Origin of the sequence: Actinomyces urogenitalis (genome assembly GCF_002861525.1) — a bacterium.
Classification (GTDB): domain Bacteria; phylum Actinomycetota; class Actinomycetes; order Actinomycetales; family Actinomycetaceae; genus Actinomyces; species Actinomyces urogenitalis.
In genome coordinates this window covers 401,139-458,809 of sequence record NZ_PKHA01000001.1, presented here as the reverse complement: position 1 = coordinate 458,809, position 57,671 = coordinate 401,139, and the positions used below count along the sequence as shown (strand labels likewise).

The 57,671-nt window shown below is 69.7% G+C and carries 45 protein-coding genes and 1 pseudogene (2 of these 46 cut by a window edge); 25 read left to right on the top strand and 21 right to left on the bottom strand.

The genetic code is table 11. The features are described 5' to 3' along the window. Both CYJ26_RS01945 and CYJ26_RS01940 read left to right on the top strand, forming a co-directional pair. Positions 1-701: the 3' portion of a ComEA family DNA-binding protein gene (locus CYJ26_RS01945; protein ID WP_244901989.1), read on the top strand. It extends 103 nt beyond the left edge of the window; the window shows 701 of its 804 coding nt (coding positions 104-804); the start codon falls outside the window, past its left edge; its stop codon occupies positions 699-701. A gap of 12 nt (positions 702-713) precedes the next feature. Then, the gene (locus CYJ26_RS01940) at positions 714-2,348 is read left to right on the top strand and encodes a ComEC/Rec2 family competence protein (RefSeq protein WP_101637836.1); all 1,635 of its coding nucleotides are present in this window, start codon (positions 714-716) and stop codon (positions 2,346-2,348) included. Between the two features lie 107 nt (positions 2,349-2,455). Here the strand turns inward: CYJ26_RS01940 and CYJ26_RS10930 are convergent, their stop codons facing one another. After that, on the bottom strand, positions 2,456-3,253 hold the full coding sequence (locus CYJ26_RS10930; protein ID WP_180950814.1) for an SHIRT domain-containing protein: 798 nt from the start codon (positions 3,251-3,253) through the stop codon (positions 2,456-2,458). Between the two features lie 696 nt (positions 3,254-3,949). Beyond that, positions 3,950-4,552, bottom strand: a pseudogene (locus CYJ26_RS11220) (hypothetical protein); the annotation flags it as partial. Between the two features lie 56 nt (positions 4,553-4,608). On the opposite strand from CYJ26_RS11220, the gene holA reads away from it, so the two are divergent. Then, positions 4,609-5,637 carry a DNA polymerase III subunit delta gene (gene holA / locus CYJ26_RS01930; protein ID WP_101637834.1) on the top strand — a complete coding sequence of 343 codons (1,029 nt, stop codon included), beginning with the start codon at positions 4,609-4,611 and terminating at the stop codon, positions 5,635-5,637. Between the two features lie 34 nt (positions 5,638-5,671). Here holA and CYJ26_RS01925 read toward each other — a convergent pair whose 3' ends face one another. Next, positions 5,672-7,159, bottom strand: coding sequence for a DUF1846 domain-containing protein (locus tag CYJ26_RS01925; RefSeq protein WP_006549521.1), 1,488 nt, complete (start codon positions 7,157-7,159; stop codon positions 5,672-5,674). A 215-nt stretch (positions 7,160-7,374) separates the two neighbouring features. Between CYJ26_RS01925 and CYJ26_RS01920 the strand changes: the two genes are divergently transcribed. The 3 genes from CYJ26_RS01920 (at position 7,375) to CYJ26_RS10665 (ending at position 11,709) form a co-directional block, all read left to right on the top strand. Beyond that, positions 7,375-7,884, top strand: a complete 510-nt coding sequence (locus CYJ26_RS01920) for a type III secretion system chaperone family protein (RefSeq protein ID WP_024036494.1) — start codon at positions 7,375-7,377, stop codon at positions 7,882-7,884. A 46-nt stretch (positions 7,885-7,930) separates the two neighbouring features. Further along, on the top strand, positions 7,931-9,760 hold the full coding sequence (locus CYJ26_RS01915; RefSeq protein WP_101637833.1) for an HSP90 family protein: 1,830 nt from the start codon (positions 7,931-7,933) through the stop codon (positions 9,758-9,760). A 77-nt stretch (positions 9,761-9,837) separates the two neighbouring features. Beyond that, positions 9,838-11,709: an ATP-binding protein gene (locus CYJ26_RS10665; RefSeq protein WP_180950813.1), complete on the top strand. Its 1,872-nt coding sequence runs from the start codon at positions 9,838-9,840 to the stop codon at positions 11,707-11,709. Positions 11,710-11,788: 79 nt separating this feature from the next. On the opposite strand, the gene CYJ26_RS01905 is transcribed toward CYJ26_RS10665, so the two are convergent. From CYJ26_RS01905 to CYJ26_RS01865, 9 genes are all read right to left on the bottom strand, one after another. Further along, a complete protein-coding gene (locus CYJ26_RS01905; protein WP_006549525.1) occupies positions 11,789-13,453 on the bottom strand; it encodes a DUF4234 domain-containing protein in 1,665 nt (554 codons plus the stop codon). 233 nt (positions 13,454-13,686) lie between these two features. Beyond that, positions 13,687-13,947, bottom strand: a complete 261-nt coding sequence (gene rpsT / locus CYJ26_RS01900; RefSeq protein WP_006549526.1) for a 30S ribosomal protein S20 — start codon at positions 13,945-13,947, stop codon at positions 13,687-13,689. Positions 13,948-14,184: 237 nt separating this feature from the next. After that, the gene (locus tag CYJ26_RS01895; protein WP_101637832.1) at positions 14,185-14,805 is read right to left on the bottom strand and encodes a type II toxin-antitoxin system PemK/MazF family toxin; all 621 of its coding nucleotides are present in this window, start codon (positions 14,803-14,805) and stop codon (positions 14,185-14,187) included. After that, the gene (gene trpA, locus CYJ26_RS01890; protein ID WP_006549528.1) at positions 14,802-15,650 is read right to left on the bottom strand and encodes a tryptophan synthase subunit alpha; all 849 of its coding nucleotides are present in this window, start codon (positions 15,648-15,650) and stop codon (positions 14,802-14,804) included. Before trpA ends, CYJ26_RS01895 begins: the two co-directional genes overlap by 4 nt. Before the next feature lies 1 nt (position 15,651). Continuing rightward, positions 15,652-17,961, bottom strand: coding sequence for a tryptophan synthase subunit beta (gene trpB / locus CYJ26_RS01885; RefSeq protein WP_024036528.1), 2,310 nt, complete (start codon positions 17,959-17,961; stop codon positions 15,652-15,654). Continuing rightward, positions 17,961-19,058, bottom strand: a complete 1,098-nt coding sequence (gene trpD / locus CYJ26_RS01880) for an anthranilate phosphoribosyltransferase (RefSeq protein WP_006549530.1) — start codon at positions 19,056-19,058, stop codon at positions 17,961-17,963. Before trpD ends, trpB begins: the two co-directional genes overlap by 1 nt. 75 nt (positions 19,059-19,133) lie before the next feature. After that, complete coding sequence (locus CYJ26_RS01875) at positions 19,134-19,772, bottom strand: anthranilate synthase component II (RefSeq protein ID WP_101637831.1); 639 nt, start codon at positions 19,770-19,772, stop codon at positions 19,134-19,136. 1 nt (position 19,773) lies between these two features. Further along, positions 19,774-21,450 (bottom strand): anthranilate synthase component 1, encoded by a 1,677-nt coding sequence (locus tag CYJ26_RS01870; RefSeq protein WP_101637830.1) that lies wholly within the window; start codon positions 21,448-21,450, stop codon positions 19,774-19,776. Between the two features lie 158 nt (positions 21,451-21,608). Continuing rightward, positions 21,609-22,199 carry a DedA family protein gene (locus tag CYJ26_RS01865; RefSeq protein ID WP_006549533.1) on the bottom strand — a complete coding sequence of 197 codons (591 nt, stop codon included), beginning with the start codon at positions 22,197-22,199 and terminating at the stop codon, positions 21,609-21,611. Between the two features lie 210 nt (positions 22,200-22,409). Here CYJ26_RS01865 and lepA point away from each other — a divergent pair, with 210 nt between their 5' ends. From lepA to CYJ26_RS01835, 6 genes are all read left to right on the top strand, one after another. Then, positions 22,410-24,284, top strand: a complete 1,875-nt coding sequence (gene lepA / locus CYJ26_RS01860; RefSeq protein ID WP_006549534.1) for a translation elongation factor 4 — start codon at positions 22,410-22,412, stop codon at positions 24,282-24,284. Between the two features lie 4 nt (positions 24,285-24,288). Continuing rightward, the gene (gene trmB, locus CYJ26_RS01855; RefSeq protein WP_101637829.1) at positions 24,289-25,254 is read left to right on the top strand and encodes a tRNA (guanosine(46)-N7)-methyltransferase TrmB; all 966 of its coding nucleotides are present in this window, start codon (positions 24,289-24,291) and stop codon (positions 25,252-25,254) included. Further along, positions 25,251-26,546, top strand: coding sequence for an MFS transporter (locus CYJ26_RS01850; protein WP_024035690.1), 1,296 nt, complete (start codon positions 25,251-25,253; stop codon positions 26,544-26,546). The genes trmB and CYJ26_RS01850 overlap by 4 nt, the downstream gene beginning before the upstream one ends. Next, positions 26,543-27,823, top strand: coding sequence for a radical SAM family heme chaperone HemW (gene hemW, locus CYJ26_RS01845; protein WP_024035689.1), 1,281 nt, complete (start codon positions 26,543-26,545; stop codon positions 27,821-27,823). The genes CYJ26_RS01850 and hemW overlap by 4 nt, the downstream gene beginning before the upstream one ends. Positions 27,824-27,926: 103 nt before the next feature. Further along, positions 27,927-28,580 carry a YciC family protein gene (locus CYJ26_RS01840; protein ID WP_006549539.1) on the top strand — a complete coding sequence of 218 codons (654 nt, stop codon included), beginning with the start codon at positions 27,927-27,929 and terminating at the stop codon, positions 28,578-28,580. Between the two features lie 144 nt (positions 28,581-28,724). Then, complete coding sequence (locus tag CYJ26_RS01835) at positions 28,725-30,128, top strand: sodium:proton antiporter (RefSeq protein WP_101637828.1); 1,404 nt, start codon at positions 28,725-28,727, stop codon at positions 30,126-30,128. A 133-nt stretch (positions 30,129-30,261) separates the two neighbouring features. Here the strand turns inward: CYJ26_RS01835 and CYJ26_RS01830 are convergent, their stop codons facing one another. Continuing rightward, positions 30,262-31,329 carry a DUF3097 domain-containing protein gene (locus CYJ26_RS01830; protein WP_101637827.1) on the bottom strand — a complete coding sequence of 356 codons (1,068 nt, stop codon included), beginning with the start codon at positions 31,327-31,329 and terminating at the stop codon, positions 30,262-30,264. Positions 31,330-31,494: 165 nt separating this feature from the next. Here CYJ26_RS01830 and hrcA point away from each other — a divergent pair, with 165 nt between their 5' ends. Together hrcA and dnaJ are read left to right on the top strand one after the other, a co-directional pair. Next, positions 31,495-32,550 (top strand): heat-inducible transcriptional repressor HrcA, encoded by a 1,056-nt coding sequence (gene hrcA / locus CYJ26_RS01825; protein WP_034234615.1) that lies wholly within the window; start codon positions 31,495-31,497, stop codon positions 32,548-32,550. Positions 32,551-32,592: 42 nt separating this feature from the next. Then, positions 32,593-33,729, top strand: coding sequence for a molecular chaperone DnaJ (gene dnaJ / locus CYJ26_RS01820; RefSeq protein WP_101637826.1), 1,137 nt, complete (start codon positions 32,593-32,595; stop codon positions 33,727-33,729). A 29-nt stretch (positions 33,730-33,758) separates the two neighbouring features. Here dnaJ and CYJ26_RS01815 read toward each other — a convergent pair whose 3' ends face one another. After that, positions 33,759-34,514, bottom strand: coding sequence for a YggS family pyridoxal phosphate-dependent enzyme (locus CYJ26_RS01815; RefSeq protein WP_006549544.1), 756 nt, complete (start codon positions 34,512-34,514; stop codon positions 33,759-33,761). Positions 34,515-34,565: 51 nt separating this feature from the next. Between CYJ26_RS01815 and CYJ26_RS01810 the strand changes: the two genes are divergently transcribed. After that, positions 34,566-35,339 carry a 16S rRNA (uracil(1498)-N(3))-methyltransferase gene (locus tag CYJ26_RS01810; RefSeq protein ID WP_034234612.1) on the top strand — a complete coding sequence of 258 codons (774 nt, stop codon included), beginning with the start codon at positions 34,566-34,568 and terminating at the stop codon, positions 35,337-35,339. A gap of 179 nt (positions 35,340-35,518) precedes the next feature. On the opposite strand, the gene CYJ26_RS01805 is transcribed toward CYJ26_RS01810, so the two are convergent. From CYJ26_RS01805 to CYJ26_RS01790, 4 genes are all read right to left on the bottom strand, one after another. Then, positions 35,519-37,750: an ATP-binding cassette domain-containing protein gene (locus CYJ26_RS01805; RefSeq protein WP_052039752.1), complete on the bottom strand. Its 2,232-nt coding sequence runs from the start codon at positions 37,748-37,750 to the stop codon at positions 35,519-35,521. Between the two features lie 97 nt (positions 37,751-37,847). After that, entirely contained in the window at positions 37,848-38,450 is a 603-nt protein-coding gene (locus CYJ26_RS01800; RefSeq protein WP_006549547.1) for an ECF transporter S component, read from the bottom strand. Positions 38,451-38,479: 29 nt separating this feature from the next. After that, positions 38,480-40,249: an ABC transporter ATP-binding protein gene (locus CYJ26_RS01795; protein WP_101637825.1), complete on the bottom strand. Its 1,770-nt coding sequence runs from the start codon at positions 40,247-40,249 to the stop codon at positions 38,480-38,482. Beyond that, positions 40,242-42,041 carry an ABC transporter ATP-binding protein gene (locus CYJ26_RS01790; protein WP_161800712.1) on the bottom strand — a complete coding sequence of 600 codons (1,800 nt, stop codon included), beginning with the start codon at positions 42,039-42,041 and terminating at the stop codon, positions 40,242-40,244. The genes CYJ26_RS01795 and CYJ26_RS01790 overlap by 8 nt, the downstream gene beginning before the upstream one ends. A gap of 204 nt (positions 42,042-42,245) precedes the next feature. Between CYJ26_RS01790 and CYJ26_RS11105 the strand changes: the two genes are divergently transcribed. Then, entirely contained in the window at positions 42,246-42,692 is a 447-nt protein-coding gene (locus CYJ26_RS11105) for a DUF2316 family protein (RefSeq protein ID WP_101637824.1), read from the top strand. A 97-nt stretch (positions 42,693-42,789) separates the two neighbouring features. On the opposite strand, the gene CYJ26_RS10655 is transcribed toward CYJ26_RS11105, so the two are convergent. Then, positions 42,790-43,095, bottom strand: coding sequence for a DUF4298 domain-containing protein (locus CYJ26_RS10655; protein ID WP_006549551.1), 306 nt, complete (start codon positions 43,093-43,095; stop codon positions 42,790-42,792). Positions 43,096-43,285: 190 nt separating this feature from the next. On the opposite strand from CYJ26_RS10655, the gene CYJ26_RS01775 reads away from it, so the two are divergent. Then, positions 43,286-44,176: an ABC transporter ATP-binding protein gene (locus CYJ26_RS01775; protein ID WP_081449223.1), complete on the top strand. Its 891-nt coding sequence runs from the start codon at positions 43,286-43,288 to the stop codon at positions 44,174-44,176. Then, on the top strand, positions 44,173-44,919 hold the full coding sequence (locus tag CYJ26_RS01770; RefSeq protein ID WP_034234606.1) for an ABC transporter permease: 747 nt from the start codon (positions 44,173-44,175) through the stop codon (positions 44,917-44,919). The genes CYJ26_RS01775 and CYJ26_RS01770 overlap by 4 nt, the downstream gene beginning before the upstream one ends. A gap of 235 nt (positions 44,920-45,154) precedes the next feature. On the opposite strand, the gene CYJ26_RS01765 is transcribed toward CYJ26_RS01770, so the two are convergent. After that, entirely contained in the window at positions 45,155-45,991 is an 837-nt protein-coding gene (locus tag CYJ26_RS01765) for a restriction endonuclease (protein WP_180950827.1), read from the bottom strand. 217 nt (positions 45,992-46,208) lie between these two features. Here CYJ26_RS01765 and CYJ26_RS01755 point away from each other — a divergent pair, with 217 nt between their 5' ends. The 7 genes from CYJ26_RS01755 to leuA all read left to right on the top strand — a co-directional run bounded on the left by CYJ26_RS01755 (position 46,209) and on the right by leuA (position 57,661). Beyond that, positions 46,209-47,357 (top strand): PhoH family protein, encoded by a 1,149-nt coding sequence (locus CYJ26_RS01755; RefSeq protein ID WP_034234605.1) that lies wholly within the window; start codon positions 46,209-46,211, stop codon positions 47,355-47,357. Continuing rightward, a complete protein-coding gene (gene ybeY / locus CYJ26_RS01750; RefSeq protein ID WP_006549559.1) occupies positions 47,354-47,812 on the top strand; it encodes an rRNA maturation RNase YbeY in 459 nt (152 codons plus the stop codon). Before CYJ26_RS01755 ends, ybeY begins: the two co-directional genes overlap by 4 nt. Continuing rightward, a complete protein-coding gene (locus CYJ26_RS01745) occupies positions 47,809-49,107 on the top strand; it encodes a hemolysin family protein (protein ID WP_006549560.1) in 1,299 nt (432 codons plus the stop codon). Before ybeY ends, CYJ26_RS01745 begins: the two co-directional genes overlap by 4 nt. Next, positions 49,100-50,155, top strand: coding sequence for a GTPase Era (era, locus tag CYJ26_RS01740; RefSeq protein ID WP_006549561.1), 1,056 nt, complete (start codon positions 49,100-49,102; stop codon positions 50,153-50,155). Before CYJ26_RS01745 ends, era begins: the two co-directional genes overlap by 8 nt. Positions 50,156-50,164: 9 nt before the next feature. Further along, the gene (locus CYJ26_RS01735; RefSeq protein ID WP_101637822.1) at positions 50,165-51,940 is read left to right on the top strand and encodes an alpha/beta hydrolase family protein; all 1,776 of its coding nucleotides are present in this window, start codon (positions 50,165-50,167) and stop codon (positions 51,938-51,940) included. Positions 51,941-52,039: 99 nt separating this feature from the next. Then, a complete protein-coding gene (locus CYJ26_RS01730) occupies positions 52,040-55,606 on the top strand; it encodes a bifunctional proline dehydrogenase/L-glutamate gamma-semialdehyde dehydrogenase (protein ID WP_101637898.1) in 3,567 nt (1,188 codons plus the stop codon). A 276-nt stretch (positions 55,607-55,882) separates the two neighbouring features. Beyond that, positions 55,883-57,661 carry a 2-isopropylmalate synthase gene (gene leuA / locus CYJ26_RS01725; RefSeq protein WP_101637821.1) on the top strand — a complete coding sequence of 593 codons (1,779 nt, stop codon included), beginning with the start codon at positions 55,883-55,885 and terminating at the stop codon, positions 57,659-57,661. On the opposite strand, the gene CYJ26_RS01720 is transcribed toward leuA, so the two are convergent. Continuing rightward, positions 57,642-57,671, bottom strand: partial view of a TetR-like C-terminal domain-containing protein gene (locus tag CYJ26_RS01720; RefSeq protein WP_101637820.1) — the 3' end only. The gene runs 543 nt beyond the window's last position; only the last 30 of its 573 coding nucleotides appear in the window; the start codon falls outside the window, past its right edge — the gene reads right to left on this strand; its stop codon occupies positions 57,642-57,644. The genes leuA and CYJ26_RS01720 overlap by 20 nt on opposite strands.

The window sequence follows — 57,671 nt, the reverse complement described above, 5'->3', positions numbered from 1 at the left end:
GCAGGGCCGCTCTCCTGCCACGGGTGGCCCTGGCGCTGGGGGTGTGCCTCATCGCCCTGGCCCTGGTACTCGCCGCCCGCACCATGCTGACGGCGCCCGCCGGGCAGGAGGCGCCACCCGGCCGGCGGGCTCAGTCGCCGGTCCCCACCTCCTCCCTTCCCCCAGGTGACCAGGACCTGGTCCCCGTGGACCCAGCCTCGCCCGATAGCGGCCCGGCCCAGGTGGTGGTGCATGTGGCTGGCGCCGTGGCCGTGCCCGGCGTCGTGGTCCTGCGGCCGGGTGCGCGCGTGGCCGACGCGATTGACGCTGCCGGTGGCCCGGCGGCGGACGCGGACACTGACCAGCTCAACCTTGCCCGTCCGCTCGCCGACGGCGAGCAGGTGCGTGTGCCGCGGGCGGGGGAGGACACCTCAACCTGGGCGCAGCAACCTGCCGGCAGCGGGAGCGGGCAGGCTACCGCAGGGCAGACTGACGGGCAGCCAGCACACTCGCAGGGGGCGCAGGCTGGCGGCCTCATCAACCTCAACACCGCTGACGCCGCCGCGCTTGAGGACCTGCCCGGCATCGGACCGGCGCTGGCCGAGCGCATCGTCAGTCACCGCGAGTCCCACGGGCCCTTCGCCACGGTTGAGGACCTCCTCGACGTCCCGGGCATCGGCCAGGCCAAGCTCGAGGCGCTGCGGGACAGGGCCACGGTATGACGGAGCCGCAGTATGAGCAGCGGGCAGCAGGCAGCAGATGACCGGCGGGGCAGTGGCAGTCAGTCGGTGCCCGAGGCCGCCACGGCGCCGACTGCTCCCGAACCCCTTGACCTGCGCCTGGTCCCGGCTGCGGTAGCCGCATGGGTGACGGCGTGGTGGGCGGTGGCGCAGGAGGCACACCTGGGCGTCGTGGTTGTGGCAGCCGTGGTCTGGATCGGAGTCGGTGTGCTCGCGCTGAGGCGGGCGCGGCGCTACCGGCCCGCGCGTCACCGCGCCGACCCGCGCCCAGGGGTAGGGACGGACACCGCCACGGTGCGCGGACCGGCGTCGGCCAGTGTTGCCCTCAGTGCTCTGGCAGCCTGCGCCGTGCTGGTGGTCAGCGCTGCGGGTCTGCACGCCCGGGCAGCCGACCCCCTGATCCAGGCGGCGAGGGCAGGTAGAGAAGTGAGCATCGAGGCCGTGGTGGCGACGGCGCCGCGGGCCACGGCATCTCAGCGCGCCACGAGCGTGCTCGTTGAGCTGACGGTCCTCAGCGTGGACGGCCGGGCCTCACGGCAACGGGCGATGGTCTTTGGCAGGGAAGGGTGGCTACACACGCACGTGGGGGAGCGGGTGCAGGTGCGTACCAGGTTGCAGGCGGCGGAGCCTGGAAGCGGCGAAGCGGCCGTCATCGGGGCGCAGGCGCAGCCGAGGGTGGTGGGGCCGCCGTCGGGCGCGCTCGCGGTGGTCGGGCGCCTGCGTGAGGGACTGGTCGAGGCCGCGGGACGCGAGGGCGTGCAGGCCAGGCGTTGGCCACCGGGAAGCCACGCGCTGGTGCCGGGGGTCGCGCTGGGTGACGACTCGGCGCTGCCGGGTCAGGTCCGTGAGCAGATGCGAGCGGTCTCGCTCACCCACCTCACCGCGGTCTCCGGGCAGCACGTGGCGATCCTGGCCGGTCTGGTACTCAGTGCCTTAGGGATCCTGCCGCGCCGGTGGCGTGCCCTGGCTGGTGCGGTTGCCCTGGCTGGCCTGGTGGTGCTGGTGCGACCGAGCGGCTCGGTGCTGCGAGCGGCTGCTATGGGTAGCGTCATGCTCCTTGGAGTGGCGCTGGGCAGGCGCAGCGCCACGCTGCCGTCGCTGTGCGGGGCGCTGGTGGTGCTGCTGCTGGTGGACCCGTGGCAGTCGCGTGACTACGGCTTCGCGCTCTCGGCCGCGGCGACGGGCGGGATCGTCTTGGGGACGGCGCCGGTGCAGGCGGGTCTTGGCCGGTGGCTGCCGAGATGGCTGGCGACGGTGCTGGCCGTGCCACTCGTGGCGCAGGCGGCGTGTGCGCCGCTGCTCGTCACGCTCCAGCCGAGTGTGGGGTTGTGGGCGGTGCCTGCCAACGTCCTGGCGGCACCGGCGGTGCCGGTGGCCACGTTGTGCGGCTTGGCGGCGGCGTTGGTGGCGCCGCTGTGGCTGGGGCTCGCGGCGGTGGTCGCTTGGCCTGCCCTGGTGGGCTGTGCCTGGCTCGCGCTGGTGGCTCGCGCCTTCGCCTCGTTGCCAGGGGCGGTGGTGGCCTGGCCGGAAGGGGTCTGGGGAGCCGTGGCTCTCGCGGCGATCGAGACGACGGCGGTGCTGGTCGGCTGGCGGAGCGCGAGGGCTAAGCGGCGCAGCCGAGGTGGATGAGACGCGATGGGTCCTGTCACGTGCAAGGACGGACAAGGTGAGGCCCGGGGTCCTCAGTCGATGAGTTCCACTGAGGACCCCGGGCCTATGAGATGGCGGCCATCTCCTTAGGAGCGGCTGCGCCTCCTGCTCAGCAGGAGGGCTCCGGCGAGCAGAGCACTACCTGCAGCGGAGAGTGCCAGTGCGGTGGACGTACCGGTCTTGGCCAGGCTGCGCTTGACCACAGGCTTGGCCGACGGCGTGGGCGTCACGGTTGACGTGGGGCCGGCCGTGGGCTTAGACGTCGCGGTGGGCTGATCGGTTGGTGCCGGCACCGGCTTGGTGCTGGCGGTGAAGATCCAGGTGCCGATGAAGTGGGCGTCGGTCTTGTTGATGGTCTGCTCGGTGGCGTCCCAGGCCTGGAAGGTCCAGGTGCCGTCGTTGGCCTCGTCGACGTAGTCGGTGGCGTCGAAGGTGCCGGGGTTGACGGTGGTGCCGTTGAGGATGCCCTCCTGGTTGGCAGGCGTGCGCTTGGTGATCTCGTCGGGCAGGTCCATGCCCTTGGTGCCGGAGACGAACTCGTGGGTCACCTTGTAGGTGTTGGGGGTGAACTCCCAGGCGCCGTAGAGGGTGGTGTCCTGGGTGATGGTGAAGCTCTGGGCCTTGGTGTTGAGGTCGCTGGTGGTGTACCAGCCGTTGAAGGTCCAGGTTCCGGGGGTGCCGTCCTTGTCGGTAGACTCGGTGCTCAGGCCGTCGGCGATGGTGACGCCGGCGTTGTGGGCGTAGGTGGACACAGCAGGCAACTCGTCGCTGGTGGTGGGAGCGTCTCCCACGATCTTGTAGTCCACCTGGTGCTTGACCTGCTGGGACTGGATCGTCACCTCGACCGGATCAACAAAACTCTTGCTGGGGCGGTCGAACGCCAAGGCGCTCCCGCCAATCCCGTGCAGGGACCCACTTGATGTTCCATCAAAATAGGTATACGTGAAAGACGAGGTGGGTCTCAGCGCGAAGGCTGCCCAGAATGGGCGATTGCTCGGGGCCGCAGATATGTGGTCACTGCTGTAGACAGAGTTCTTTGAGCCGCGGTTCGCACTCTTTTCTCCTATCGTGACGGAGCTGCCCGCGTACGCCTTGATGAGGTTGTCAGAATCGATATTGACAGCCTGTCCTTCATCGACGTCTGTGAAGATGAGGAGTGGGGTTACTTCAACAGGTTTTCCGTTGCTCAGGAAGTCAACCTTGATCGTGACGTCATACTTGAGGGTCTCAAACGCAACCGAGCGCTTGTCGATCATGACTGCGTTCAGCGGAACCTCATCGACCTCTCTCACGGTTCCGTCATTGTTGTGGGATGCTGCTGACATCAGGGTCAGTCGCAAGTCAACCCATGATCCCTCATGGGCATTCTGAAAGACGTTCGAGTAGCTCCAGCTTTGGCCGACCGTGACCTTCTTGGCCGTGATGAGGTCGCGTCCGTCCGAGTTCAGTGTGAACTTGTGGTTCTCGTCCCGCTCCTTGGTTGCGGGGGTTATGACTGAGAGACTGTCCCAATCCACCTCGTCTCCAAGAACGAGCCCCTTGTTGCTCTCTACCTCGAGGACCTTTTTGAGTTCCTCTTTCAATTTTGTCTCAAACGCAAGATTGTATTCTTGCTGCTTCGTGACTGCCGTGTTGAGAGCCTTGATCGCCTCTGCGTTAGACCGCTCGATCCGGGTCTTGGCCTGCTCCGCGTCGTTGCTGGCTACAGCATCAAGCTTCTGTTCTGAGGTGGTGACGGTGACTCCGGCCTCGCGGGCTTTGGCGATGGCGGCGTCCAGGTCCTGCTGGTTGCTGGCGACGATGTAGCCGTTCTCGTCCCACAGGGGCGCGGCGTCAGCGGTTACCGCGTTGTCAGTGGCTGGCTGGGGGGGGGAGTGCTGTCGGCGCTGGCGGCGGGGGCGAGCCCGGTCAGCAGGAGGGCTCCTGCTGCCGCGCTGGTGAGTACCCGCCTGAGGTGGTGTGCCACGGCTGTTCACTCCTTGACGTGTGGTGTGGGACCCGGTGGGGGCCGGGCTGGTAGGTGACGCGGCGCCGTCGTCCGTGTCCTGCGTCCTCGCGCGACCAGGTGAGCTGACGCGTTGGGAAGTGCGGGGAGCGGGGGAGAAGTCGGGCGAGCCGGCATCTTGTGCACAGTCTATGTGCCCCCTCAGGCTCAGTCGACCGCGTGACGGACTCGGTGCCATCCCCAGGACCGCACCGGGTGCGGATTCGTGTCCGAGGTCCGTGGCAGGCTTGGCCCATGGCAGCTTCACGGTCCCCACGCGAGCGCAAGGCACCGGCCGGCCCGGCCTGGAACGAGGTCGGCCTGGCGCCGATCATCCTCATCCGCGCCGGTGAGGAGGTCCTGGCAGACCGCGCCGTGGCCCGCGTGCTCTCCCTGGCCCGCCAGAAGGACCCGACGACGGAGGTCGTGCGCCTGGAGGCCGCCACCTACGAGTCCCACCAGCTCGACGCCCTCGTCTCACCCTCCCTCTTCGGCGAGCCCAAGCTCGTCCACGTCCCCGCCCTGGAGCAGATGAGTGACGCCCTGCTCGCCGACCTGCTCGCCTACGCCTCCCACGCCGACCCCGACGTCGTCGTCCTTCTGCGCCACAACGGCGGCCAGCGCGGCAAGAAGCTGCTCGATGCCCTAGCCGCCTCGCCCTACCCGGTGGTCACCATCGAGGCCGTCAAGTCCCCCAAGGACAAGGCGGCCCTCGTGACCGCGGACGTACGCGCGGCTGGGCGCCGTATCGAGACCGAGGCCGTGGGAGCCCTCGTCGACGCGCTGGGCAGCGACCTGCGCGAGCTGCTCTCCGCCGTCGACCAGCTCGTGGCGGACGTCGAGGGCACCATCACGGTGGAAGCCGTCAACACCTACTACGCCGGGCGCTTCGAGGCCACCGGCTTCACCGTGGCCGACGCCGCAGCCGCCGGCAACGTGGCCAAGGCCGTCACCGCCCTGCGTCACGCCATCGCCACCGGCACTGAGCCCGTCCCGCTCGTGGCGGCCCTGGCCATGAAGATCCGCCAGCTGGCGCGCGTGGCCGCCTCCGGGGGACGGCAGATGAGCCCCAGGGACCTGGGGATGGCTCCCTGGCAGGTGGACCGCGCTCGCCGCGAGCTCGCCGGCTGGTCCGACGACGCTTTGGCCTACGCCATCCAGGCCGTGGCCCGCGCCGACGCCGAGGTCAAGGGAGCCTCACGCGACCCGGTCCACGCCGTCGAGCGCGCCGTCCTGGCCATCTGCAACGCCCGCCACGGACGCATCCCGCGCCCGCGCCACTAAGAGATCCGGAGACAGCCTTCCCGGCCTGCCGCCCTCAGCGCTTGCGGTACAGGGACTTGGTGGCGAAGACCGGCTCGTTGGTCACCTGGATCCCCAGCTGACGGAAGATCCCCTCATCCACCGAGCCCAGGATCGTCGAGGTGTGCACGTCGCAGCCCCGCAGCGAGTCCAGCTGGGCCAGGGCGCGGGCGGCGTTGTCGTCCCCGTTGGCGCTCACTGCCAGGGCGATGAGCACCTCGTCGGTGTGCAGGCGCGGGTTGCGTGAGCCCAGGTGCCGGGTCTTGAGTGCCTGGATGGGTTCAATCGACTCCTTGGCCAGCAGGTCTACCCCCGAGTCGATCCCCGCCAGACGCTTGAGCGCGTTGAGCAGCATCGCCGAGCAGCACCCCAGGAGCTCACTGGTCTTGCCTAGCTCGATCGTGCCGTCCGGCAGCTCGATCGCCGCAGCCGGCGCCTTGGTGGACTTGGCGAGCTTGAGCGTGGGCGGGACCACCGGCCGGTCCTCGCGGTCGATGCCGAGCTTGGACATGAGCAGGGCGATGCGCTCGGACTGGACCGGGTCGGTCATCTCCCGTTTCTCGGCCACCAGCGCCTTGTAGTAGCGGCGGATGACCTCCTGCTTGGAGGCCTCGCGGCAGGCCTCGTCGTCACTGATGCAGTGGCCGGCCATGTTGACGCCCATATCCGTGGGGGACTGGTAGGGCGAGGACCCCAGGATCTCCTCGAACAGCCGGGACAGGACCGGGAAGATCTCGACGTCGCGGTTGTAGTTGACCGTCTGGACCCCGTGGGCAGCCAGGTGGAAGGGATCGATCATGTTGACGTCGTCCAGGTCCGCGGTAGCGGCCTCGTAGGCGATGTTGACCGGGTGGTCCAGCGGCAGGTTCCAGATCGGGAAGGTCTCGAACTTGGCGTAGCCCGAGGCCAGCCCGCGAGCGTGGTCGTGGTACATCTGGGACAGGCAGGTGGCCATCTTGCCTGAGCCAGGGCCGGGAGCGGTGACGACGACGAGGTCGCGCTCGGTCTCGATGTACTCGTTGCGTCCGTAGCCGTGCTCGGAGACGATCCTGGCGACGTCGTTGGGGTAGCCGGGAATCGGGAAGTGGCGGTAGACCTTGATGCCCAGGCGCTCGAGCTTGCGCTTGAAGGACTTGGCCTGACGGTTGTCGTCCGTCCACTGGGTGATGACGACGCTGCCCACGTACAGCCCGTAACCACGGAAGGCGTCGATGTGGCGCAGGACCTCCTCCTCATACCCCGTCCCCAGGTCCGCACGCACCTTGTGACGGGCCAGGTCCTTGGCGGAGACCGCCACGATGATCTCGACCTCGTCCGCCAGCTCGGCCAGCATGACGATCTTGTTGTCCGGGGTGAAGCCGGGCAGGACACGCGAGGCGTGCATGTCATCAATGAGCTTGCCGCCGAACTCTAGGTAGAGCTTGCCGCCGAACTGCGCACGACGCTCGGCGATGTGCTCTGACTGCATCCGCAGGTACTTCTCGCGGTCAAATCCGATTCGCATCGGTGTCTCCTGACGTCGGGGGCTAGCGGGAGGCGGGCATCAGGCACCGGCCCAGGGGATTCTACTGCGTCAGGCTCGCTGACCGCAGACCGCGCGCACTCACCACTGGCACGGATGACAAGGTCGCTGTGTGATCGTCAAGACAAAACTGCTGGACGCCGATAGGCTCACCCTACCCATCTCATTGCCCCCCGAGTACGGATCCGGAGACTGCCATGGGCTTCTTCAGCAAGGACGCGTCCACCCCTTCCTACAACCCGCTCGCCCCGCTCAGCCTCGACCGTGTGGCCAAGGTCCTAGAGGATGACGAGCTCAAGTACGGCTATGACGAGGACGGTGACCTCGCCTGCGGCTGGGACACCGGGATCTTCTTCTTCATGCGTGGTGGTGAGCAGGGTGAGATCCTGCGTATCCAGGGGCGTTTCCATCTTCCTCTGCCTGCCGACGAGCTGCCCAAGGCCATGCAGGCGTGCAACGATTGGAACACCAGGGCCCTGTGGCCCAAGACCTTTGCCGCGCTCAACGATGCCGACCAGACGGTCGTCATGGCTGAGCACAACGTGGACTTCGAGCTCGGAGCCGCTGACGAGCAGATCGCCTTGGCCGTGCACTGCGCCATGACAACGGGTCTGAGGTTCTTCGATCACCTGACCACCGAGATCTTCCCCGAGGAGTGGAAGGTCTTCGAGGCTGAGCAGGCCGAGCGCGAGGCGCTGGGTGAGTGAGCCTGCGGGGGGTGACGTCTCTTTTCCCAGGAGCTTCCAGACACAGATGGCTGATCGTTTCCAGGTAGACCTGGGCGGGATGGTGGACCTGCTCTCCCGCCACCTGTACTCCGGCCCGCAGGTCTATCTGCGCGAGCTGCTGCAGAACGCCGTCGACGCGATGACGGCGCGCGGCCAGCTGCCCGAGCCCGGGCAGGAGCCGATGCGAGTGCGCCTGCGTACTGGCACGGCACCTGACGGTCAGCCCACGCTCAGCGTCACTGACACTGGCATCGGGCTGACTGCGGACCAGGCGCGCGAGCTGTTGGCAACGATTGGTCGCTCCTCCAAACGCGACTCCCTGCTGGGGGAGGGGCGCCGGGAGTACATCGGTCAGTTCGGCATCGGCATGCTCGCGGCCTTCATGGTGGCCGACGAGATCGAGGTCATCTCCCGCTCCTACCTGCCCGGCTCACCGGCGATCCGCTGGAAGGGCAGGGCGGACGGCACCTTCAGCCTGGACGAGCTGGACCCGGCCGGTCATGAGATCGGCTCCCAGGTCCGGCTCGTGGCGCGCCGGGACTGTGAGCACTGGCTCGCCCCCGACATGGTCACCCAGCTGGCACGTGACTACGCCGGCCTGCTGCCAGTGGACCTGGCTATCGCCACGCAGGTCGACGGCGAGGAGCACTGGCTGCGCCTGACCGAGCCCGTCCTGCCCTGGCGCAGGGAGTACTCCTCCCGGGCTGCCCGTGACCAGGCCATGTCCGACTACTGCCAGTCCACCTTCGGCTGGCAGCCGCTGGCCTCCATCCCGCTGGAGGTGCCCGTGGCAGGGGTCAGCGGCGTGGCCTTCGTCCTGCCTCAGGCCGTGGCGCCGGGATCGGGCAGCCACCGGGTCTACACCAAGCAGATGCTGCTGGGACCCCGGGTGGACAAGATCCTGCCTGAGTGGGCCTTCTTTGTGCGCGCCGTCATCAACGCTGACTCCCTGACCCCCACCGCCTCGCGCGAGGACCTCCACGAGGACGAGGTGCTGTGGCAGGTGCGCGAGGCCCTGGGCGAGCAGCTCAAGAGCTGGCTCACCACGTGCCTGAGCGCGCGGGGATCCACCGCGCAGGCGATTATCAAGACCCATCACCTCGCACTGCGCGCCGTCGCCCTGACCGACACCACCGTGCTCGACCTGTGCGCACGTGTCCTGCCCTACGAGACCACGGACGGCCTGCTGACCCTGGCCGAGGCCCGCGGGGAGAGTGAGCTGCTCTACACCTCCACCACCGAGGCCTTCCGCCGCGTCAGCTCCGTGGCCCGTGCCCAGGGCCTGACCGTGGTTAACGCCGGCTACGTCTACGACGCCGATCTCGTCGCCGCGCTCGGCAGCCGACGAGGCTGGCCCATTCGCGAGCTGGAGGCCAAGGACGTGGTCCACCTGCTCTGCCTGCCCACCTCCCAGCGCCTGGCGCAGGTGGCCGCGGCCGTGGCGCGGGCTGAGCAGATCCTCCAGTCATCCGAGACCGCCGTCATGCTGCGCGAGTTCGATCCTGCCGAGGTCCCGGCCATCGTGCTGGTGGACCCCGAGGCTGAGCGTCGGGCGGCGCTGCACGCCGAGTCCGAGGCCTCGCCTGACTTGTGGGGTGGGTTGCTGGGCTCGCTGGACACCGCGCCGCAGGAACCGGCTCGCACCCTGGTCCTCAACGACCGCAGCGAGGTGACGCACCTGCTGCTGGACGCCTACGGCGAGGAGGTCTTTGACGCAGCCCTGACCTCCCTGCACCTGTCCGCCGTCATGCTCGCCGGAGAGGGACTGGGTGCCTCCCAGGCGCGGGCCTACGGAGCCGGCCTGGCTGAGCTGCTTCGCTCGGCGCTCAGACCTGGCACCGGCCGGCCGGGATAGCTACCGCCACCCGGGCGAGGTATCGGACCGGGCAGCAGGCGGCGTCGTCGTCACGATCTCACGCAAAGGAGCCGTACATGAACGAGCAGGAAGCATTCTCCGAGCTGCGACGCATCTCCTCCATGCCATACGGCCAGGCAAGGATCCTGGCTGCCGAGCGCGTGGTCAAGGACATTGAGACCCATCAGCTGGACCGGCTGCTGCCCGTGGGTCTGCTTGACCTGGTGGAGGCCTATACCTTTGCCGATGAGACCATGAGCACGCTGGCCACCTTCGCCAGGATCCTGCGCCTGTACGACTCCCGGCCCGAGCTCTTTGACGCCGTCGACACCCGCAACCTTTATTGGGAGTACAAGTGGGTGGTCAACGACGCCATCGACTACCCGCAGGTCACTGCCGCGCAGGTCGAGGCGCTTATCGAGGACATGGAGCGGCGCTACCGGCTGGCAGGCCTCGGGCTCGGGCCGGTGCGCACGGCGCGGTTCCTGTGGGCCTCCCACCGCGGGGACCCGGAGGTCTGGCAGCGCCTCCAGGAGGTCAAGACCGAGCCCGGCTCGCAGCAGGACGACTGCCGAGCGTGCCAGATTGGCACTGAGGTCAACACGCTCCTGGATGCGAGTCGCTATGAGGAGACGATTGCGCTGGCACGTACCCAGCAGTGGGAATGCAACCAGGAGCCGTGGAACACCCGCACAGCAATGGCGCTGGCGGCCTTCTACGCCGGTGACGACGAGCTGGCGGTGCGTGCCTACAAGGACGCCCTGGCCAGCCGCGACGACGAGCCGCACCACAACCGTGGCGAGAGCCGGCAGATCGAGCTGCTGGCCAGCTCCGGGCACGTGGAGGAGGCCGTCCACCTCATCCGGGAGGCCGAGCACCGGCCGACCCCTGAGCCACCCCGGCCGGCCCTGCTGCGCCTGCTGCACATCATCACCGGGCTCAGCGCAGCCGGGGACGAGCGTTATGAGCCGCTGCGTCAGCGCTCGATCGACAAGGCCCGTGAGCTAGCGGCAGCCTTCGACTCTCGTAACGGCACGACTCGTTACGCCCAGATGCTCGACGCGGCGATCAACACGCCGGTCAGCGGGCGTCACCTGGACTTCGACGCCCGGGCACGCCAGCTCCTGGCCGCCAGCAGCGCCGGCGAGCCCTTGCCTGCGAGCCTGGATGACGACGGCGTGGCTGGGCCGGGTGGGCAGACCCCACCGGCCCCGCCGGCGCAGCAGGACGAGGCCGGGCTGCACGGCGACGGCGCAGGGGCGTGGGCCAAGGCTGAGGAGGCGTTGGGGCAGCAGGACTACCTGCGGGCTGCCTACTACTACCAACGTGCTGCGCTGATCGCCCGCGACGCTGGATTCCTGGAGCGAGCCGGGGCGGCGTACGCCGAGGCCGCGCAGAGCCTCAACGCCGCTGGCGAGGGACTGGCGAGCTCCCTGTTCGCCAAGGCGGTGCCGTTGCTGCGTGCGGGCCAGGCTCCGGCGGACATAGTGGCAGCGGTGCTGGAGGCCTGGGCGCCGGTGGCCTGCGCGCGTGGGGAGGCGGACGCCGTCCTCACTCACCTGTGCCAGATGCTGGAGGAGCTGGCGCGCCGCGAGGACCAGGCGGATCAGACGCGCCTGCGTGCCCGGCTGCAGGACACACTGGCCCGGACGCTGTTCGCCCAGGAGCAGGATCTGGAAGAGGCCTACAAGCTGGCGACCCAGGCTGGCGAGGACTTTGCGGGTTCGGGCTTGGTCAAGGACGTCGCTCACGCCTTCTGGCTGGCCGGACGGATCGCGGTGGCTCTCGGGCGTGACGAGGACGCTGTCTACGCGCTGGAGAGCGCCTTCGAGGGCTTCACGATCGCCAGGTGCCTGACCGAGCGCTCCCAGATCGGGGAGGAGCTGCTGGCGCTGCTGCGCTCAACGGGTCGCACGGACCGGGCCGAGGAGCTGATCAAGGCCCTGTAGCGCGCAGCGACGCGACCAAGGACGAACCAGGGGCGGGCCTGCACGGCAAGTGCTGGCCCGCCCCTGGTACGCCCGAGGCTCAGATTCCCTGGGTGTTGTAGGACTCGGAGATGAAGTTCATCGCCTGGAAGACCCGGTAGCAGTAGACGAAGGGACCCACGATGATGAGCGAGCCCAGCACCATCCACAGCCAGAAGTCGGCGGAGGAGAGCATCCCGGGACGGCCGCGGCGGGCGGCCTCGGCACCGATGCGTCCGCAGATGTTGTGAGACCACACGAAGTAGCCGATACCAAGTGTCAGCGGGGCGACGATGAGAGCCAGCAGGAGGTAGTGCATCGTCTTGCGCCCGTCATAGCGGGAGGCGATGGCGTTGATCGTTGAGGAGATCTCGCTCCAGCGGTACAGGCTGTACAGGCCGAAGGTGAAGAAGGAGGCAATGAGGTAGCCGATCAGCGAGCGCGAGGTGGTGAAGCTGTTGGCTGCCGTGGGCATGGCCGGGGCTGACTGGCCGTAGGCGCCAGCCTGGCTGGGGGCCGGAGGCGCTGTGGTCACGAGTTCCCCGGTGGGGGCGACGGCCGCGCCGGCCATCGTGCCGGCCGCTTCAGCACTGGTCAGACCAGCGGCAGCCGAGGACAGGGGATCGGGATGCGGCGGCGTCGGCTGAGAGGCACCGGCAGCCGGGGCCGCCGGCAGGCTGATCTGCCCTGTGGCTACCAGCCACGAGACGAGCGCACCGGCCAGCGCGAAGAACATGAAGACCATGGAGATCTTCCCCGTCGTGTAGTACGGCCACACAAGAGAGCTGAGTTGCTCGAAGGGGCCGGTGGTGTACCAGACCCCGCCGGCGCCGATGGCCCTGATGATCCAGTTCAGCACGCGGAAGACGACCTGCCACATCAGCAGCGGCACCACGATGAAGGCCACGGGCAGGGCGAGCGTACTCAGCGCCGCCTTGACAGACGTCTGCCGGGAGGGAACCGCAACGGCCGTAGCAGCCATGTAGACCGCCACGGCGCCACCAGCGAGTGCACCGACCAGGCAGACCAGGTTGATGATCATCAGCATCATCCCGGTCGCAAAGCCCCAGTAGTCGAAGTCGCCCAGCGTGTACCGCAGTATCCGCAGGTTCAGGAAGGTCATCAGCACGGTGCTCATACCTCCGACCAGCCCGACAGCGGCTGCGAGGGCCTGCGGCAGGTGCGTCTGCGGGCTGGCCAGCATCGTCTGGAACCCGGTACGGACCTGGTCGAGGGAGATCCGGGGCTCAAAGAAGGAACGCACAGCGCTCACCGCTGCGGCACCAGTGACGCCAGCCGTACGGGTACCTGCGCCTTGGCCGGGTGCGGGAGCTGCCTGCGCGCTGGAACCACCAGGCTGAGGAGGCGCCGTCGGCACAGGCGGTACCGCAGCCACGGCAGCGCTTGGAGCAGAGGTCAGCGGTGGCAGGGGCGCGCTTGCCTGCGGGGCGGGCGCAGCTGAGAGCGGACTCGGCGGCGGGGGAACCGGCTGGCTGTAGGCCTGTGATGCTGATGGCTGCGTGGCCGGCGGTGCAGGGACCGGCGTCGTCCAGGAGACGGGAGCCGGGGCGGTGCCCGCAGCCGCCTCGCTGCTGGGAGCTGACGGCGGTGCTGGCGCGACAGTGCGGACGGCGGCGTCGTAGTCGGCCTGGGTGGGCTCGCGGCCCGTGACCTGGCGGAAGGCCTGCGCCCACTGCTCGGGCAGGGTGAGGGGGTTGATCGACATCAGCGGTAACCACTCAATCGTGTTGTTGGGAGGTGATGGGCCCGGGCAGGGACAGGGCAAGAGGCATCGGGTGTCACACCAAGGGGATCGTGGGGAGTGGGGAAGACAGCGTCAGCGGCTGCAGTGCCATGCTAGCCGCCGTCGTCATGAGGGAGAAACAACGAGGAGGGCGTCTCCCGCAGTGGGAGACGCCCTCGTGACTGACTGCGGACTCGGTGAGCCGGTCAGGTTCCTCAGATGGAGGCGACGCGCTTGGCCAGCTTGGACTTGCGGTTGGCGGCCTGGTTCCGGTGGATGATGCCCTTGGAAGCGGCCTTGTCCAGCTTGCGAGCAGCCTTCTTCAGACCCTCCTCAGCAGCAGCCTTGTCTCCAGCCTCAACGGCCTCGCGCACGCGGCGCACGTAGGTCTTGAGCTCGGACTTGACAGACTGGTTGCGCAGGCGGGCCTTCTCGTTGGTCTTGATGCGCTTGATCTGGGACTTGATGTTCGCCACTGTGAAAGTTGCCTTCTCGAAGAGTGAATGGTCAATGGCCGGAGAGAGGGTTCGCGTCAGCAGACCAAGAGGTGGTGGAAGCACCCGGCGAGTCCGCCCGCTGGACCCCACAGTCGGCCAGGCCAGAGGTCCAAGGCGTGACTTTACCAGCCGGGCTGCTGGATTTCCCTCACGCAGGCCTGCGTGAGGCGTGAGGTGCGTCAACCTGCCAGACGCTCGCTCAGACAGGCCGCCCGCTCAGCGTCCTGCCCAGTGGGCACGCAGCGCGGCGACCACGCCGTTGAAGGTACCCCGGTCCATCGTCGCGCCTTCGCGCCGGACGGCGTCAGGATCCACCACGAGCAGCCGGTCCAGCCTCACCTCGCTGGGACGCCCCTGGCGGTCCCAGGCCCCGGATCCGACGTCGTGCCAGTAGCGGCCCCAGCGGGCCTCCTGCTCGGCGTCGCGGTCATGGTCCTTGCTCGTCATCTGTGCCACCACGAGCCGGCCGTGCTCACGCGCCAGGACCAGGACCGGGCGGTCCTTGCCCCGTGAGGCGTCCTCCTCGTAAGGAACCCAGGTCCATACGACCTCGCCGGGGTCAGCGTCCCCGTCCGGGTCAGGGGCGTAGACGAAGTCCGGCAGCCCCAAGCTGGCGACGTCGTAAGGCAGAACCGAGGTCGAGGCCGGCGTGGTGGGAGAAGCCGAGCGGGGACGGGTGGTGGTACGGGCGGAGGCGGCACCACCGCGCGGCACCGGCCGCTGACCACGCGGGGCTCCGGTGCCCTGCTCCGTCCGTGACTCTGTCCGCGTCTCCTCCCGCGGCGCCGCGTGGGAGAGGAGGCGTGCCAGGGCCCCCAGGACCTGACCGAGCCTCATCGCGTGGCCGCCTTCATGGCGCTCACCAGCTCGATCAGCTCCGCCCGCAGCGCCTCCAGCTCCGTGGCGCGCTCAGGTGAGCCTGCCGGCGCCGACATCAGGGCGGGGGCGTGGGCCTCGACCACCTTGACCACTGCGGAACCAGAGATCGCGCCGTCCGCCCCGGCCGCGATCGCCTCAGCGACCTGCTCGGGCGTCGAGATCCCGAAGCCCAGCATGACCGGCGCGGCGGCGTCGGCCCGCAGCCTTGCCACCGCCTCAGCCAGCCCGATCGTGGACGAGGCGGTCTCGGTCCCAGTCACTCCGGCCCGTGAGACGGCGTAGACGTAGCCGTGTGAGGCCGCGGCCACGCCGGCCAGCGTGTCAGGGCTGGCCGAGGGCGGGGCGATATAGACCGCGTCGATCCCAGCAGCCTCAGCGGCCTGGGAGAACGCGTCGCCCTCGCGCACCGGGACGTCCGGCAGCAGGACCGAGTCGATGCCGGCCTGCGCGCACTCACGGTAGAAGGTCTCCAGGCCGACGGCGAAGGGCACGTTGCCGTAGATGAGCATGCCGATGGGCAGCTCAGGGTGACGCTCACGCACCCTGGCCACAACCTCCAGCGCCGAGCGGAATCCGACTCCCGCCTCCAGCGCCCGGATGTGGGCGCGCTGGATCGTGGGGCCGTCAGCCACCGGGTCCGAGAAGGGCACGCCCAGCTCCAGAGCGTCCGCTCCGCCCTCGATCAGGGCCTCGATGACGGCCTCGCTCAGACCGGCGTCGGGGTCGCCCACCATGACGAAGGGGACGAAACCGCCCTCGCCGGCATCCGCCAGGCGCTGGAACATCTGAGGGTAACGGGACATCTCAGGCCTCCTCGTTGGTCGTGGTCGGCGCAGCCTCAGTCGCACTGGCTGCCTCGCGTCGGGCCAGCCCCACGTACTCGGTGCGCTTGCCCATCTCCTCCACCATCGCAGCGGCCCGGGCCACCGCGCCGTCGCAGGTAAAGGAGCCGCCCAGGCGCATCCGGATCTGCTCCAGGTCCTTGTCCCCGCGCCCGGACAGGCACACCAGCAGGTGCGGGGTCGGGGCGTCAGCCGGGGTCTGGCGCGCGATTTTGAGCGCCTGGGCCAGCGCGTGGGCGCTCTCCAGGGCCGGGATGATGCCCTCCCACCGGGAGAGCTGGACAAAGGCGTCCACCGCCTCCTCGTCCGTGACCCCCACGTAGCGGGCGCGCCCGGAGTCTGACAGCCACGCGTGCTCCGGTCCCACGCCCGGGTAGTCCAGACCAGCCGAGACGGAGAAGGACTCCTCGACCTGCCCCTCGTCAGTGCGCATGAGGTAGGAACGGGCCCCGTGCAGGATCCCGACTTTCCCGGCGTTGATCGGGGCGCCGTGGCGCCCTGAGTCCAGGCCCTCGCCAGCCGGCTCGACCCCGATGAGGCCCACGCCGTCGTCGCCAACGAACTCGCTGAACATACCGATCGCGTTCGAGCCCCCGCCCACGCAGGCGATGACCTCGTCAGGCAGTCGTCCCGTCATGGCCAGGATCTGCGCGCGGGCCTCGCGCGAGATCACTCGGTGGTACTCGTGGACGATCGTGGGGAAGGGATGGGCCCCGGCGGCCGTGCCCAGCAGATAGTGGGTGTCCTTGAACGAGGCCGTCCAGTCACGCAGCGCCTCGTTGACGGCGTCCTTGAGCGTGCCCGCCCCCGAGGCCACCGGAACCACCCGGGCCCCCATGAGCTCCATACGCTCGACGTTGGCGGCCTGACGCACCACGTCGGTCGCGCCCATGTAGATCGTGCAGTCCAGCCCCAGCAGCGCGCACACCATCGCGGTGGCCGTGCCGTGCTGGCCCGCGCCGGTCTCGGCGATGATGCGGCTCTTGCCCATGCGCTTGGCCAGCAGGGCCTGACCAAGCACCTGGTTGCCCTTGTGCGCCCCGCCGTGGACCAGGTCCTCTCGCTTGAGGAAGATCCGGGCGTTGCCCTCGCGCGGAAGGTGACGCAGCTCGGTGACCGGGGTGGGGCGGCCCAGGTAGCGGCGCATGAGCTCATCGAGCTCGGCGTGGAAGGTCGGGTCAGCCTGGGCCTCGATAAAGGCGTCCTCCAGCTGGTCCAGGGCCGGGATGAGCAGCTCTGGCACGTACTGCCCGCCGTAGGGGCCGAAGTAGGCGGGCAGTCGCGGGTGGGTGTGGCCCTCGTGCTCGCGCGGTGCCGGCTGGGTGGCCGACGACGACGCCGCGCCGTGCGTGGGCTGGCTCGCCTCCGGGGCGGGCTGGGGGGCGTCAGCGTCCTGGCCGGTGCGCCCAGCAACCGGGACCGCCGTCGCCAGGACCTCAGCGACCACGGCCGGGTCAGGGGAGGAGGAGACCGAGGAGCCAATGAGCAGGGCGTCAACGAGCCCGGCCAGGCGGCGTACGTCGTCGGCAGTCTCCACCCCGGACTCACCCACGAGCACCACGCCAGCAGGAGCCAGCGGAGCCATCTGCTCGGTCCTGGCGATATCCGTGGCCAGGGTGCGCAGGTCACGGTTGTTGATCCCCACCACCGTGGCGCCCAGCGCTGCGGCCCGGTGCATCTCCTCAGGCGTGGAGACCTCAGTGAGCACGTCCATGCCCAACTCAGCGGCCAGGGACGCCAGGTCACGGTAGACGTCGTCGGGCACCACCGAGAGCATGAGCAGGATCGCGTCCGCGCCCAGGCTGCGGGCCGCGAGCACCTGGACGGGGTCGACGATGAAGTCCTTGCACAGCACCGGCACGTCCACCACCGCGCGCACCGCCGCGAGGTCCTCGAAGGAGCCTGCGAAGCGGTCAGGCTCGGTGAGCACCGAGACAGCGGCAGCCCAGGGCACGTAAGCGCTGGCCAGAGCCGCCGGGTCGTAGTCGTGGCGGATGGTCCCGCGTGAGGGAGAGGCCGACTTGCACTCCAGGATGAGCGCGGGCTGAGGACTGGCCGAGTCTCCTGAGCGGGTGCGCAGGGCCTTGGCGAAGGAGCGCTGCGAGCGAGGCAGCTGCTCGGCACGCAGGTGACCGAAGCGTGCGCGCAGCTCGGCCAGGCGGGATCGCCGACCGTCCACGATCGAGTCCAGGACCGTGCCGGTGCGCACGAGGCGCTCGTCGACCGGCCGCAGCTCGGGGCGAGGGTCGTTGCCAGTGGTCGAGGTAGTCATCAGGCCTCCTGGGTGGAATCGGTGTGCGTCAGCGCGTCAGCGTTGCGGGTCATGGACTCCAGGTGCTCGGCGACCTTGCCGCTGGCCAGCTGCTCCAGAGCAGCCTGGGTGCCTTCGCGCAGCGTCTCCACGCGCCCGGCCAGGTAGAGCAGCGCGCCAGCGTTGACGGCGATGGCGTCACGGTGACCGGCCTGCCCGCCTCCGGCGAAGACCTCGCGCAGGATCGCCGCGTTCTGGCTGGTGGCGCCGCCCAGCATCTCGGACAGCTCGTGAGTGCGCACACCCAGGTCCTCGGGCGTGACCTCGAAGGAGCGCACGCCCTGCGGGCTCACCTCGCGCACGGTGGTGGTGCCGTGGACGGTGATCTCGTCCAGGCCCAGGCCGTTGATGACCAGGGCGCGCTCGCGGCCCAGCGCGTGGAGGGTGTGGGCGATCATGTCCAGCTTGCTTACGTCAGCCACACCCATGACCTGGTAGCTCAGGTGGGCGGGGTTGATGAGGGGGCCGAGCACGTTGAAGATCGTCGGGGTCTTCAGCGCCCCGCGCACCGGCGCCACGAAACGCATGGCCGGGTGGTAGGCCTGGGCGAAGAGGAAGGTGAATCCGTCGCGCTTCAGGACGTCAGAGGCCTGCTCGGGGCTCAGGTCGAGAGGCAGGCCGAGCCCGGCGATGACGTCAGCGGCACCCGTCTTGGAGGACACGGCCCGGTTGCCGTGCTTGGCCACGGCCAGACCCATGGAGGCGGCCACGATGCCGGCTCCGGTGGAGATATTGATGGTGCCTACGCCGTCCCCGCCGGTGCCCACGATGTCGAACAAGGGCACGTCCAGCTCGGGGAAGGGACGGGCGGCAGCGCGGAAGGCCGCGGCGGCCCCGGCGACCTCGGCCACGTCCTCGCCGCGTGCGTGGAGGCCGGCCAGCAGCGCGGCGGTCTCGGTCTGGCTCAAGGCCCCAGCCGACAGCGCGGCGAAGACGGTGTACGCCTCCTCGTAGGACAGGCGCTTGCCCTGGATGACGCCGCGCAGCAGGACGCGGGCGGCCTCGGCCTGCTCAGGTTCCAGGGCGTTGTTCTCAGCGGGTGCGGGTGTGGTGGACATGTGATCTCCAGTCAGGTGTGTGTCAGTTGGTGGGAGGGACGCGGGGCAGTGGCGGGCGCTGGGCCCGTGCGCCGCCTACCGGGCGCGAGCCAGGTCAGCGGTCAGGGCCCGCAGGATGGCGGGTCCGGCCGGGGTCAGCACGGACTCGGGGTGGAACTGCAGCCCGACGACGGGGCGGCTGGCGTGGCGTGCCGCCATGACGACGCCGGCGCCAACCGGGTCAGTGGCCGCCGTCGCGGCGAGGCTGACGAGTGTGGGCGGCAGGTCGCGGGTCCCCAGGGAGTGGTAGCGGGCGACGTCGAGCGGCCCACCCTCCAAGGGGGCGAAGGCGGGGTCGGTGAGCCCGGCCGGCGTGACCTCCACGCGCACCGAGCGGCCGTGGACGGGGCCGACCCGGCCCACGTGAGCGCCGCAGCCCTCGACGATGGCCTGGAAGCCGAGGCAGATGCCGACGGTAGGCACGTCCTCGCTCAGCGCGCAGGCGACCAGCTCCATGAGGCAGCCGGCCTCACGGGGGTGACCGGGCCCGGGGGACAGGCACAGCACCGGGCGCTGGCCGGCCTCGGCCTCGGCGGGGGTCGGTGACAGGGCGGCGCGCACACGGTCAGCCGGCACCGTGTTGCGGTAGACCTCGATCTCGGCACCGAGCGTGGCGAAGAGGTCGACGAGGTTGTAGACGAAGGAGTCGCGGTTGTCGAGCAGGACGACGCGCATCTCAGGCCTCCTCGGTGGTGGTCGGGGCGGTGAGGGTGGCGGGGGTCTGGGAGTCGATGACGAGCCTCGCCCCGGCGGCCGCGGCCACGGCATGAAGCACCGCCGAGGCCTTGTGCACGGTCTCGGCAGCCTCCTTGGCCGGCACCGAGTCCGCCACGACTCCCGCACCGGCCTGGACCAGGGCCTGGCCTCCGGTCACGAAGGCGGAACGGATGACGATGCAGGTGTCCAGCTCGCCGTCGCCGCGGAAGTACCCCACGGTGCCGCCGTAGGAGCCTCGACGCACGCCCTCGGTGGTGCGGATGAGCTCGGCCGCGCTCAGCTTGGGGGCTCCGGTGAGTGTGCCCATGGTCATCGAGGCGCGGAAGGCGTCCAGCGCGTCCAGCTTCGGGTCCAGGGTGCCGGTGACCTCCGAGACCAGGTGCATGACCCGGGAGTAACGGTCCACACGCAGCAGGTCCACCACCCGGCGGGTCCCGGGAACGCTCACCCGGGCGACGTCGTTGCGAGCCAGGTCCACGAGCATGACGTGCTCGGCGACCTCCTTGGCGTCCGTGCGCAGCTCCAGCTCCAGGCAGGTGTCGCGCTCGTGGTCGATGCCGCCGTCGGCGGTGAGCCCGCGTGGGCGGGTGCCGGCGATGGGGCGGATGGAGACCTCACCGGTCTTGGCCGAGTGGAGCAGCGCGGACTCGGGCGAGGCCCCGAAGAGCTCGAAGTCGGGGGTGCCCAGGTAGAACATGTACGGGCTCGGGTTGGTGCCGCGCAGCTCGTGGTAAGCGGCCAGCGCGTCCGGGCAGGGCATGGTGAAGCCGCGCGAGGGCACCACCTGGTAGACGTCTCCGGCAGCGATGGCCTCCTTCATCGTCTCGACTCCTGCCGCGAAGTCAGCGTCGGACTGGGTGGGCACGGCGTGGACCACGGGGGAGACCGTCGTCTGGCTCGTTGTGCGCTGCTCGTGCTCGTCCGCCAGCGTGGTCTCGTCGACGGCGTCGATCGCTGCCGCCAGCGCGCTGAGGCGACCCTCCAGGTCAGTCGGGTCCACGCTGGCTCCCACGAGGGTGGCCTCACGCGTGGGGTGGTCGATGACGAGGATGATCCGGGCATCGTAGAAGACGTAGTCGGGGCAGGTGTTGGCCCCGGGGGCCACTGCGGGAAGCGTCTCGAAGGTGGCCAGGTAGTCGAAGGCGACGACCCCGGCCTCCAGCGGCAGGTGCGGGTGGTCGACCTCGACCCCGGCCAGCACCCGCAGCGGCTCGATCGAGGAGGTCGCCCGCAGCCGCTCGCGCTCCTCGGTCTGCTCGTGCGCCGTCGGGGCGGGAAAGGTGAGGCTGAGGCAGTCCGCACGGGCGTCGTCAGTGACGTAGGCGGCCAGGTGCTCACGCAGCCGGGCCACGGCCGCCTCGCCGTCGGCCTGGGCCTGCGCCAGGGCCTGGATGCTGACGCTCTGGCCCTGGCAGGTCAGGCGTGCGGAGGCCTCCAGCACGGCGATGGTGGTGCGTGAGACCTTGGTGGCGATGTCGACCGACTCCAGCAGGACGGTGTCAACCGGACAGGCGTGGTCGCCGGAGTCCGCGGTGGTGGCGACCAGGCCCTGGGCGGCCAGGTGCTCCAGGAGGAGGCCGCCGTCGGCGTGGTAGCGCACGGACCGGGTGCGGACGGTCGGTGGGGGTGTTGTCATGAGGATTCCTCTGCTTGTGCCACCGGCATCGCCTCCAAGACGAAGAGCCCGCCGGGTGGCGAGCTCTGTCTGTCGTGTTCCGTGTACGCGAAGGAGTGGCTCGCCCTTAGGGGAGCCACCACCACTGACGGTTGCGGAGTACGGTCACGGCACTGAGGCTAGAGCGAAGGGGCGGGCTCGGACAAGTTGGCGTCAGCATCGTGAGACTCTGCGGGGGCCAGGCCGGGCGTCGAGTGTGCAGGTGCGGCGGCCGGTGTGCAGTCCCCAGGTGCACACTCGGGCTCGCGGCTGCACACTGGCGAGGAGGCGGAACGTCGTCGTAGCGAGATGATGAGCGCGGCCAGGGCGACGACGACGGCGACCGCCCACCACCCGCCGGCCTCCATCCACGTGGCAAAGACCGCCAGGCCGACGGTGGAGTAGATCGCCGCCCAGATCGCGCAGCCCACGCTCACTGCCGGTAGGTACAGGCGCAGCGGCATACGGCTGACACCTGCCGAGAGCTGGACCAGGCTCTGGGTGCCGACGGTGAGGAAGGACAGCGGGACCGCCAGGACGCCCCAGCGCTCCGCCAGGTGCTGGGCGCGGGCGTAGGCCGCCGAGGTCAGCACCCCGGCCCACCGGGTACGGCCGGTGCCGGCGGCCACGGCGCGGCCGATCCAGTAGGTGCCGTTGGCTCTACCCATGACGCTGACCCACAGGAAGAGGAAGGCCCACCCCCAGGGCAGAGCGAGGATGCGGTCGATCATGGGCCGATCATCGCATACCGGTGAGGTGAGGCTTGCCTGGCTGACTCGCGGGCTGGTCGGGGGAGGAACGTCCGGTAAGTAATGACTCACACCCGCCGGGCGCGGCGCTGAGGCCTGCGCGTGGGAGACTTGCCCCAGAGTCCGCCACACCGACAGCACCGGCCTGCCTCCTGGCACGCCCAGGCGCTGTCCCGTCCTGGAAGAGCACACGTGTCACCGATCCCCACGCCCGAGCAGATCGCGAGCATCCAGCCCGCCTCAACCCCGCCCGAGCTGCTGCGGAACTTCTCGATCATCGCCCACATTGACCACGGCAAGTCCACCCTGGCCGACCGCATGCTGCAGGCCACCGGCGTGGTCCAGCCCCGCGACATGCGCGCCCAGTACCTGGACCGCATGGACATTGAGCGCGAGCGTGGCATCACCATCAAGTCCCAGGCCGTGCGCATGCCCTGGACCGTCGAGGGGCCCGAGGGCGCGCGCACCTACGCCCTCAACATGATCGACACCCCCGGCCACGTCGACTTCTCCTACGAGGTCAACCGGTCCCTGGCCGCCTGCGAGGGCGCGGTGCTGCTGGTCGACGCCGCCCAGGGGGTCCAGGCCCAGACCCTGGCCAACCTCTACATGGCCATCGAGGGCGACCTCACCATCATCCCGGTGCTCAACAAGATCGACCTGCCGGCCGCCGAGCCCGAGCGCCACGCCGAGGAGATCGCCTCGATCATCGGCTGCGACCCGTCCGACGTCCTCAAGGTCTCGGGCAAGACGGGCGAGGGCGTGCCTGAGCTGCTCGACCGGATCGTGCAGGCCGTGCCCGCGCCGGTGGGGGACCCCGACGCCGCTGCCCGCGCCATGATCTTCGACTCCGTCTACGACACCTACCGCGGCGTGGTCACCTACGTGCGCGTGGTCGACGGTGCCCTCAAGCCTCGTGAGCGCATCGAGATGCTCTCCACCCGTGCCGACCACGACCTGCTGGAGATCGGCGTCATCAGCCCCGAGCCCGTTCCCACCCAGGGACTGGGCGCCGGGGAGGTGGGCTACCTCATCACGGGCGTGAAGGACGTGCGCCAGTCGCGCGTGGGTGACACGGTCACCACGGCGGCTCGTCCGGCCGCCGAGCCCCTGGCCGGTTACCAGGACCCCAAGCCCATGGTCTTCTCCGGCCTGTTCCCGGTGGACGGCTCAGACTTCCCGGCGCTGCGTGACGCCCTGGACAAGCTCAAGCTCAACGACGCGGCGCTCACCTACGAGCCGGAGACCTCGGTGGCCCTCGGCTTCGGCTTCCGCTGCGGCTACCTCGGCCTGCTCCACCTGGAGATCATCGCGGAGCGCCTGGAGCGCGAGTTCGGGCTGGACATCATCTCCACCGCGCCCTCCGTGGTCTACCAGGTCACCACCGAGGACCGCGTGGTCCACACGGTGACCAACCCGAGCGAGTTCCCCGAGGGCAAGATCCTGGACGTGCGCGAGCCGGTGGTCTCGGCCACGATCCTGACCCCCAGCGAGTTCGTGGGCACGGTCATGGAGTTGTGCCAGTCGCGGCGCGGGACCATGAAGGGGATGGACTACCTGTCCGAGACGCGGGTAGAGATGCGCTACACCCTGCCGCTGGCTGAGATCGTCTTCGACTTCTTCGACGCTCTGAAGTCGCGCACCCGCGGCTACGCCTCCCTGGACTACGAGCCCGACGGCGAGCAGAGCGCGGACCTGGTCAAGGTGGACATCCTCCTCAACGGGGACAAGGTGGACGCCTTCAGCGCGATCGTCCACAAGGACTCGGCCTACTCCTACGGCGTCATGCTCACCAAGCGGCTCAAGGAGCTCATCCCTCGCCAGCAGTTCGAGGTCCCCGTCCAGGCCGCCGTGGGCTCGCGCATCATCGCGCGCGAGACCATCCGTGCCCTGCGCAAGGACATGCTCGCCAAGTGCTACGGCGGTGACATCTCCCGTAAGCGCAAGCTGCTGGAGAAGCAGAAGGAGGGCAAGAAGCGCATGAAGGCCATCGGCCGCGTGGAGGTTCCCCAGGAGGCCTTCATCGCCGCGCTGGGCGCAGACACCCCCACCGGCAAGGACAAGTAGCTCCATGGCGCAGGTCCACCCTCCCCGTTCCCACGCGATCCGTTCGCGGGTACGGTCCTTCTCCCGTGCCGGGGGACGCCTGACCGACTCCCAGGTCCAGGCGATGGCTGAGCACGGCGAGCACTACGTCATCCAGGTCCCTCGGGCGGACGCGATCCGTACCGTGGCCGCGGACTTCCGGCTCGATCCGCAGGAGGTCTTCGGTCACGTGGGCCAGGTGCGTCCTGTGGTGGTCGAGGTCGGCAGCGGCGGTGGGGAGGCCCTGCTCGCTCACGCGGCTGCCAACCCTGGCACCGACCACCTGGCGGTGGAGGTGTGGGAGACCTCGATCGCCAAGATTGTGCGTGACGCGGCCAAGGCCGGACTGGACAACGTCCGCGTGGTCCCGGCCGACGCCTCTCAGCTCCTGGCCACGGCGCTGCCGGTGGGCTGCGCCAGCGAGGTCTGGGTCTTCTTCCCCGATCCCTGGCGCAAGCCGCGTCACCGCAAGCGCCGGCTGGTCACGGCGCACTTCGCTGACTCGGTCGCCCGCGTGCTGCGCGGCGGCGGGGTGTGGAGGCTCGCCACTGACTGGGCCGACTACGCCTGGCAGATGCGTGACGTCTTGGAGGACGTCTCGGCGCTGCCGGAGGGCCTGGAGACGGATATGACCGAGCCCTACTTCCGTTATGACGGCGCCGGTCGCCTCAGCGAGCTCGGGGCGGACACCTGGGAGCAGGACAGCCTGGGCAACGGACCGGACCCCGGATCGCCCTCGGGCACCGTGGGCGGGTGGTCGCCTCGTTTTGAGGGGCGTGTCCTGACCCGTTTCGAGCAGCGGGGTATCGAGGCCGGACGCACCATCCGGGACCTGACGGCGGTGCGGACCGAGACCACCTGGAAACCCGAGCGCAGCGAGGCGATGCTCGTTGCCCTGGACCGCCGAGCCGGTACCCGGCGCGAGGCAAGAAGCGGAAGGAGCCTGGCATGAGCCAGCCACAGCGTCGGCGGCACCTGCCGCGTCGGGCCTGGATCGGCGTCGTCGTCCTGGGCTTCCTCGCCTTCTGCTCGATCCTGCGTGCCCCGATCGGCGTCATCCCGCCTCTGCTGAGCCAGATCGGCGCGGACCTGGACATGGACGACGTCGCACTGGGCGCCCTGACCAGCGTGCCGATCCTGTGCTTCGGGATCATGACGCCGCTGGCCTCCGTCCTGCTGCGACGGATCGGGGCGAATGCCGGCGGCCTGTGGGCGCTGGTGCTCATGAGCGCGGGATCCCTGCTGCGCTCGGGGGGAACCACCTGGGCGGCCTTTGCCGGCACGGTCATCATCGGCGCCGGTATCACCATCGGCAACCTCGTGGCCCCGATGGTCATCGGGCGCGACTTCTGGCACCGCACCTCGCTGCTGACCGGCATGTATTCGGCCATGACCAACCTCGTGGTCACCGCGGGCACGGCCCTTGCGGTGCCGACGGCGCAGCTGACCGGGTGGCGGGGTGCGGCGGCGCTGTGGGGAGCGGTGCCGACTCTCATCGCCCTGGCGCTGTGGCTGTGGGTCTACCCGGCAGGCCTGGGCCACCCGCGCGAGAGCCTCATGCAGCGCTCCGGCATGGTCCACTGGGTGACCGAGTCCGGGCAGGCCGGGACCGAGCGGGTGCGTGTGGCGGTGTGGAAACGGCCCCTGACCTGGGTGATGGCGGCTGCCTTCGCCACCCACACCTTCTCCTACTACGCCATCTCGGGATGGCTTCCCACGGCATTGCACGACCTGACGGGGATGACGGAGGCGGGCGCGGGGCTGGCTGCCTCGGTCTTCTCCCTGACCGGGATCGTGGGGCCGCTGCTCGTGCCCGTCATGTTCGAGACCCTGCACTGGTCCGGGGCTCGTGTGCTGGGAGTGCTCTCAGGCTGCTGGCTGGTGCTGCCGGTGTGCCTGGTGACGGTGCCCAGCGCCTGGCTCGCGGCCTGCCTGGTCTCCGGAATCGCGCAGGGCGCCTTCTTCGCCGCGCTGTTCACCCTGGTCATCCGCCGCTCGGTGGACATGGATGAGAACCGCGCGACCTCCGCCTTCCTGCAGACCTGGGGCTACACCGTGGCTGCTGCGGGTCCGGTGGTCCTGGGCTGGCTGCGCACGATGACGGGCGGGTGGATCGGCCCCTTCCTCGTCATCCTCGTCATCCTCATCGTCATGACCGTGTGCGGGCAGCTGACCGCCACGCCGCCACGCTGGCTGCAGTCGCGTCCCGGACCGCAGGCGGCCGGCGTCGCCGACCCCTCGTGAGCCCGCGTCAGCCTGAGGGGCAGCCGCTGCCAGGGACGGGGGAGCTGCCCGAGCAGGTCATCGCGCGCCGTCGGGGCAGGGGCGGGGAGCAGGAGCCCGTGCCCTTCTCCGTCTACCTCCACGTGCCCTACTGCCGGGTTCGGTGCGGCTACTGCGACTTCAACACCTATACCAACCTCGAGATGGGTGGTGGCGCCTCAGCGGCTGACTACGTGACCACCCTGGCTGGCGAGCTGAGGCTGGCGGCAGCGGCGATGGAGCGCGCCGGCCTGCCTCGGCGTATGGCTCAGACCGTGTTCCTGGGCGGCGGCACTCCCACGATGCTTCCGGCAGCAGACCTGGCGGCCATGCTGGAGCTGGTGCGCACCACCTGGGGGCTGGCCGAGGGCGCCGAGGTGACGACCGAGGCCAACCCGGAGACCGTGGACGAGCGCTACCTGGCCACGCTCGCCGAGGCTGGTTTCACGCGGGTCTCCTTCGGCATGCAGTCGGCGGTGCCCCGGGTGCTGGCTACCTTGGAGCGTAGCCACACCCCTCAGCGCGTGCCGCAGGTCGTGGCCTGGGCCCGGCGATCAGGCCTGGAGACCAGCCTGGACCTCATCTACGGCACGCCAGGAGAGTCGGTCCAGGACTGGGCACGCAGCCTGGAGGCCGCCGTCGAGATCGGCCCGGACCACCTCAGCGCCTACGCCCTGGTGATTGAGGAGGGCACGCGCATGTGGACCCAGGTGCGTCGCGGCGAGCTGGAGATGCCGGCGGACGACGACGAGGCCACCAAGTACGAGATGGCGGACGCAGTCCTGGCCGAGGCCGGCTACGAGTGGTACGAGATCTCCAACTGGGCCCGACCTGGCCATGAGTGCCGCCACAACGAGGCCTACTGGCGTGACTGGGACTGGTACGGAGCCGGGCCGGGTGCGCACTCGCACTTCGGGGACGTGCGCATGTGGGACACCAAGGCGCCCGTGGCGTGGGCGGCTCAGGTGCGTGCTGGCCGGTTGCCCGTGGCGGGCCACGAGGTCATTGACGACGGCGCCCGCGAGCTGGAGCGGGTCATGCTCGGTATCCGTCTGCGCGAGGGACTGGACCTGGCGGGTCTGGCCCGGCCCGGCGAGGAGACGACGGCGGACGGCACCCCTCGCCGGCTCGTACCGGTGGTGGGGGCGCTGATGAGTCAGGGGCTGCTGGAACCGGCAGCCGCCCTGCGCGGCCGCGCGGTGCTGACCCTGCGTGGCCGGCTCATGGCGGACACTGTGACCGGCCGGCTGACGGACTGACGCCAGGCGGACGTGGCGGAGGGCGGACTCGTCCTGAGCGAGGAGGGAAGAATCCTCCAGGCGGGGGAGGTGCGGCCTCCTACCGTGCGGCAGGATCAGAGTCATGAATGAAACCCCTGCCTTTCAGCCCTATCCGAGCCAGACCTACGCGCAGGCCGATCGTCTGACCGTGGGGCAGGCGCTGACCTGGTCATGGAGGCGCATCGCAGACAACCCGGCCCCGCTGCTGGTGGGCTTTGCGATCTGGACGGTACTGACTGGGGTGGGGGCGTCCGTCTCTTACCTGGGCACGGATTCTGACTCAGGCGGAATCATCACTGCCATCGCGATGATCCTGTCCCCGATCCCCTTTGCGCACGTCGGTCTGCTCACCGCTGCCGGTCGCAAGGCCCAGATCCGTGACTTCTTTACCTTCCCGAACCTGTGGCCGATGGTGCTGGCCGGGATCCTGACCGGGATCCTGCAGACGATCGGCTTCGTCCTGCTCATCATTCCCGGCGTCATCCTGGTCTACCTGTGGTACTTCACCCAGCTGGCAGGGGTGGACCGCGGACTGGGAGCCACGGACGCCATGCGCGAGTCGTGGCGGATCCTGTATGACAACGCCAGTGCCCTGGTGCCTTTTGCTCTCATGGGGGTCCTGCTCGGCTTCGCTGGCCTGGTGACCGTGCTGGGCTGGGTGCTCACGACGCCGCTCGTGGTGCTCATGTCCGCCTACGCCTACGTCACGGCCACGGGCCGCACTGTGGTTGGCTAACAGACCCCGAGAGGATCGTGCGTCCGACTGATGGGGCGTCCCGGGATCCGGGACGCCCCTTGTCGTACAGTGGACCAGTCGTCGTCGGTACCTGGCTCCCTGAGTCCGTGGTGCCGTGCTGTCCAACCCGATCGAGGAGCCCTCGTGCACCTGCAGTGGTGGTCCATCCTGCCCTTCGCGGCGATGCTTGCGAGCATCGCTGTCCTTCCGCTCGTCCCTGCGACCTCGCACTGGTGGGAGAAGCGCTCCAGCCAGCTCACCGTCGCCCTGGTCCTGGGGCTGCCGGTGGCCGTGTGGATGTGGGTGGCCGGGGGATGGCAGGTCGTCTTCGCCTCAGTGGTGGAGTACGTGCAGTTCATCATGCTGCTGCTCGCCCTCTTCGTGGTCTCCGGCGGCATCTTCCTCAAGGGTGACATCCAGGCCACCCCGCGCACCAACACCGTCTTCCTAGCCATCGGCGGTGTGTTGGCGAGCTTCGTGGGAACCACGGGCGCGGCCATGCTGCTCATCCGCCCGCTGCTCAACACCAACGCTGAGCGGCGTTACCGCATGCACACCGTGCTCTTCACGATCTTCGTCGTGGCCAACTGCGGTGGCCTGCTGACGCCACTGGGCGACCCGCCGCTCTTCCTGGGCTTCCTGCGTGGCGTCCCCTTCACCTGGACCTTCCACCTGGTGCCGGAGTGGGCCTTCGTCAACGGCGTGCTCCTGGTTAGCTACTACGCCCTGGACCGGTGGTTCTACGCCCAGGAGCCGGCCTCCGCCGTGCGCGAGGACCGCAGCGAGGTTGAGCCCCTGGGACTGCGCGGAGCCAGCAACCTCATCTGGTTCGCCATCATCATCGCGGCCGTGGCCTTTGCTCCCTCGATCGACGCCGAGGCGATCGAGGCGGGACACGCCAGCCTGACCGACTGGATCCCCACCCGCGAGATCATCATGGCGGTGGCGGCCTTCGGCTCCTACAAGTTCGGTAACCGCCGGGTGCGCTTTGAGGACAACCAGTTCGAGTGGGGTCCGATCGTCGAGGTAGCGACCCTGTTCATCGGTATCTTCCTGACGATGATCCCGGCGCTGCACTACCTGGACGAGATCGCTGGCAAGCTGCCTCTCAACGAGATCACCTTCTTTATCTTCACCGGTGGGCTCTCCTCGATGCTGGACAACGCTCCCACCTACGTCACCTTCTTCGAGATGGCCGGCCAGGTCTCTCACCCCGGTGGGGCGACGGTGGCAGGAGTGCCCGAGCTCTACCTCGTCTCGATCTCGCTGGGCGCGGTGCTGTGCGGCGCGATCACCTATATCGGCAACGGCCCCAACTTCATGGTCAAGTCCGTGGCTGAGAGCCGTGGGGTGCAGATGCCGAGCTTTGGCGCCTACGTGGCCAAGTCCTTCACCCACCTGGTGCCGGTGCTGGCGGCAATGGTCTGCCTGTTCATCGCTCAGCCGGTGTGGGCCAAGGCTCTGGGCGGGGTGATCGTCCTCGCCCTCCTGGCCAATGACGCACGACTCATTGTCCAGGCTCGCCGCCTGGATCTCCAGGACGCCTGAGCCCGGAGCGCGCTCCGCTTGGAGCCGATTCCCCCTGGTGGAGCTCGGGCCCCCGGTCGCGGCGTGCTGCGTGACCGGGACGGCGTGACGTCCTGCCGGGACGGCGTGCACTGGTGCGGGGCCAGTAAGTCTCCTACCGCGTGCCGGGAGCGGTGACGAAGTCGATGAGCTCCTCCATACGGCCCAACAGGGCTGGCTCCAGGTCCTTGTAGCTGCGCACGGTGGCGAGGATCCGCTGCCATCCCTGAGCGATATCGGCCTGGCAGGCGTGTGGCCAGCCCAGGGCCTCCAAGGTGCCGTGCTTGATGTCCGTGCCGCGGGGAACCGCTGGCCAGGCCCGCAGCCCCACCCGCTCAGGCTTGACCGCCTGCCACACGTCCACGTACGGATGCCCGAGCACGAGCACGTTCTCACCGCCTGGCATGGCGCGCACGCGCTCGGCGATGCGTGACTCCTTCGACCCGGCCACGAGGTGGTCGACGAGCACCCCGGCACGGCGCGTGGGACTGGGGGCGAAGTCGGCCATGACCTCCTCCAGGTTGTCCACACCGTCGAGCATGAGGACCACAACACCCTCGTGACGCAGGTCGTCCCCCCAGACCTTCTCCACCAGCTCGGCGTCGTGCTTGCCCTCCACCCAGATCCGTGAGGCCCGCGCGACCTTGGCTGCCTCGCCCTCCACCGCGTAGGAGCCAGAGGCCGTGAGCTTGCGGCCGCTGGCACTGACCGGGCCGGTGGGCTGGCGACGGCGGGGTGCCGGTGGGTCGAGGATGACCGGGCGGCCCTCGATCCAGAAACCGGCCCCGAGGGGGAAGCCGCGGCGCACGCCGTGGCGGTCCTCCAGGACCACGATGTGGCGGCCACCCGACTTCTCCACGGCGACGGCTGCCCCGACGAAGCCTGTCTGCCGGTCCTCGACGACGAGCCCAGCGGTGACCGGCACGTGCACCGAGGCCGGACGCACCGCATGCGGTCCCACACGGTGCGGGTCGGCAGCCAGGACGTCACCGCCGTAGCGGTCCGACGTCGTCGGCCGGGCTGGCACAGCAGCTGAACGACGGCGCTGAGCCTCGGCCTCGGTGAGCCTCCCAGCGGCCCGTGCCTCCTGCTGCTGACGAGCTGCCTGCTCGCGCAAGGCGGTGCGGCGTGCCGCGGTGGATCCCGGGACGGTACGGCGTGGGGGAGTGGTCACCCGGGGCACGGTAGGCCAACCTCTCGCTGGGCGAACGTCAGACCCGCCGAGCACGGCGTAGGATGGCACTCGCACCTGGCGAGTGCTAATTCGGCTCATGCGCAGTCGGCTAGCCGGTGCCGGCAGCAGCAGACCTGTGGCGTCGTCAGACGCATGGCGAGAGGGAGGGATCAGATGGCCGATGATCGGCGGCTCAAGGTCCTGTCCGCCATCGTCACCGACTACGTGCGGACCCGCGAGCCGGTGGGCTCGCGGGCGATCGTGGAGCGCTACCAGCTGGGGGTCTCCCCGGCCACCATCCGCAACGACATGGCGGCCCTGGAGGACGAGGGCTACATCCACCAGCCCCACACCAGTGCGGGCCGCGTGCCCACGCAGAAGGGCTACCGGCTCTTCGTGGACGAGGTCGCTCGCATCAAGCCCCTGTCCGCCCCCGAGCGCGCTGCGATCACAGCGCTGCTGACCGGCGAGGTGGACCTGGACCAGGTGGTGGCGCGCTCGGTGCGGGTACTGGCTCAGCTCACCGGGCAGCTGGCCGTTGTGGAGTACCCGAGCCTGCGTCGCACGGCCCTGCGCCACCTAGAGCTCGTGGTGCTCGCCCCCACGCGCGTGCTGCTCGTCATCATCACGGACACCGGGCGCGTGGAGCAGCGCACCGTGTCCACCCCGGCCACCGAGGTGCTGGACCCGGTGGCCGTGGAGCACCTGCGCGTGCGGCTCAACGCCGCGCTGGCCGGGCTGCGGGCCGAGTCCGTGATCCCGGTGCTCACGGCCCTGAAGGAGCAGGCCAGTGAGGACGAGCGGGCGCTGCTGACGGCAGTGACCAGCGCGCTCATCGAGGCCCTGCGCCCGGACGCTGAGGAGCGCCTGGCGATCGCCGGCACGGCGAACCTGGCCCGCTCGACCCCGGACTTCTCCTGCCTCGGGCCGCTCCTGGACGCGATCGAGGAGCAGGTGGTGCTGCTGCGGCTGTTCACGGACACCAGCGACGTCCTGCCTGCGGGCGGGGCTGAGGGCATGCGCGTGAGCATCGGCTCAGAGAACCACGACGACGCCCTGGCCGAGGCCAGCGTCGTCACCGCCGCCTACGGCGCGGGGACGGGCGACGCCGTCGCCCACCTGGGCGTCGTGGGCCCCACCCGCATGGACTACCCCGCCACCATGACCGCTGTGCGCGCGGTCGCTCGCTACCTCTCCCGGTTCCTGGCGGGACCGGATCAGGCAGCCTGAGCGGCCGGCGTCGGAGATAACACGTAAAGGACACGTTCTCAGGTGAGTGACTACTACGAGCTGCTCGGCGTGAGCCGCCAGGCCAGTGCCGAGGAGATCAAGAAGGCGTACCGCAAGAAGGCGCGCCAGCTCCACCCCGACGTCGCCGGTCCCGGCCACGAGGAGGAGTTCAAGGAGGTCCAGGTGGCCTACTCCGTCCTGTCGGATGAGGAGAAGCGCCAGACCTACGACCTCGGTGGTGAGGACGCGCTGCACGGCGGCGGTGGCTTCCCTCCGGGCTTCAGCGGCGACTTCTCAGACCTGGGAGGGATCTTCCAGACCTTCTTCGGCGGAGGCGGCTCGCGCGGGCCGGCCTCGCGTGCGCGCCGCGGCCAGGACGGGCTCGTGGCCGTCCAGGTCAGCCTGGCCGACGTCGCCTTCGGCGCGACCAAGACTGTTCCGATCGACACCTACGTCACCTGCACCACCTGTGGTGGCAGCTGCTGCGCGCCGGGGACCGAGCCGGTGACCTGCTCCCAGTGCAACGGCCAGGGCTCGGTCCAGCGCGTCCAACGCTCCTTCCTGGGCAGCGTCATGACCTCCTCGCCCTGCCCCACCTGCCAGGGATTCGGCACCGTCATCGTCACGCCCTGCAAGGACTGTGACGGCGAGGGCCGTAAGCACGTGCGCAAGGACATCGAGGTCAACGTCCCGGCCGGTGTGTCCACCGGCACCCGCATCCGCATGTCCGGGCGCGGTGAGGCGGGCGTGGCCGGAGGACCTGCGGGCGACCTCTACGTGGTGGTGGAGGAGCAGCCCCACCCCACGTTGGAGCGCCAGGGAGACGACCTGCGCACTGAGCTGCGCGTACCGATGACCGCGGCCGCGCTGGGGGCCTCCTTCCCCGTGGAGACCCTCGACGGCGAGCGCAGCGTCTCGGTGCGCCCGGGCACCCAGTCCGGCGACGACATCCGCCTGGACGGTCTGGGCGTGGGGCGGCTGCGCCGTTCCGGGCGCGGCAACCTGTACGTCACGGTGGTGGTGGAGACCCCGACCAAGCTCTCGGAGCGTCAGGAGGAGCTGCTCAAGGAGCTCGCGGCACTGCGTGGCGAGGACGGCTTCGCCCCGGTGGAGGAAGAGGGCTTCTTCGACCGGCTCAAGGGTTCCAAGACCAAGGGCAAGAACCGCCGCAAGCGCTGAGCTCGCGGCCTGGCCAGCGGGACGCCGGCTCAGGCTCCGGGCCAGTAGACGGAGTCCGGCGTGGGCCGGGCGCCGAAGATCGCGGTGCCCACGCGCACGCAGGTCGCGCCCTCGGCGATGGCCAGCTCGAAGTCGCCGCTCATGCCCATGGACAGCAGACCGTCGCCCACGGTGCCGGCCTCGCGTCCGGCGTCGCGCAGGCGGCGCATGAGGCGGAAGCACTCGCGCACCCGCTCACGGTCATCGGTGTGGGCGGCCAGCGTCATAAGACCACGCACGCGCAGTGAGGAGTAGACCGGTAGCGCGGCCAGGAACGCGGTCACCGCGTCCGGCTCCAGGCCAAACTTGGACTCCTCACCGGAGGAGTTGACCTGGACGTAGACGTCCAGGCTACGACCGGCGGCCTGGAGCCTGCGGTCCAGGGCCTCGGCCACGTGGAGGGAGTCCAGCGCCTGGAACTCGTGGGCGAAGGCGACCACGTCCTTGGCCTTGTTGGTCTGTAGGTGGCCGATGAGCGCCCAGTGGATGCCGAGGTCTGCCATCTCGGTGCTCTTGCGCTTGGCCTCCTGGACCTTGTTCTCGCCCATCTCGGTGACTCCTGCGGCGAAGGCGGCGCGCAGCCGGTCCTCGGGGACCGTCTTGGTGACCGGCAGCAGGCGGACCTCGCTGGGAGAGCGGCCGGCGGCCGCAGCGGCGGCGTCGATGCGGGTGCGGATCGCGGCGAGGTTCGCGGAGATTTGGGCGACCTCCTGCGGGTCCGGGACAACGGGGGAGTCAGGCGTCATGCCTCCTGACGGTACACCGGTGTCACGGTAGGTCCCGCTAGGCTGTCCAACGTGACTGCCCCTGTCTTCCTCTTCACTGACACCACCCTCGAAGGCGCCGGAGCGGCGGCGGGTGCGGGCGGCGTCGTCGTCCTGACCGGAGCCGAGGCCCGGCACGCCGTGACCGTGCGCCGGCTGCGCGCGGGGGAGCGGGTGGACCTGGCCGATGGAGCAGGCCTGCGCCTGGTCTGCGAGGTCACCGCCGCCGAGGGCAAGGACCGACTGGCGGTGCGGGTACTGGAGCGCATCGAGGAGCCGGCACCCTCTCACGCCCTGGTCCTGATCCAGGCCCTGGCCAAGGGCGGGCGGGACGAGCAGGCGGTGGAGACCGCTACGGAGGTGGGGGCCGACGTCGTCATTCCCTGGCAGGCAGGCCGGTCCGTTGCCCAGTGGAAGGGGCCGAAGGTCGCCAAGGGGCGTGAGCGCTGGCAGGCCACGGCGAGCGAGGCGGCCAAGCAGGCGCGGCGCGCTCGGGTTCCGCAGGTCGCTGAGCCGATGACGACGGCGCAGCTGGCCGCCTGGGTGCGTGAGACCACCCAGGCCGGCGGCACGGTGCTGGTGCTGCACGAGGAGGCGACGGCGCCCATTGGCGGGGTGAGCCTGGCAGGCAGCGGTGCGATCGCCGTCGTCGTCGGGCCCGAAGGGGGCATCAGCGCCGAGGAGACGGCGGCGCTGGAGGCTGCTGGCGCGACGACGGTGCGGCTCGGCCCGCACGTCATGCGCACCGCCAGCGCCGGGCCGGTGGCGCTGGCCGTGCTGGCTCAGCGCGCCGGGCTGTGGGGCTGACGAGCCCTGGCAGCTCCGTCGCCGGCGCGGACTGGTGTCGCCAGCGACCGTGCCGTCTCGCCCGCGCGCGCCCGGCACTGCCCGACCTCCACACCGGCCTCAACACCGTTATCCCGTCTCGGCCGCGCGCGGCCGGCACTGCCAGGGCTCGCCCGGCACTGCCAGGGTTCGCCCGGCCATTAGCGTGCCAGGAACAGGCAGGCCGTCATCGCCCAGCACAGGGCGATGACGAGGCCGTCGCGCAGCCGCCAGCGGACCTCGACGAGCTCTGTCCGCGTCGGGTAGGCGCCGAAGGCCCGTGAGTCCATGGACGTGGAGATGCGCTCGGCGTGCCTGATGGAGGAGATGACCAGCGGCACGAGTGAGGCGAACCAGCGCAGGATCGGGCTCAGGACAGGCACCGTCCCGCCGGCCCCGCGCAGCGCGCGCGACTGGCGCAGGATCCTGAAGTCGTCGCCGAAGCGGCGCAGGAAGGAGACGCTGGCGATGCCGGCGGCAGCCACGCGATAGGGCATCCGGCACTGCACCGTCAGCGCGGCAATGAACTCCCTGGCGCTGACGCCCAGGCCGGTGATCAGGGCTGCGGCTACGCACGAGCCGATGATGATGCCGCTGCCCTTGTCAATGTGGGAGAGCGGGTGAACGTCTCCCGAGTGCGTGGCGACTGTCCGCAACGAGCCGACGGACAGGAGCAGGGTGATCGCCCACATGGTCGCTACCAGGCCAGTCTTGTGCCTGGTCGTGCGCCCGAGGGCGAGGGCTGCCAGCGTCGCCGCGACGAGGGTCGCGATGGACGCTGAGAGCGACCTGACCACCAGGAGGGCCACGATGAAGGGAATCAGCCCCACCAGCAGGGTGAAGGGGTGCAGGTATCCGTCGTCCTGCTCGACCTGCGTCGGGAGGTCCTTCGCCTGGGGCTCGGGCAGGACCACGATCTTGGTGGCGTACCTGCGAGCCGCGTCGATGTCGTGAGTGGCCATGACGACGGTCTGACCGCTGTGCTGACGCTCCTGGATGAATCCGAGCAGCTCGGTGGCGTTGGCCTCGTCCTGCCCGTAGGTCGGTTCGTCCAGCAGCAGGACCGGGCGCTGGCTACCGCTGACCGTCGCCACCGACAGGCGGCGGGCCTCCCCGCCTGACAGGGTCATCGGGTGCTTGGCGCGGTACTCGCTGAGCCGGAAGTGGCCGAGCAGCTCCTCGACTCCCTGCGTCCCGTGACTGACGGCGACCTCGCGGGCGACGGTGGTGGAGACGAACTGGTGCTCAGGGTTCTGGTAGACGTAGTCGGCCAGGTGGCGGCCCTTGCGGACCCTGTGACCTCCGACGCGGATCGTTCCGCGGGACCTGAGGGTCCCGACGAGGGCGCGCAGCAGGGACGACTTTCCGCTCCCGTTGGTGCCGACGACGGCGACGAGCTCTCCGGCGCCGACCGAGAGACTGACCTCGGGGCAGCGCCCGTCGACGCTGACGGCGTCCAGGCTGAGGACCGGCTCGTCCGAGCCGAGGGCCTCGACCTGCGTCCACTCCTGGCCGTCTCGCTGGAGGTATCCGACGGCGGAGGGATCCTTCAGGGCCGGTAGCGCGGTCTGGCGGGGTTCGTCCCTGTAGGCGCTGGGCAGCCAGACCCCAGCGGCCTTGAGCTCCTCGCGGTGGCCGCCGAAGACCTCCTCGGGGCTGCCCGTGGCCAGTACTGCGCCGTCGGCGTCCAGGCAGAGGACAGCGTCGAGGTTCTGGACGATCGGGTCGAGGTCGTGGTCGATGACCACGACGCCCGTCCCGGACCCGCACAGGGGGCGCAGCATCTCGTAGAAGGCCTGCGTCCCGGCCGGGTCGATCATCGAGGTCGGCTCGTCCAGGATGAGCACCTCAGGGCGCATCGCGATGGCGCAGGCCAGGGAGAGTCGCTGGCGCTGCCCGCTCGACAGCCGCCACGGGTCCCAGCCGGCGCGCTCCGCCAGGCCTACCGCCGCCAGCGCCTGACCGACCCTGGTCTCGATCTCCTCGGGGGCCAGCCGCAGGTTCTGTAGACCGAAGGCGACCTCGTTGAAAATGGTCTGGGTGACCACGGAGGCGTCCGGGTTCTGCCCGACGTAGGCGATCACGGGGCCGATCTGCGCCGGGCCCAGGTCCGCCATCTCGCTGCCGTTCAGCAGGACGTTGCCTCGGTAGACCGAGGGGATGGAGTGGGGGATGAGGCCGCACAGGGCCCGGACGAGGGTGGACTTGCCGCAGCCGGAGGGGCCGACGACGGCGGTCAGGCGCCCGGCGAACTGGGAGAAGTCGATTCCGCCGAGCACCCAAGAGCTTGATCCGGTGTACTGCACCTGCAGCTCGCGGGTCTCGACCAGTGGGCGGTCCTTGGGCGCGGGAGAGGGACTCAGGGCGTCTGTTTGTGGGAGCGGTGTTGTCATCACAGTGTCCTTTGCAAGGGGGCAGGCGCGTCAACCGGGGCCGGCGGTGCGAGAAGGAGAGCACCGTCGGCCCCGGGGCACGCGCAGGGACCAGGGTCTAGGCGTTATCCTTCTGACCGACGCCTGCCTTGAGCGCGGCCCGGCCGATCACCATGCAGAGCGCGCCGCCGACCAGGGCGGAGCACACGGCGACGACGATCAGGACCGGTCCGTTCTCCACCCCCTGCATCGCGAAGGCGGTCATGCAGCCGTTGAGGAGACCAAAGACGAAGGAGCTGAGGGTGAAGCTCCACCAGGTCCACTTGCGGTAGAGCATGAGCGCCAGCGGCGCCTCGATGAAGACGGCGCCCAGCACGTTGCCGACGATCGAGGCCGGGCCCTGCGGGGAGGTGAAGGCGCAGATGATGCCCATGATGAGGCCAGCCAGGACGCACGCACCCGGGCGGCGCACGATGACGGCGGGCAGCAGGTAGGGGATGGTCCACAGGCCCATGCACGAGCACATGATCAGCATGCCCCTCTGAGTGGTAATCCCGATGGCGAAGGTCATGTAGGTCAGCGGGACGACGATCAGTGAGCCGACCACGGCCAGCGCGGCCACGGTCATGAGGTTGCGGGTGCCCAGGACGGAATTGTTCAGCCGGGAGCGGCTGGATCCCTTCACGGTGGCGGTATCGGTCGTGGGTAGTGTCTTAGTCATGTGAGCTCCTTGTGCGGGTCGTAGGTGTTCTAGTGGGATGAGACCAGCGCCCAGCCGGCGGCCTCCTGCCGCCTGGTCCAGAAGCGCTTGTAGGGGCCGTCCTGGGCGACGAGCTCGGCGTGGGTGCCCACCTGGGCGACCCTGCCGTCGTCGTCGAGGGCGACGATCTGGTCCGCCGCGACGATGGTCTCGAGCTTGTGGGCGACGACGATGAGCGTGGCGTCCTCACGCAGCTTCTCCATCGAGGCGACGATGTTCTGCTCGTTCTCGGCGTCCAGGGCGCTGGTGGCCTCGTCGAACAGGACGATTGGGGCGCGCTTGAGGAGGGCGCGGGCGATTGAGACGCGCTGGCGCTCACCACCGGACAGCGCTCGACCGCCCTCGCCGACCTTGGTCTGCCAGCCCAGGGGCAGGCGCTCGACGATCTCGTCGACGCCGGCCAGCCGTGCTGCCTCGGCCAGGTCCGCCTCGGAGGCGTCCGGGCGGGCGAGGCGGATATTGGCTTCGAGGGTCTCGTCGAAGAGGTAGACGTCCTGGAAGACCATGGAGAGCTGACTCATGAGATCGGTGGTGGCGGCCTGGCGGACGTCGACCCCGCCCAGGAGGATCTCGCCGTCGTCGACGTCGTAGAAGCGGGAGATCAGGCGCAGCAGCGTGGTCTTGCCGGAGCCGGAGGGCCCGACGATCGCGCACATCGAGCGCGGGGTGACCTCGAAGGAGACGCCCTGGATCACGGGGTTGTCCTTGTCGTAGGAGAAGTCAACCTCGTGCAGCGCCACGGAGCCGGTGGTCACCAGCGGCTCGGGCTGGTCGGTCTCAGGGAGCTCCTCGGCCTCAAGCAGCTCCTCGACGGTGTTGAGCAGCACGCGTCGATCGTCCATGCCGGTCAGGCTGTTCATGACGGTCGTCAACTCGTTGCTGAACGAGAGGGAGAGCCCCAGGGTGGCGATGGTCTCGATCAGGCCCATTGAGCCGCTGACGGTCAAGGTCGCGATGACCGAGACCATGATGAGCACGCAGCCCTGAACGAAGCCGCCGCCGATCACCTGGGCCAGGGTCTCAAGCCACAGGCTCTTCTTTCGGGCGGCGTTGGCTTGGTCCATCGCCTCGGTGAGCTCCTCGTAGCGTTCGACCGCGCCGGCGGCGCGCAGCGCGCCCTGGCACTGGGCGAACTCGACCACGCGCATCGCGCTCTCCTTCTCCACCGGGTCGACCATGCGGTGCCCCTTGCTGTTCAGGAGTCGGATGGCCAGCAGACCCAGGACGACCAGCGGGGCGGAGAAGGTGAGGGCCAGGCCGATCCGGGCGTCCCAGATCCAGCAGCCGACGATGATGGTGGCGCAGCTGAACAGGCTCAGGTAGAGCCGGGACAGGAAGTGAGCGATCGCCTCGCCCAGCGAGAGCATCTCCTGGGTGACCATGCGGGACAGGCCCGAGCCGGAGTCTCGGTCGAACCAGCCGAGCGGCAGGCGCGAGACCTTCTCGCCGACGGCGTTGTGCATGTCCTCCAAGGCGCCCAGGGACCCCTTGTAGCTGATCTTCTGGCCGATGAAGTCGACCGTGGAGCCGACCACGGCGGTGCAGGCCAGGACGATCAACCAGGGCCCGAGCCCGAGCCCGAGGAAGGGCTCGCCGGTGGACAGCACCATCGACAGCGGCAGCAGCGAGAGGTAGGCCAGGCCGTTGATCACGCCGACGACGCAGCTGATCCGGGTGCCTTGGCGGAGGTAGCCCCAGGAGTGCGCCTCCATGAGCCTGGGGAAGCGCGGGGTCATGAGGTCGTAGCGGTGGTCAGTCATTGTGCCCCTCCTCAGGGTTGCGGGGAGTGCCGGCGTGCGCGGTCCCCACGGCGCTCTGGGCGAGCAGCAGTGAGTAGTGCGGATCGTCCTTGAGCTCCTCGTGGCTTCCGACAGCGCGAACCTCGCCGTGCTCCAGGACGACGATCTGGTCGGCCCCGACGATCACCGCCGGGCGGTGGGCGATCACGATGACCGTCCGGCCCTCGGCCAGGCGGGTGAGGGCCTCCTGGATCTCTGCCTCGGACTCGGGGTCCACCATCGCGGTCGCCTCGTCCAGGACGAGGACGGGGGCGTTGCGCAGCAGGGCCCGGGCGATCGCGATGCGCTGGGCCTGGCCGCCGGAGACGTGGGTCTCCCTGCCGATGACAGTGTCGTAGCCCGAGGGCAGCGTCTCGATGAAGTCGTGGATGTTAGCGGACCTGGCGGCGGCCACGATCTCCTCGTCGGTGGCCTCCGGCCGAGCCAGGGCGATGTTCTTGCGTACGGAGGTGGTGAGCAGCTGGGCGTCCTGCAGGACGAAGGAGACCTGGGAGTAGAGGGTCTTCTCATCGATGTCGCGCAGGTCGACCCCGCCCAGGGCCACCGTTCCCGAGCTCGGGTCCATGAAGCGGGCCAGCAGCGCGCCGAGCGTCGACTTGCCGGAGCCGGACGGGCCGAGCAGCGCAGTGACGGTGCCCTCGCGGAAGGTGAGCGTCACGTTCCTCAGGGCGGTGACCGCACGTTCGCCCTCGCCGTAGACGTAGCTGACGCCCGAGACCTCGATGGTCGAGTCCTTGGGCTGCTTGGGGTTCTCCGGCTGGGGGAGCACCTCGAGGTCGAGCATCTCGCACAGGCGCACGGCCGCAGAGCCGGCGAGCTGGTAGGACCACTGGATCCCGGCGACGATGTTCATCACGCTGGGGATCGCCAAGGCGATCAGGGTGGTGCAGATGAGCTCAGGCAGGGTCACGATCCCGGCGTTGATCATGAGCGAGCCGACGCCGAAGTTCACCGCCAGGATCACCGGGACGCACACCCAGGCGGCGGCGAGGCAGGAGACGTTGAGCAGCGGCATGCACCAGGCTTGGTAGAAGGTGTTGAATTCCTTGGCTGCTCTGGCGTAGGCGGCGTGGGAGCGCCCGGTCTGACCGAAGGTCTTGACCACGGCGATGCCGGAGGCGAACTCGAGCATCGTGGAGGAGACCTTGGCCAGCTTGCTGTCCATCTCGGCGGTCTTGGCTGGCATGGAGCGCAGCATGATCGAGTAGGTGAGCACGTAGAGCGGGACCGTCGCCACCGCGAGCAGGCCCAGGCGCCAGTCGAGGTAGATGGCGTAGCCGAACATGAGAACCGGTGTGGCGACCGCGTTGAGGATGTCCACGGGTGCGTGGGCGATCACGGTGTGAACCGTGGTGGTGTCGTCCTGAACCGCCTTGCGGACCCGGCCGGAGGTGGCTTCGGTGAACCAGCCCAGCGGCGCCTTGGCAAAGCGGGCCAGAAGGTCGCGGCGGGTCTGGTCGCGCAGCCTGAGGTCGACGAAGTGCGTGACCGTCAGGCTGAGCAGCATGAAGAAGATTCTGGTGAAGAAGGCGCCGATGAAGACGTTGATGATGAGCTTGATGCGGGCGGCGTCCAGCGGGGAACCGCCCTGGTAGTGCTCCAGGAGGGTGTCACCCAGCGCTACCAGCGCCACGTAGGGGGCGATGGAGAAGGCAACGCTGATGAGCATCAGGATCTGGGCGATGGCCAGGCGGCCCCTGATGGGCCTCTGGAGCCTGGAGATGGCTGCCTGGCCTCGCTTGTGCTTGTCCATCAGCTGACCATCGGTTGTCTGCGGTGGTGCAGTCTCGGCTGGGACCGATCCGTCCGCGAGCTTCCTCGGCATATGAGACGCCTCCAGTAACTATCAGGTTAGCCTTACCTAAGTGTACGCTAAGAGGTGTTGATCTAGAAATCAAGGTGATAGCATTAATCGGCTAAGCCTTTTACTGTCGGTCCGGTAAGCGGCCGACGGCGCATGAGGACTAGGCTGCTCTCGTCTCGCTCGCCTGGGCGCCCGTCCCTGCTCTCACGGGTAGCGTGGGCGTCCTGCCCCCCGCGAGGACCTGAAACAAGGTGGGGGTGGCTGAGGTCTCTGTCAACAGGAAAGGCTGGTGGGCCTGTGTCGCTCACTGCCGAGGAAAGAGCTCGGAACGCCAAGGAGATGCGTGCCGCCCGAGAGCAGATCGACCTGTCGGACGACGTCCTGGCGGATCGACTGGGTTACACCACGCAGTACCTGCAGCAGGTCCTGGACGTTGACGGCTCTCCGCTCGACGTGTGGCGGACCCGGGACCTGCTCGCCGCCCTCGCTGAGCACCGGGGCCAGACACCTCCCGTCTTCACTGTGATGACTGCGTGCATGCGTCCCAGGGCTCAGCAGTGGTTTGGACGATGGGACCTGCCGGACATCGACGACCTCTAGACCCTGGCGACCGTCAGGCCAGGGTGACGGTGGCAGCGGCCGGTAGCGCTCCGCCGTCGGCCATCGCGCCCCGGACAGGACCCCTCCCGGACGTGGACTACTCCTGGGAGAGGATCTCGCGACAGGCATGCTCCATCTCCTGCACAAGAGACAGCCGCGAGTGGATCTCGTTGTAGATCGCGTCCTCGGAGAGGATGGAGTAGCTTCCCTCGCCGGAGGGGAAGGAGTCGATCTCCTCGTGGTCTGTGCTCCACTGGGTGTCGTAGTAGCCGACGAGCTCGGCCAGGCGCTCCTGCATGCGGGGGAGTGCCTCGAGGATGGCGCTGAGCTCGGCGTTGTCCCGTTCCACGCGTGCGTAGAGCGCCTGGAAGTGTGACAGCCGTGCCTGTGTGCCTGCGTCCATGCGTTCCCATCCGATCAGGTCGACGACGAGTGCGTGATGCTGTGAAGCGCCGGCGCTCTGAGACGGCGTCGTGCTGCATCGGCCCGGGCCGGCACCTGGTTGGTTGGGCCGCGCCGCAGGGGCAGCGTACAGCCGCCTTCCTGCCTGCCCCATGTTGTCAGGCGCGGCTGCACGCCATAGGTTCGTGGTCATGACACCACACGGGCAGGGCCCTGCTGCTGCCGTGACCTCCGCCGACCAGGCACCTCCCCTCGTCGTCCACGCCCGTGACCTTCGCGTGGGCCGTGGCGGGAACACGATCCTGCGTGGCCTCGACCTGGACCTGCGCCGAGGCTCCGTCACTGGCCTGCTCGGCCCCTCAGGCTGCGGCAAGACCACGCTCATGCGCAGCCTCGTTGGTGTCCAGCGCTACGACGGCGAGCTCCGGGTTCTCGGGCACCGTCCCGGCTCGCCAGCGACGCGCGGCCGGGTGGGCTACATGGCGCAGGGCACCGCGGTCTACACCGACCTCACAGCACGCCAGAACCTGGCCTACTTCGCCTCGCTCGCCGGCTCCCGCTCCCGCGCGGTGGGGGAGGTCCTGGACACCGTGGGGCTGGCTGACATCGCCGACCGCCCGGTCTCGACCTACTCGGGTGGGCAGGCCGGTCGCGTGAGCCTGGCCTGTGCCCTGGTGGGCGCCCCCGACCTCCTGGTCCTCGACGAACCGACGGTCGGTCTCGATCCGGTGACCCGCGAGGAGCTGTGGACCGCCTTCCACGACGTCGCCGCGGCGGGCACGACGATCCTCGTCTCCAGCCACGTCATGGACGAGGCCTTCCGCTGTGACAGCGTCGTGCTCATGCGTGACGGCAGGCTCCTGGCCCGCGCCACTGCTGAGCAGCTGCTGGAGTCCACGGGTGCCGCGACGCTGGACCAGGCCTTCCTCACCCTGGTCCGACGGTTCGGTGACGACGGCGCGAACGGTTGCCTCGACGCCGCCGCGCAGGGCTTCGCCGTCGGCCCCCTTGCGCACGGGGTTGGCGACGACGGCGGACGTGCTGCCGTGACGGCACCGGTGCCACAGGAGGATCAGTCATGAGGCTGCGCACCTATCTCGCCATCACCCGCCGGGTTCTCGCCCAGCTCGCCGCGGACCGACGCACCGTCGGGCTCATTGTGGTGGTCCCCTCGGTCCTGGTGACCCTGCTCTACTTCGTCTACCTCGACTACCCGGGCGGTGAGCGACTGTTCAACCGGGTGGCCGTCACGATGGTCGCGATCCTGCCGATGCTCGTGATGTTCCTGGTCACCAGCGTCGCCATGCTGCGGGAACGACGCTCAGGCACCCTGGAGAGGCTGTGGACCACGCCCCTGCACCGCGCCGACCTGCTGCTGGGCTACGGCACGGCCTGCACCCTGGCCGCCACGGTGCAGTCCCTTGTCCTGGCGGCCGTGTGCGGCTGGCTGCTGGACGTCGAGCTGGCCGGGTCCTGGGGCTGGCTGGTGCTGGTCGGTCTCCTCGACGCCTTCGTGGGGGTGGCGCTGGGCCTGTTCACCTCGGCCTTCGCCTCCTCGGAGTTCCAGGCGGTCCAGCTCATGCCGGTCGTCGTCGCACCGCAGGTCTTCCTGTGCGGCCTGCTGGTCCCGCGCGGCCAGCTGCCGGGGGTGCTGGAGGCGGTCGGCGACTGGCTGCCCATGAGCTGGGCGGCTGACCTGGCTGCGCACCTGGCGACGGCCCCCGACATGCCCTGGCAGACGGGCCGCAATCTGCTGTGGCTGGCGCTGGTAGGGCTGGCCCTGCTCGTCGTGGCCGCACGAACGATGCCCCGAGCCACGCGCTGATAAGCCGGCAGGCCCGCAGGCCCGGAAGTGTCCGGCGTCGTGGCGCCCAGAGGGCGCGCCACGAGTCCCTTCGCCCATCCCTGGGCCTGCTGTCGTAGGCCGGTAGCCCTGATCCGGTGAGCTAGGATCGGCCCCACCATGACCGGTTCCGCTACTTACCTCGGTGGGTAGTCCAGGGCCGGTCCTCGTCTTACCTGTCGGGTAGGGCTGGCATGAGGCGGAGCCAACTCCCCTCTCAGGCGAGCTCTTCGTCGAAGAAGTCGTCGTCGATCTCGTAGAGAGTGAACTCGCGGGTCTTGTGGACCGCGACGCCGTAGGCGAGCATGAGCGAGGTCAGCCTGAGGCCGTCGATCAGGATGATCCTGCCGTGCCGGTAGCCCTCGGCCGTATGCACTGCGCCCGGCTGGAAGGACGAGGTCGTGATGAAGACGCCGAGGCTCGCGCCCTGGGTGTCCAGGGACCCGATGAAATTGCGGATCTCGGGCTCGCCGACCTTGTTGGTGTCGGCGTAACGCTTGGCCTGGATGTAGATGTTCGTCAGGCCCAGAGCGTCCTGGCGGATGACGCCGTCGATACCGCCGTCGCCCGAGCGCCCCACGTGCTGCTTCTCGCCGTGGGTGCCGCCGTAGCCCATCGCCCACAGCACGTCAATGACGGCGCGCTCAAAGAACTCGGGAGACGCCTCCTGGAGCCGCTTGCGCAGGCTCGTCTCCGTCTGGGCGTTGAACGCACGCTCACCGGCGGCGAGGACCTCGACCGGATCCGCTGCGGCGTCGTCGTCCGTCTCGGCGACGCCGTCGCCGTGCTGCTGGATCTTGCGCTGGGTGATCTCGTCCTGGTACGCGCGCCACACCGGCCACTCGAGCATGTCCTTCTCGGAGTACTCCGGCAGGGAGCGCTGGTCGACGGCGCGCCCGTTCTCAGTGATGCGGTATCGGCCGCGCCGTGGACGCTCCAGGAGCCCGGCCACTGTCAGGCCGGAGCACGCCCAGTTGACGCGGTTGACGTAGCGGGACTGGCCTGAGGCGATCCGCTCCTCACGCGTCGCCTGACAGGCCGAGGAGAGTCGCAGCCTGCTCGCACACGTCTCGAAAATCGCGTTCCTGCCCGTCTGCGAGGACCCGGAGCACCGCGGGGCGGAACCGGTCGGTTGTCGGTGTGCGGTCGGTCGTAGCCACTGTCTCGCTCACGTTCTCTGCGTTGAGGTCTTTCCTCAACCCTATCGGTACCGCCGCGATCCCGGCCCGGCTCGCGGCCATCCGCACCGGATACGGATAGGATCGGGCGCGATGACGAATCCGCCCATCGAAGTAGCCGATCCTTCGGCGATCACCTCAGCACCTGCCACGACACGCGAACCTCACGCCGACGACACGCGCAGCCTCGTCCTGCCCGCGGACTTGCCGCCCGTCCAGCTGCTGGGCGCGCGCGACGAGGTCCTGCGCGCGATCGAGAAGGGCTTCCCCGACGTCGGCCTGCACGTGCGAGGCAACACCGTCACCGTGACAGGCGAGGCGTCCCGCGTGGACACGGTGGTCCTGCTGCTGTCCGAGCTCATCGACGTCGCCCGTGCCGGTACGCCGCTGACGGCCGACGCCGTCGAGCGCGCCATCGGCCTGCTCGACGCCGCGGCCCGGCCCACCGAGGTCCTGACCGACGACGTCCTGACCACCCACGGCAAGTCGATCCGTCCCAAGTCGCTGGGCCAGAAGGCCTACACCGACGCCATCGCCGAGTCGACCATCACCTTCGGCATCGGCCCGGCCGGAACCGGCAAGACCTACCTCGCTATGGCCCGGGCCGTGGACGCCCTGGCCAAGCGGCAGGTCTCGCGCATCATCCTCACCCGGCCCGCGGTCGAGGCAGGGGAGAACCTCGGCTTCCTGCCGGGGTCCCTCACCGACAAGATCGACCCCTACCTGCGGCCCCTCTACGACGCGCTGCACGACATGCTCGAGCCCGACGCCCTGCCGCGGCTCATGGCCGCCGGCACCATCGAGGTCGCGCCGCTGGCCTATATGCGCGGGCGCACCCTCAACGACGCCTTCGTCATCCTCGACGAGGCCCAGAACACCAGCCCCGAGCAGATGAAGATGTTCCTCACCCGTCTGGGCTTCGGCTCCAAGATGGTGGTGACCGGGGACGTCTCGCAGATCGACCTGCCCGGCGGGCGCCCCTCCGGCCTGCTCGTGGTGCGCAAGATCCTGGCCGGCGTGGACGGCATCAGCTTTTGCGAGCTGGGCAGCGCCGACGTCGTGCGCCACCGTCTCGTGGGCCGGATCATTGACGCCTACGCCCGTTACGACGCCGAGCGCGCCGCCCAGGCGGCCGCCACCCGGCCCACCGAGCAGGCCGCACCCTCGCTGACACGTGAGGACCGCCGTCGTCCCTCAGGCCGCACCTACCACCGACCCGCCAACGGGAGGACCCACGCATGACCACCGAGGTCAACAACGAGACTGACGTTGAGATCGACGGCGCGGAGTTCGCCGCCCTGGCCGACCACGTCCTGCGGGCCATGCACGTCAACCCCCAGGCCGAGCTCAACATCCTGTTCATTGATCCTGAGCCCATGGCCGAGCTCCACGTGCGCTGGCTGGACCTGCCCGGCCCCACTGACGTCATGAGCTTCCCCATGGACGAGCTGCGCCCGGGCACCGAGGACTCCGAGACGCCCGCCGGGACGCTCGGCGACATCGTGCTGTGCCCGCAGGTGGCGGCCAAGCAGGCGCTGGAGGCTGGCCACAGCGCGCCTGAGGAGATGCTGCTGCTGACCACCCACGGGATCCTCCACCTGCTGGGCTACGACCACGCCGAGGAGGAGGAGAAGAAGGAGATGTTCGCCCTCCAGCGCCAGCTGCTCCTGACCTTCCTGGCGGAGCGCGGCAAGTGAGCGGGACCCCGGCCGCTCTCCTCATCGTCGCCGCCGTGGCGGTGCTCGCCTGCGGCGCGTTGCTCAGCGCCGCCGAGGCTGCCCTGTCACGGATGACCCGTGCCGCCGCCGAGGACCTGGTTGAGGAGGGACGGCGCGGAGCCCAGCGTGTCCTCGCCCTGGCTGAGCGCCGCTCCCAGGTACTGGGCTCGGTCACGGCGGTGCGTGTGGCGGTGGACATGCTGGCTGCCGTCCTGCTCACCTTGGCCGTGGCCGGGCTGGTCAGCCGCTGGTGGCTGGTGCTCATCATCGCCGTCGGCCTGAACGCCGTGCTCCTGGGGCTCGTCGTCGGGCTCTCTCCGCGCTCGGCCGGCCGGCGCAACCCGGCCGGGGTCCTGCTGGCGCTGGCCGGCCCTCTGGAGAAGGTCGACGCCGTCGGCCGGCCGTGGCGCTGGCTGGAGAACCACTACGGACGCTCATCCACCCTCACCGATGCCGAGGCCCGCGCGGAGGTGACCGAGGACCTACGCGAGATGATCGACGAGATCGGCGAGGCCGAGACCATCGAGGACGAGGATCGGCAGATGCTGCGCAGCGTCGTCGAGCTCGGCCAGACCCTCGTGCGCGAGGTGATGGTCCCGCGCACGGACATGGTGACCATCGACGCGGACAAACCGGTCTCGGCCGCCATGCGCCTGTTCATCAAGTCCGGCTTCTCTCGCGTGCCCGTGATCGGCCAGGACGCCGACGACGTGCGCGGCGTGGTCTATCTCAAGGACCTCCTGCGCCGCCTGGACGCCCAGCCCGAGTACGCCCAGCGCGAGGTCGTCACCTGCATGCGTGAGGCGGTCTACGTCCCTGAGACCAAGCTCGCCGACGACCTGCTGCGTGAGATGCAGACCGACTCGGTCCACATGGCCCTGGCCGTCGACGAGTACGGCGGTACGGCCGGGCTGGTCACCATGGAGGACCTCCTGGAGGAGGTCGTGGGTGACATGACTGACGAGCACGATCACGCCGAGCCCGAGGTCGAGGACCTGGGCGACGGCGTCTACCGGGTCCCGGCGCGCCTGAGCCTGGACGAGCTCGGAGAGCTCTTCGGCCTGGAGATCGACGACGACGACGTCGACACCGCCGGAGGTCTGCTCACCAAGGCCATCGGCCGGGTCCCGCTGCCAGGCGCCAGCGGCGAGGTCCAGGGCCTCCACCTCGTGGCTGACCAGGCCACCGGCCGGCGCCGCCAGGTCACCAGCCTTCTTGTCTCTGCCAGCAGGCCGGATACGGCCCAGACCACCTCAAAGGACACTCATGACTGACGCCCCCTTCCGCTTCCCCTCCGACGAGGAGCTCATGGCCGGCCCCAACGCCCTGGAGGAGCCCGACGAGGTCGCCGCCGACGACGCCCTGCCCGCCTTGGCACGCGCCGAGATCGTGGTCCCGGACTTCCCCGAGGACTTCCGGGCCGGCTTCGCCTGCCTGGTGGGCCGTCCCAACGCGGGCAAGTCCACGCTCACCAACGCCCTGGTCGGCTCCAAGGTGGCCATCACCTCTGGCCGTCCCCAGACCACCCGGCACAACGTGCGCGGCGTGGTCCACCGCGAGGACGCCCAGCTGGTGCTCGTCGACACCCCCGGCCTCCACCGCCCCAAGACCCTGCTGGGCAAGCGGCTCAACGACCTGGTGCGCGAGACGCTCACGGACGTCGACGTCGTCGCCTTCTGCATCCCGGCCAACGAGAAGATCGGCCCGGGTGACCGCTTCATCGCCCGGGACCTGGAGCAGGTGCGTGCGCCGATCGTCGCCGTGGTCACCAAGGCGGACACCGTCAGCCGCCAGGCCCTGGCCGCCCAGCTGCTGGCCGTCAACGAGCTGGGGGACTGGGCGGACATCGTGCCGGTCTCGGCTGTCTCCGGCGAGCAGGTCGACGTCGTGGCCGACGTCCTGATGGGACACCTGCCGCCCTCGCCGCCGCTGTACCCCACCGGGGAGGTCACCGACGAGCCCCAGGCCGTCATGATCGGTGAACTCGTGCGCGAGGCCGCCCTGGAGTCCGTGCGTGACGAGCTGCCCCACTCCCTGGCTGTCGTCGTCGACGAGATCCTCGACCCTCGCACCGACCGCACCGGATCGCGTGTCAAGGGCGCCGGCGAGCGACTGCAGGTGCGGGTGAGCCTCGTGGTGGAGCGTGACTCTCAGAAGGCCATCATGATCGGCAAGGGTGGCTCGCGCCTGAAGGAGATCGGCGTGCGCGCCCGCGCGGGCATCGAGGAGCTGATCGGCCGCAAGGTCTACCTTGACCTGCACGTACGCACCTCCAAGGACTGGCAGTCGGATCCCAAGGCCCTGGCCAAGCTCGGTTTCTAGAGGCCGGCCGTGGCGAACGACCTGCTGACAGCGCAGGAGCTGCGCTCCGGCTGGACCTGGATCAAGGCCTTCCCACGACGCGCCTGGCATCTGCTCCTTGGTCTGTGGCGCCAGGAACGGCGTCGCCTGCTCGTCATGGCTGCCGGCGTGCTCGTGGCCGTGATCGTGCTGGCGGCCCTGGGGGCCGGCGGCGCGGAGATCTGGGACATCACCACCACCCTGGCCCTGGGGGCGGTGGTCCTGGCCGTCTCACGTGACCACCGCACCATCGGCGCCGTCATCGTCACCTGCCTGGCCCTGTCCCTGGTAGGGACTCTGGCCGGACCACGCTGGTCCCCGGTGGCGGTCAAGGACTCCCTCGTGCCCTCCACGACGGACACGCGTATCGGCGGGGACGTGGAGACGGCCCCCGTGGGCAGCTACGAGGTGGCCACGAGCCAGGTCACGATCACCCAGGCCGACGGCGAGGAGGTCCCGGCGCTGCTGCGTCGGCCCGTCGGGGTGGACGAGCCGACGCCGGGCGTGGTCTTCCTCCATGGCGCGGGCACGCACACCCAGGCCGGTTTCGCCGAGCAGGCCGAGGCCCTGGCCTCAGCCGGGGCCACCACGCTGGTGCCCAACAAGCCCACGGAGAACTACAGCCTGACCGAGCGTGACTACGTCTCGATGGCGGCCGACTACGAGCAGTCGCTGGTCTACCTGCGGGGCCTGGACGGCGTGGACTCGGGCCGCGTTGGCGTCTACGCCGAGTCAGAAGGCGGCTACCCCGGCGTCATCCTGGCCGGTACCGACCCGCAGGTGGCCTTCCTCGTCCTGGCCAGCGCCCCGGTGGTCATGATCCGCCAGCAGGCCACCTACGCCGCCGGCTCCTACCTCAAGCGTGTGGGCGTGCCTGACGCCCTGCTTGACGCCGCCGCGCGGCTGCTGGGCAGCCGCGAGCTGCCCCGCGGAGCCTTCGACTACGCCGACTTCGACGCCCGCCCCTACGAGGAGAAGATCACCGTGCCGGTGCTCATGCTCTACGGCACGGGTGACTCCTCGATGCCGCTGGTCCAGGGTCCGGCCACGATCTGGGACTCGATCCGCAAGGCCGGCAACACCCAGCTCACCGTGCGCTACTACGACGGCGCCAACCACGGGCTCAAGCTCGGTACGACGACGGACGGCCCGCTCGCGCCAGGCGTGGCCCGGGACCTGTCGCGGTGGGTCACTGGCCTGCCGGCCACAGCCAGCGCGGCGCCGGCGGTGGCCGGGGCGACGCCGGTGCAGGACTTCTGGGCGCAGGCCCCTGGGCCTGCCCGGTGGTACGCCTCGGGCGACCTCATGCTCGGCACCCTCATCGCGGGAGTGGCGCTGCTGGCGGCAGCCGGGGCCGGCTGGGTGATCGGGCAGCTGCCGCGACTGCGGGGCAGGCGGGGCCTGCACCTGCCGGACCCGATCGGACGCTGGTCGGGGGCGCTGGCCCTGTCCGTACTGGCCGCCTGGGTGCTGTACCTGGCGTATATCGGTCTGGTAGCCCGGCTGGCCCTGTCCTACTCCTCCAACCCGTTCATCTCCTACGGGGGCTGGTTCGTGGCCCAGATGGTGGCTTGGGTGAGCGTCATCCTCCTGGTCAAGCTCTCCGGGCGGATCTGGCTCATGCGCGGCCACGTGCGCCGAGGGAGGCGGAACGAGGGCCGGTGGCTGACTCTTCCTGCAGCCGCGGTCCTGTGCGCAGCGCTCGCCGGTACCCTGGTCCTGCTGGTGGACCTGGCCTACTGGGGCCTGTTTCCGTTGCTGTCGTGAGCCTGGTGATCTTGCGGCCCCATTCGCCTGCGCCCAAGGTCCTAGGTGCGGCACACTGAGGAGGTCTACGTCACTTCGACCGGCAAGGAGGCCGCGCGTATGCCGACCACGCTCCCAGACCCCTCGTCTTCCCTCCCCACCCCCGCACGTGTCTGCCCCGACCACCTGTGGGAGCTCGGTCGTCGCGCCGTCGAGCGCGCCCGCCTCTGGGCCGAGGAGTCCGCGCACGAGCCGACGCCCCGCACCGCGGAGATCCTCTCGCGGGTCCTGGCTGACCCCGATGGGCTGGAGTTCACCACCCGCTTCGTCGACGACGTCGTGCGCCCGGTTGACCTGGACGTCGCCTCGGCAGCCTTCACCCGCTTAGCCGCTGGACGTACCTCGTTCCTGCCCGGGCCCCTGGCCGCGGCGATGGGACTGGGCGGAACGGCCTCGCGCCTGGCGCCGCGCACGGTCACCGCCGTGGCCCGGCGCACCTTCCGGGAGATCGTGGGGGACCTTGTGGTCGACGCCACCGAGCGCAGCCTGGGACCCGCGCTCGCGCGCCTGCGCCGGGGCGGCAACCGCCTCAACGTCAACCTGCTGGGTGAGGCCGTCCTGGGGGAGAAGGAGGCCGAGCGTCGTCTGGCTGAGGTCTCGCGCCTGGTGACCCGCGAGGACGTCGACTACGTCTCGATCAAGGTCTCGGCGGTCACCGGCCCGCACAATCCCTGGGGCCATGAGGAGGTCGTCGCCCACGGGGTGGAGGCACTCAGCCCTCTGTACCGGCTGGCTCGTGACCACGGCACCTTCCTGAACCTGGATATGGAGGACTACAAGGACCTGGACCTGACCATCGAGGTCTTCACCTCGATCCTGGACCAGGAGGACATGCGCGGCTACGAGGCCGGGATCGTCCTGCAGGCCTACCTGCCTGACTCTCTGGGAGCGATGCAGCGCCTGCAGAAGTGGGCCGCTGAGCGCGTGGACGCGGGAGGTTCACGCGTCAAGGTGCGCATCGTCAAGGGCGCCAACCTGTCCATGGAGAAGGTCGACGCCGAGATCCACGGCTGGGAGCTGACCACCTGGCCCTCCAAGCAGGCCACGGACACCAACTACAAGCGGATGCTCGACTGGGCGATGACGCCTGAGCGTACCCGCAACATCCGCCTGGGTGTGGCCGGGCAGAACCTCTTTGACATCGCCTTTGCCTTCGAGATGCGCGCCGCGCGCGGCCTGCAGAACGGCGACGCCGTCGAGTTCGAGATGCTCTCTGGCATGGCCACTGACCTGCAGACCGTGGTGCGCCGCGATACCGGGCACCTCCTGCTGTACGTGCCGGTGGTCCACCCCGATGAGTTCGACGTGGCCATCTCCTACCTCGTGCGCCGCCTGGAGGAGAACGCCGCCCCGGACAACTTCATGTCCGGTGTCTTCGACATCGCCACCAGCCAGGAGGTCTTTGACCGCGAGCGCGATCGCTTCCTCGCCGCCCTGGCGGACGTCGACCCCTCGGCTCCGGTACCGGTGCCCAACCGCCGTCAGGACCGGCTGGCGCAGGCTGCGGCTGGCCTGGACGAGCCGCAGGGGAGCGTGGCCGAGCAGGCCCGGCGTCCCTTCACCAGCGAGCCGGACTCTGACCCTGCCCTGGCCGCCAACCGCCAGTGGGCCCGCCAGATCGCCGCCGCCGTGCCGACCTCACGTCGTGGAGCGGAGGCCGTGGCCGCCAGCGAGCAGCGCCTGAGGACGCCGGAGGCTGCCGAGGAGCTGCTGGCTGGCCTGGCTGGCGCGAGCGCCTCCTGGCGTGAGCGTGGCTATGAGGAGCGTGCCGCCATCCTGCACCGGGTGGGAGACGTGCTGTCCTGCCGGCGTGGTGAGCTCATCGAGGTCGCTGCCAGCGAGGCGGGCAAGACGATCGACCAGGCCGACCCCGAGGTCAGTGAGGCCATCGACTTCTGCCACCACTACGCCACCATGAGCCTGCGTCTGGCCGATGAGAAGGAGATGGTCGGCTCGCGCCTGGAGCCGGTGGAGGTCACGGTCGTCGCCTCGCCCTGGAACTTCCCGCTGGCCATCCCCACCGGGGGAGTGGCCGCGGCTCTGGCTACCGGCAGCGCCGTCGTCCTCAAGCCGGCTCCTCCGGCCAGGCGCTGCGCGGCTGAGCTCGTGCGGGCCTTCCACGACGCCGGTGTTCCTGAGGAGGTCCTGGCCCTGGCCGCCGTCGAGGACGGTGAGGTCTCACGCCAGCTCATCGTCTCCGAGCGCGTGGGCCGGGTCATCCTCACCGGGTCCTATGACACGGCCCGGCTCTTCCGTTCCTGGAAGCCGGACCTGCACCTGCTGGGGGAGACCAGCGGCAAGAACGCCATCATCGTCACCTCCTCGGCCGACCCTGACCTGGCCGTGCGTGACGTGGTGTCCTCCGCCTTCGCCCACGCGGGGCAGAAGTGCTCGGCCTCCTCCCTGCTCATCCTCGTCGGCTCCGCAGGGCGCTCCGAGCGCATCGCCCGCCAGCTCGTGGACGCCACCGCCTCCCTGCGGGTCAAGGCACCCGAGCACCTGGACGCCCAGGTGGGGCCCGTCGTCGTGCCCGATGACCCCAAGGCGCTGCGAGGACTGACCACGCTGAGCCGCGGTGAGCACTGGGTGCTGCGGCCCCAGCACCTGGGCGGAGGGCTGTGGCGTCCGGGCATCCGTGCGGGCGTCACCCCGGGCAGCGAGTACCACCGCACCGAGTACTTTGCCCCGGTGCTCGGCGTCATGCGGGTGGAGACCCTCCAGGAGGCGATCGACGCCGTCAACGCCGTCGACTACGGACTCACCTCCGGCCTGCAGACCATGGACGCTGGCGAGCTGGCGACCTGGCTGGAGCAGGTCGAGGCCGGCAACCTGTACGTCAACCGTGGGATCACCGGCGCGATCGTGCGCCGTCAGCCCTTCGGGGGATGGAAGCGCTCGGCGATCGGCTCGACCACCAAGGCCGGTGGACCCAGCTACCTGCTGGGCCTGGGCGAGGTGGTCCGCGACCGCACGCCGCAGGCGCCCTCCGGCTCCCACCTGCGCGAGAACCTGCACGCCGGGGCCCTGGCCCTCTACGACGCCGTGCGCACTCACCTGGGACGCGAGGAGGCCGCCTTCCTGCACGCAGGGCTGGCCGCGGACGCCGCAGCCTGGCAGGAGACCTACGCACGCAACCTGGACGTGACGGGACTGGCCTGTGAGCGCAACGTCCTGCGCTACCGCCCGGCCGCCGTCACTGTGCGTGCCGAGGCCGGCACGCCGGAGGCCGACCTCGTGCGTGTCCTGGCGGCGGGCATGGTCGCCGGCGCCGGGATTGAGCTCAGCGTGGCCCAGGAGCCCAGTGATGAGCTGGCGGAGGCCCTGCGCTCGTGGATGCGCGTGCGGGTGGAGCAGACCTCGGCTTGGGAGCTGCGCCTGGCGGACAAGGCGGCTTCGGGTGACCTGGATCTGCGGGTGCGAGTGATCGGCCCGCGTGAGCAGACCAGCCAGGAGCGCTGGCGTGAGGCGAGCCGCGTGACCAAGGGCAGTCCCGACGTCGCCCTGTACACCGGTGAGGTCACGGCCAACCCGCACACCGAGCTGCTGCCCTTCCTGCGTGAGCAGGCCGTGGCGGTGACGGCGCACCGCTTCGGCACGCCGCTCGACCTGGCGGCCGGGCTGCTCTAGCGCCGTCGGGACCGTGGTTTTCCGTGCGGGACCGGTACCTGCGCTGTCCGTAGGGGACGGTCCCGCACGGAAAACCACGGTCCCGATGACGAGGCAGGCGTCCACTCTGCGGCACATTCCAGCGCCGAGGACGCCAGGGGAGTACCGTCACAGCCATGCGCGCGACCAGCAGCCTCCTGCTTAGCCGCCGCGGCGGGGCCTGACCAGGCCGGCACCCCGACCGCGGCTTACCTGTGTTGCCGGCCTCCCCAGCCTTACCCACACAGGAGTCCTCCGATGCGTACCGCCCGCCCCGCACCCCAGCAGCCTTCTGGCATGCCCTTTGCCAAGTACCGGCCCTTCCGGGACACCGGGGTCACGGACCTTCCGGACCGGACCTGGCCCACCAAGCACCTGACCAGCGCCCCACGCTGGCTGTCGACGGACCTGCGTGACGGCAACCAGTCCCTCATCGAGCCGATGGGCCCGGCTGCCAAGCGCGCGGTGTTCGACATGCTCGTGCGCATGGGCTTCAAGGAGATCGAGATCGGCTTCCCGGCCGCCTCTCAGACGGACTACGACTTTGTGCGCTCCCTGGTGGATGAGGACGCGATCCCCGAGGACGTGACGATCTCTGTTCTCACCCAGTCGCGCAGCGACCTCATCGACCGCACCCTGGACGCCTGCATCGGTATCCCGCGAGCCACCGTCCACCTCTACAACGCCTTGTCTCCTCTGTTCCGTGAGGTCGTCTTCCGCATGGGCAAGGACGAGATCCGTGACCTCGCCGTCGAGGGCACGCGCCAGGTGATGGCCCGGGCGGAGAAGGTCCTCACCGAGGACACGATCTTCGGCTTCGAGTACTCCCCGGAGATCTTCGTGGACACCGAGCGTGAGTACACCTTGGAGGTCTGCGAGGCCGTCATGGAGGTCTGGCAGCCGGAGGCTGACCGCGAGATCATCCTCAACCTGCCGGCCACCGTCGAGCGCGCCACCCCCAACGTCTACGCCGACCAGATCGAGTGGGTCTCGCGCCACCTGTCCCACCGTGAGGCCGTGTGCCTGTCCCTGCACAACCACAACGACCGTGGCTCGGGCGTGGCTGCCGCCGAGCTGGGCCTGCTGGCCGGCGCCCAGCGCGTGGAGGGCTGCCTGTTCGGCCACGGCGAGCGCACCGGCAACGTGGACCTGGTCACCCTCGCCCTCAACCTGTTCAGCCAGGGCGTGGACCCCATGCTCGACCTGTCGAATATCGACGAGATCCGTCGTACCGTCGAGCACGCCACCGGCATGGACGTGCCCCCGCGCACCCCGTACGCCGGCGAGCTGGTCTACACCTCCTTCTCTGGATCCCACCAGGACGCCATTAAGAAGGGCTTCGCCGCTCGTGCCACGCAGGTAGCGGCCAAGCGCGAGGAGGGGATGGATGCCGAGGCTGCCGAGACCGCGGTGCCCTGGCACATGCCCTACCTGCCGATTGACCCTCACGACGTGGGGCGTTCCTACGAGGCCGTGGTCCGTGTCAACTCCCAGTCCGGCAAGGGCGGGGTCTCCTACCTGCTCGGCCAGACCCACAACCTCGACCTGCCCCGCCGCCTGCAGATGGAGTTCTCCCGGATCGTCCAGCGCCACACCGACACCTACGGTGGCGAGGTCGACGCCACGCGCCTGTGGACCCTGTTCACGGACGAGTACCTGCCGGCCAAGGCGGCGCCTGAGGCGGACCTGCCCAGCTGGGGCCGCTATGAGCTCAAGGGTGCCACGCTGACCTCCTCCGGCGAGGAGGAGTCGATCCTGACCGTCACCCTGCGCGACGGCGGCGAGCGCCGCCTGCTCACCGCCTCGGGCAACGGCCCGCTGGACGCCTTCGTCTCCGCCCTGGAGCAGACGGGGGTGAGTGTGCGCATCCTCGACTACGCCGAGCACGCCCTGAGCGAGGGGCGTGACGCGCGAGCCGCCTCCTACGTCGAGGCTGAGGTCGGCGGGCAGGTCCTGTGGGGAGTGGGCATCGACCCCTCCATCGCGACCTCCTCCTTCAAGGCCGTCATCTCCGCCGTCAACCGCGCTCTGCGTTGAATCGCGTCAG

Excerpts from the sequence above, each read along its gene's own strand:
- leuA (WP_101637821.1), top strand. The coding sequence starts at position 55,883 with ATGCGTACCGCCCGCCCCGCACCCCAGCAGCCTTCTGGCATGCCCTTT.
- CYJ26_RS01895 (WP_101637832.1), bottom strand. The coding sequence starts at position 14,805 with ATGAGGCTCGGTCAGGTCCTGGGGGCCCTGGCACGCCTCCTCTCCCAC.
- CYJ26_RS01755 (WP_034234605.1), top strand. The coding sequence starts at position 46,209 with ATGACGAATCCGCCCATCGAAGTAGCCGATCCTTCGGCGATCACCTCA.
- CYJ26_RS01865 (WP_006549533.1), bottom strand. The coding sequence starts at position 22,199 with ATGATCGACCGCATCCTCGCTCTGCCCTGGGGGTGGGCCTTCCTCTTC.
- CYJ26_RS01925 (WP_006549521.1), bottom strand. The coding sequence starts at position 7,159 with ATGCGAATCGGATTTGACCGCGAGAAGTACCTGCGGATGCAGTCAGAG.
- CYJ26_RS01905 (WP_006549525.1), bottom strand. The coding sequence starts at position 13,453 with ATGTCGATCAACCCCCTCACCCTGCCCGAGCAGTGGGCGCAGGCCTTC.
- trpA (WP_006549528.1), bottom strand. The coding sequence starts at position 15,650 with ATGTCCCGTTACCCTCAGATGTTCCAGCGCCTGGCGGATGCCGGCGAG.
- CYJ26_RS01770 (WP_034234606.1), top strand. The coding sequence starts at position 44,173 with ATGAGGCTGCGCACCTATCTCGCCATCACCCGCCGGGTTCTCGCCCAG.
- CYJ26_RS01850 (WP_024035690.1), top strand. The coding sequence starts at position 25,251 with ATGAGCCAGCCACAGCGTCGGCGGCACCTGCCGCGTCGGGCCTGGATC.
- CYJ26_RS10655 (WP_006549551.1), bottom strand. The coding sequence starts at position 43,095 with ATGGACGCAGGCACACAGGCACGGCTGTCACACTTCCAGGCGCTCTAC.
- CYJ26_RS01920 (WP_024036494.1), top strand. The coding sequence starts at position 7,375 with ATGGGCTTCTTCAGCAAGGACGCGTCCACCCCTTCCTACAACCCGCTC.
- trmB (WP_101637829.1), top strand. The coding sequence starts at position 24,289 with ATGGCGCAGGTCCACCCTCCCCGTTCCCACGCGATCCGTTCGCGGGTA.
- holA (WP_101637834.1), top strand. The coding sequence starts at position 4,609 with ATGGCAGCTTCACGGTCCCCACGCGAGCGCAAGGCACCGGCCGGCCCG.
- CYJ26_RS01915 (WP_101637833.1), top strand. The coding sequence starts at position 7,931 with ATGGCTGATCGTTTCCAGGTAGACCTGGGCGGGATGGTGGACCTGCTC.
- CYJ26_RS01875 (WP_101637831.1), bottom strand. The coding sequence starts at position 19,772 with ATGCGCGTCGTCCTGCTCGACAACCGCGACTCCTTCGTCTACAACCTC.
- hrcA (WP_034234615.1), top strand. The coding sequence starts at position 31,495 with ATGGCCGATGATCGGCGGCTCAAGGTCCTGTCCGCCATCGTCACCGAC.
- CYJ26_RS01800 (WP_006549547.1), bottom strand. The coding sequence starts at position 38,450 with ATGACTAAGACACTACCCACGACCGATACCGCCACCGTGAAGGGATCC.
- CYJ26_RS01805 (WP_052039752.1), bottom strand. The coding sequence starts at position 37,750 with ATGACAACACCGCTCCCACAAACAGACGCCCTGAGTCCCTCTCCCGCG.
- CYJ26_RS01940 (WP_101637836.1), top strand. The coding sequence starts at position 714 with ATGAGCAGCGGGCAGCAGGCAGCAGATGACCGGCGGGGCAGTGGCAGT.
- CYJ26_RS10665 (WP_180950813.1), top strand. The coding sequence starts at position 9,838 with ATGAACGAGCAGGAAGCATTCTCCGAGCTGCGACGCATCTCCTCCATG.
- CYJ26_RS01775 (WP_081449223.1), top strand. The coding sequence starts at position 43,286 with ATGACACCACACGGGCAGGGCCCTGCTGCTGCCGTGACCTCCGCCGAC.
- CYJ26_RS01790 (WP_161800712.1), bottom strand. The coding sequence starts at position 42,041 with ATGGACAAGCACAAGCGAGGCCAGGCAGCCATCTCCAGGCTCCAGAGG.
- CYJ26_RS01730 (WP_101637898.1), top strand. The coding sequence starts at position 52,040 with ATGCCGACCACGCTCCCAGACCCCTCGTCTTCCCTCCCCACCCCCGCA.
- CYJ26_RS01840 (WP_006549539.1), top strand. The coding sequence starts at position 27,927 with ATGAATGAAACCCCTGCCTTTCAGCCCTATCCGAGCCAGACCTACGCG.
- CYJ26_RS01815 (WP_006549544.1), bottom strand. The coding sequence starts at position 34,514 with ATGACGCCTGACTCCCCCGTTGTCCCGGACCCGCAGGAGGTCGCCCAA.
- ybeY (WP_006549559.1), top strand. The coding sequence starts at position 47,354 with ATGACCACCGAGGTCAACAACGAGACTGACGTTGAGATCGACGGCGCG.
- CYJ26_RS01870 (WP_101637830.1), bottom strand. The coding sequence starts at position 21,450 with ATGACAACACCCCCACCGACCGTCCGCACCCGGTCCGTGCGCTACCAC.
- trpB (WP_024036528.1), bottom strand. The coding sequence starts at position 17,961 with ATGACTACCTCGACCACTGGCAACGACCCTCGCCCCGAGCTGCGGCCG.
- era (WP_006549561.1), top strand. The coding sequence starts at position 49,100 with ATGACTGACGCCCCCTTCCGCTTCCCCTCCGACGAGGAGCTCATGGCC.
- CYJ26_RS11105 (WP_101637824.1), top strand. The coding sequence starts at position 42,246 with ATGAGGACTAGGCTGCTCTCGTCTCGCTCGCCTGGGCGCCCGTCCCTG.
- trpD (WP_006549530.1), bottom strand. The coding sequence starts at position 19,058 with ATGTCCACCACACCCGCACCCGCTGAGAACAACGCCCTGGAACCTGAG.
- CYJ26_RS01795 (WP_101637825.1), bottom strand. The coding sequence starts at position 40,249 with ATGACTGACCACCGCTACGACCTCATGACCCCGCGCTTCCCCAGGCTC.